Below are 57,671 nucleotides of genomic sequence, written 5' to 3'. Positions count from 1 at the left end.
CATTTCCGAAGCCGGCCGCATGCACGGACGGCAGTAGCAGGACTATATGGTTCGCCAGGGTGACAATCCGGGTTGCCCTTCTCCGCACTTCTTGACATACTACCATACAAGAATGTGAGCCAACCGCTCGCCTGGAAGGAAATGCTCTCCATGCAATCGTCCGCGTCCACCGTCCCTCCTTCCGGCGCCCCGTCGCGGCGCCTCGGCGCCTCCGGCCTGTCCACCCTGCCGGCGACGGTGGCCCGGCCCGGCTATGACCGCAAGAACCTCAACATCGGGATCGTCCATCTCGGCGTCGGTGCCTTCCAGCGCGCCCATCAGGCGGCATACACCGATGCCCTGCTGGAACAGCAGTTCGGGCCATGGGGCATCGCCGGTGTGAGCCTGCGCAGCCCCGACACCCGCGACGCGCTGGAACCGCAGGACGGGCTCTACACCGTGGCGGTGCGCGATGCGGAGGGGGAGCGGCTGCGGGTCATCGGCTGCCTGCTGGACCTGCTGGTCGCGCATGAGGACCCGGAAGCGGTGCTGGAGCGGATGTGCCGCCCGTCGGTGCGCATCGTCACCCTGACGGTGACCGAGAAGGGCTATTGCCACGATCCGGCGACCGGTGCGTTGAACGAGAGCCATCCCGACATCAGCCACGACCTGGACGAACCGGGCAAGCCGCGCACCGCCATCGGCTTCCTGGCCGAGGCGCTGGCCCGCCGCCGCGCTGCCGGGCTGGCGCCCTTCACCGTGCTGAGCTGCGACAACCTGCCGGGCAACGGCGACACCGTCGCCCGCATCCTGCGCCGCTTCGCCGAACTGCGTGACCCGGCCTTCGGCGCCTGGGTGGCCGAGACGGTCGCCTGCCCCAACAGCATGGTCGACCGCATCGTCCCCGCCACCACCGAGGCCGACCGCGCGCGGGTGTCGCAGGCGCTCGGCGTGCAGGATGCTTGGCCGGTGGTGACCGAGCCCTTCACCCAGTGGGTGGTCGAGGACCGCTTCCCCGCCGGCCGCCCGGCCTGGGAGACGGTCGGGGTGGAACTGGTCGCCGACGTCCATCCCTATGAGACGATGAAGCTGCGGCTGCTGAACGGCAGCCACTCCACCATCGCCTATCTCGGCTATCTGGCGGGCTACGAGACGGTGTCGGACACCATGGCCGACCCCACCTTCGCCACGCTGGTCCGCAACCTGATGGACCGGGAGACGGGGCCGACGCTGCACATGCCGCCCGGTGCGGATATGGAGCAGTACAAGGACGCGCTGATCACCCGCTTCCGCAATCCGGCACTGCGCCACCGCACCTGGCAGATCGCCATGGACGGCACGCAGAAGCTGCCGCAGCGCCTGCTGAACCCGATCCGCGACCGGCTGGCTGCCGGCTTGCCCATCGACCGGCTGGCCCTGGCCGTGGCCGCTTGGATGCGCTACGTCGCCGGCACCGACGAGAAGGGCCAACCCATCGACGTGCGCGATCCGCTGGCCGCCAAGCTGGCGGAGATCGCAACCGCCACCGCCGGCAATCCCGACCGGCTGGCCGAGGCGCTGTTCGGCCTGACCGCCGTATTCGGCGAGGATCTGCCGCGCGACCCGCGCTTCACCGCTCCGGTGACCGCCGCACTCAAGCGCCTGTTCGCCGAAGGCGCCCGCGCCGTAGTCGCGGCGTCTGCCTGAGCCCGTTTCACCGCATCCCATTCAATAGGGAGTAGTCCCGTGGTTGCCCTGACCGTTGAAAAGCCGCATGTGCTGGCGCTCCGTCCCGAGAACACCCCGTCTGCCGGGCCGGTCAAGGCCGACGAGGTGCTGGTGCGCGTCCAGCGTGCCGGCATCTGCGGGTCGGACCTGCACATCTACCACGGTTCCAACCCCTTCGCGGTCTACCCCCGCGTGATCGGCCACGAGTTCGCCGGCACGGTGGAGGCGGTCGGCGACGGCGTGACCAGCGTCTCGGTCGGCGACCATGTGGTGGTGGATCCGGTTGTGTCCTGTGGCCGCTGCTATGCCTGCCGGGCCGGGCGCACCAATGTCTGCGCCAATCTGGAGGTGTTCGGCGTCCACCGCGACGGCGGTTTCCGCAATCATGTCGTCGTGCCGGCCGGCAATGCGGTGAAGGTGCGCTCCGACCTGCCGATCTCGATTGCAGCATTGGCGGAACCGCTGTCCATCGCCGCCAACGTGCTGTCGCGCACCGGCATCGGCGCCGACGACACGCTGCTGGTCTATGGCGCCGGCACGGTCGGGCTGACGGTGGTGCAGGTCGCCAAGCTGCACGGCGCCCGCTGCATCGTCGCCGACCTCGACGACAAGCGGCTGGAGCGGGCGAAGGAATTCGGTGCCGATGTCGTCCTCAACTCCTCGCGGGTGTCGGTGCCCGATGCGGTGCGCGACGAGAATGACGGGCTCGGCCCCACGGTAGTGATCGACGGCGCCGGCGTGCCGGCCCTGCTGGAGGAGGCCTGCCGCCTCGCCAGCCCGGCGGCACGCATCGGCCTGCTCGGCTTCTCTCCCGCCCCCTGCAACATCAGCCAGCAGGAGATCGTGAAGAAGGAACTGACGCTGGTCGGCTCGCGCCTGAACCGCCGCCTGCTGCCGCAGGTCATCGAGTGGCTGGAGAGCGGCAAGCTGAAGCCGGCGGCGATGATCACCCAGGTCTTCCCCATCGCCGACGCAGCGAGCGCCTTCTCGCTGATCGAGACCGACCCGTCCAGCACCATCAAGGTCCAGCTCGACTTCGAAAGCTGATCGCCTGCCGAAGGGCAGCCAGCAGTCAAAGCAATGGCGGGCATGATCCGCCCAAACCGGAGGGACACCAGGATGAACAGCAAGACCCCGATCTCGCGCCGCACGCTGGCCAAGAGCATCGGCCTCGGCGCCGGCATTGCCGCCGGTGCGACGCTGCTGGGCGGCATCGCCGCACCGGCCATCGTCCGCGCCCAGGCCAAGACGACGCTGAAGCTCGGCCACCTCGCCAACGAAGAGAATGTCTGGCACAAGGCCTCGCTGGTCTTCGCCGAGGAAGTGGCCAAGCTCACCAATGGCGCGGTCGAGGTCAAGGTGTTCCCCAACGAGCAGCTCGGCAAGGAAACCGACCTGATCAAGGGCATCCAGCTCGGCACCATCGACTTCACCATCACGGGTGAGTCCCTGCAGAACTGGGCGCCGGCGGCGGCACTGCTGGCGGTCCCCTACGCCATCCGCGACCTCGATCACCTCGACAAGGTCGTCAGCGGCGAGCCGGGCAGGAAAATCGCCGAGTCCATCGAGCAGAAGACCCAGCTGGTCCCGCTGACCTACTTCGCCCGCGGCCCGCGCAACCTGACCAGCAAGCGCCCGATCAAGTCGCCGGACGAGCTGAACGGCCTGAAGATGCGCGTTCCCAACGTGCCGCTGTTCGTGTCCTTCTGGCAGGGGCTGGGCGCCAAGCCGACGCCGATGGCCTTCTCGGAGGTGTTCACCGGCCTGCAGAACGACACCATCGAGGCGCAGGAAAACCCGCTGGCGCTGATCAAGTCGGCGAGCTTCTACGAGGTCCAGAAATACGTGAACCAGACGGAGCACGTGATCAGCTGGATCTATCTGGTCGGCGGCTCGAAGAAGATGAACAAGCTGCCGGCCGAACAGCGCGCCGCCATCATGGAGGCCGCCAAGGCCGCCCAGGCTGCCGAGCGCAAGCTGTTCATCGAGGACGAGGCCAAGCTGGCCGCCGACCTGAAGGCCAAGGGCATGGAGTTCATCGCCGTCGACAAGGCCGCCTTCGCCGAGAAGGGCCGTCCGGCCGTCGTCGCGGCGCTGTCGCCGGAGATCAAGCCGATCTACGACGAAATCCTCGCGGTGAAGTGAGCGGAGATTAAGGCCCTCTCCCGGAACGGGAGAGGGCGCCCGTCTCCCCCCAAACCGCAAGAGTCCTTCCATGCGCAACGCCTTTGCCGCCCTGGTGTCGGCCGTCTCCGCCCTTTGCCGTTGGGGAACCCTGGCGGCCATCGGCGTCCTCATCGTCGTCGTGACCATTCAGGTGCTGGGCCGGATACCGGGCTTTCCGTCGCCGCCCTGGACGGAGGAGGTGGCCCGCTTCGCGCTGGTCCATCTCGTCGCCTTCTCCTGCGGGCTGGCGCTGCTGCGCGGCGAGCTGGTGAACGTCGACATGTTCATCCTGCTGCTGCCCAAGCCGCTGCAATGGGCGGTCGCCCGGCTGGTCGACGTGGCCATCCTGGTCTTCGCCATCGCGATCATTCCCGGCGCCTGGGACTATGTCGTCGGCAGCCTGGGTGAGCGGGCACGGTCCATCAACGTCCCGATGATCTGGGTCTATGTCGTGACGCTGATCATCCCGGTCTCGCTCGCCTTCTTCTCGATTGCCCGGCTGGCCGGGCTCGGGCGCGACTCCGCGCCGCCCAGCCATGGGGAAACCGTCTGATGGTCACCGCACTGTTCGTCACCTTCGCTGTCCTGCTGATCCTGGGCGCGCCGGTGGGCATCGCCTTGGGCGGTGCGTCGGCGGTCTATCTGGTCGGCAGCGACATCGACCTCGCGGTGGTCCCGCAGTTCATGTATGCGGGCATGGACAGCTTCGTCCTGCTCTGCATCCCCGGCTTCGTGCTGGCCGGCAACCTGATGAACGGCGGCGGCATCACCGACCAGATCGTGCTGTTCAGCAACCGGCTGGTCGGCCATATCCGCGGCGGCCTCGGCCTCGCCAACGTCACCGGGTCGATGGTGTTCGCCGGCATCTCCGGCACCGCGGTGGCGGAGACCGCCTCCATCGGAGCGGTGATGATCCCGGCGATGCGCAAGTCCGGATACGACGCGCCCTTCGCCGCCGCCGTGACCGCCGCCGCCTCCACCGTCGGACCGATCATCCCGCCCAGCGTGCCGATGATCATCGTCGGCACCCTGACCGGCCTGTCGGTCGGCAAGATGTTCATGGCCGGCGCCATTCCAGGCGTGCTGCTCGGCCTCGGCATGATGCTGACGGTGTGGATCCTGGCGCGGGTGCGCAACTATCCGCGGGAGCCGTGGCAGGGTTTCGGCGCGCTGGTCCGCGCCAGCCGCGGCGCCTTCTGGGCGCTGCTGATGACGGCGATCATCCTGTTCGGCATCGTCGGCGGCTATTTCACCCCGACCGAGGCCTCCATCGTCGCAGCTCTCTACGCCTTCGTCATCGGTCTGTTCGTCTATAAGGGCTTCAAGCTGCGCCAGCTGCCCGGCATCCTGCTGGAAAGCGCCATCGGGGCGGGCGGGCTGATCCTGCTGGTCGGCCTCGCCAACGTCTTCGGCTGGATCCTGACCAGCGAGCAGATTCCGCAGGCCATCGCCGCCTCGATGCTGGCGCTGACCACCAACAAATATCTGATCATCCTGCTGATCAACATCCTGCTGCTGATCGTCGGCACCTTCATGGAGACGATCGCGGCGCTGATCATCCTGTTCCCGCCGCTGCTGGCGGTGGCGACCCAGGTCGGCATCGACCCGATCCATTTCGCCACCTTCGCCGTGCTGAACCTGATGATCGGCCTGACCACCCCGCCGGTCGGCGTCTGCCTGTTCGTCGCGGCCAACATCGCGAAGATCTCGCTGGGCGCCATCACCAAGGCGATCTGGCCCTTCCTGCTCTGCAACATCCTGATCCTGTTCCTGGTCTCCTACATCCCGGCCCTGTCGCTGTGGCTGCCGAGCCTGCTTTTCCGCTGATTTTTCCAGACTTCCAAAGCCCCCTCTCTACTCCAAGGAGTTCGCAGCCATGGAACAATCCTGGCGCTGGTTCGGTCCCGAAGACGCGATCAAGCTGAACCACATCCGCCAAGCCGGCGCCACCGGCGTGGTCACCGCCCTGCACCACATCCCCTACGGCGTCGTCTGGTCGGTCGAGGAAATCCAGAAGCGCAAGGCGATGATCGAGTCCGACAAGGAACTCGGCCTCAGCTGGACGGTCACCGAAAGCCTGCCGGTGCATGAGGCGATCAAGATCGGCGAGGGCGACCTGACCGAGCTGTTCGACAACTACCGCCAGTCGATGCGCAACCTCGCCGCCTGCGGCGTGACGACCATCTGCTACAACTTCATGCCGGTGCTGGACTGGACGCGCACGGAACTGGCGGCGGCGCTGCCGGGCGGCGGCACCTCGCTGCGCTTCAACGCCCATGAGCATGCCGCCTTCGACGTCTATATGCTGGAGCGTCCGGGTGCGGAGGAGGACCATTCGCCGGAGGTTCTCGCCAAGGCCAAGGAATGGTTCGACCGCTCGTCGGAAAGCGACCGCGCCAAGCTGCTGACCAACATCATGGCCGGCCTGCCGGGCGCCTATGACCGCTACGACATCCCCGGCCTGCGCAAGATGATCGCGCGCTTCAACGGCATGTCGGCCGACGGCCTGCGCGAGACGCTGGCCCGCTTCCTGCGCGAGGTCATCCCGACCGCGGAAGAGGTCGGCATCCGCATGGCGATCCATCCCGACGACCCGCCCCGTCCGCTGTTCGGCCTGCCCCGCATCGTCAGCACCGAGGACGACCTCGCCCACCTGATCAACGCGGTGAAGTCGCCCAACAACGGCCTGACCTTCTGCACCGGCTCGCTGGGGGCGGGACAGACGAACAATGTGCCGGCGATGGCGAAGCGCTTCGTGGAGGACATCCACTTCGTCCATCTGCGCAATGTCGCCAAGGATCCGGACGGGTCCTTCGAGGAAGCCGACCATCTGGGCGGCGACGTCGACATGGTGTCGGTCGTCACCACCCTGCTGGAGGAGCAGAAGCGCCGCCAGGACGCCGGCAACGACAACTGGCGCCTGCCCTTCCGCCCCGACCACGGCCATGAGCTGCTGGACGACGTCGGCAAGCCGACCCACCCCGGCTATCCGATGATCGGCCGCCTGCGCGGTCTGGCCGAGATCCGCGGCGTGATGACCGCCGTCGCGGCGATGAAGCAGCTGCCGGTGTAAGCTGGCCGATGTGAACCGAATGCGCGCCGGCCTCACCCGCCGGCGCGCATCCCCAACCGAGCGAGCTTCTTGTAGAAGGCGGCCCGGGAGATGCCGAGCGCCCGTGCCGCCTCCGTCGCCCGGCCGCCGCTGGCCGCGAGCGCCCGGCCGAGCAGCCCGCGCTCGAACTCGTCGTAGGCTTGGTCGTAGCCCGGCAGAGGCAGCGATTGCGGCCGCTGGTCCGTTCGGACAGCCGCCGGAACCGCAACGGCAGTCGCGCCCGCGTATTCGACCTCACCCAGATCCGGCAAGGCCTCCGCAAGGTCGGCGGCGGTCAGGCGGCGGTTGTCGGTCAGCAGGCAGGCGCGCTCCAGCACGTTGCGCAGTTCGCGCACATTGCCCGGCCAACGGTGGCGGCCCAGAGCCTCCACCGCCTCCGGGGTCAGGCCGCGCAGGGGAAGTCCGGTGCGGGCGGCGATCTCCTGCAGGATGGATTCGGCGATGGCCTCCAGCCCGCCGCCCATCTCCGCCAGGGCCGGCAGGTGGATCGGCAACACGTTCAGGCGGTAATAGAGGTCGGAGCGGAAGCGGCCGTCGCGGATCCGCCGTTCCAGATCGACGTTGGTCGCCGCGATCACCCGCACATCCACCTTCACCGGCCGGTCGGACCCCAGCGGCTCGATTTCCTGCTCCTGCAAGGCCCGCAGCAGCTTGGCCTGGAGCCCAAGCGGCATGTCGCCGATCTCGTCCAGGAACAGGGTGCCGCCGTCGGCGGTCTTGAAGCGCCCCTCCCGCCCGCGGCGGTCCAGCCCGGTATAGGCGCCGGGCACCGCACCGAAGAACTCCGCCTCCAGCAGCGTTTCCGGGATCGCCGCAACATTGACGCCGACGAAGGACCGGGCGCTGCGCGCCGACAGGCCGTGGATGGCCTGGGCAATCAGTTCCTTCCCTGTGCCGGTCTCCCCCAGCAGCAGGATCGGCGCGTCGGTGCGGGCGGCGAGACGGGCCTTGCGCTTGACCTCCAGGCAGACCGGGCTTTCGCCGACATAGCTTTGCAGCGTGTAGCGCGGCTGCCGCCCCTCGTCGAGCCGGCGCTTGGTCGCCGCCAGTTCCGCCTCCAGCCGCGACAGTTCGGCCAGCAGCGGTTTCAGCCGATGCAGGCTGTCGTAGAGAACGAAGCCGACGGCGCCGATCACCGTACCGGCATCGTCGGTCAGCGGAAACCGCGAGACCACCAGCCGCTGGGTTCCGAACAGCATCAGATCGAGAAGGATCGGCTGGCCGGTCGCCAGGATCTGGCGCATCTGCGAATGGGGAATGATCTCCTCCACCTCGCGGCCGATGGCCTCGGCGGGGTCGGAGATTCCGAGCATCCGGGCGTATTTCTCGTTGATCCACACGACCCGGGCATGGCGGTCGACCGCGACCGTTCCTTCGGACTGGGTTTCCAGCGCCTCGAACAGCGAGGGAATCGCCCGGCTGCGCAGAAGCGCCGCGTCGCCCTGCCGCACCTCGGAGAACCGTTCCCGCTCACTCACTCCCGCCGTCCCCGTTCCGTGTCAGCGCAGACTTACCTTATCGGCCCGTACGTCCGAATCCGCAACCGGCTGGGGCTTGCCACTTCCGGCAAGGCCGCACTGAACCGATGGCGGGGGCGGCGCGACCATCCCACCGACGCCCTGTTCTGACCTGCACCGTTGCGTTTCCGCACGGTAACGACCTTTCGATCATCACACAGGATGGAGAACACATCATGGCGAACCAGAACGAAGGGCGCAGCGCAGGCGGCCAGCACTCCGGCGGCAACTTCAAGAACGATCCGGCGCGCGCGGCCGAAGCCGGCCACAAGGGCGGCCAGGTGTCGGGCGGCAACTTCAAGAACGATCCCGAACGTGCGTCCGAGGCTGGCAAGAAGGGTGGCGAGCACAGCCACGGCGGCGGCGGCGGCGGCAACAAGGAATAAGGAGTGACCGGCTCCACGATCCGGTGAGGTTCGGGCGAATCGCCCGGCTGGGAAAGCGCGCCGCCTTCGGCGCGCTTTTCCTTTTCCGCGGAGAGGCTTGCGCAGCTTCGACGGAAAGGTTCATTCTCTGCACTTCCCGTCCGCCGCAACCGACCACCGCCGAAGCCCCGACCATGCACGCTCCGCGATGACCCTTCCGTCAGCCCTGCTTCTGGCCGCGGTCGTCGCCACCTTATGGATCGCAGCGCGCAGTTGGACCCTCCCCGCCTTCCCCGGTCGCACCGATTTCGTCCTGATGCAGTTGTCGGCCGCCTGGTGGTCGACGGCCGTCGCCGTCGAGAGCATGGTGCCGGCTCCCGCCGACAAGCTGTTGTGGGCGGAAATGGCCTGGTTGGGCATTGTCTGCACACCGAGCCTGTGGGCGTTCTTCCTGTGGTCCTACACCAGGGGCGAGTTGCCGGCACGCTGGCGGCTGGTGCTGGTGACGATCGGATTGGCGACCTGGGCGGTGGCCCTGAGCAACGACACCCACCACCTGTTCTACACCGCTGTCAAGCCGGTCAACGCGGAGCCGGGCGCTGCCCTGGTCTACAGCCACGGGCTGCTTTTCTACGCCGTCACCATCTACATCTATGCGTTCATGGTGATGAGCATCGTCGTCACCGCCAGCGGCATCCATCGGGCGACGCCGGCCTACCGCACCCATTACCTGGGCTTCCTGGTGGTGATGGCCGTCCCGTGGGCCGCCAATGCCGGCTATGTCTTCGGCAACCTGACCCTGTTCGACCTGGATCCCACCGCCTTCAGCTTCCTGATGATGGACGGGATCTTCTATTGGCTGATCACCCGGCGACGCCTTTTCGAACTGTTGCCGGTGGCCCGTGATGCGCTGCTCGACGCAGTGCCGGATCCGGTGCTGGTGCTGGACGGCGACGGCACCGTGGTGGAGGCCAATCCGGCGGCACAGGCGCTTGCCGGCGATCATGCCGCCATCGGGCGACGGCTTGCCGACCTGCCGGGGCTGTCGGCCCTGTCCACCATGGTCGCCGCCATGCCGGCGACTGCACCAGGGCCGCTGACGCTGGACTGCGGCGGCTCTCCGCACAGCTTCGAGGTGACCTGGGTCCCGCTGACGGCGGGCGGCGGCGGGCGCGAAGTCGGCTGCCTGCTGATGCTGCGCGACGTCACCCACCGCCACCGGGCCGAGATGCGGCTGGAGGACACCGTGCGCCGCCTCGACCTCGCCCGGCTGGAGGCGGAAGAGCGGCTGGTGGCGGAGCAGGAGGCTAAGCGGGCGCTGAACGGCTTCCTGTCGATGGCGGCGCACGAGTTCAAGACGCCGCTCGCCATCATCGACGGGGCGGCCCAGCTTCTGCTGATGGATGCGGAGGTGAAGGCGCCCGGCATGCTGCCGCGGCTGGAGAAGATCCGCCGCGCCGTGCGTCGGCAGATCAACATCCTGGAAACCTGCCTTGCCGACGACCGGCTGAACGATCCCGCCTTTGCACTGCGCCGCGACCGGCTGGCGTTGCCGGCCCTGCTGCGCGCCGCCGCCTCGGCCCAGGGCGACGCAGCACCCGGCCGACGCATCGAGCTTGATCTGGACGGCTGCCCGCACTGGGTGGTGGGCGACGCTCCGATGTTGGAGTTGTGCGTCCACAACCTGCTGAACAACGCGCTGAAATACTCCCCCTCCGGCACTCCGGTCGGGCTGCGGGCCCGGGAAGAGGCGGCGGCGGATGGACCGTGGCTGGCGCTGTCCGTCGCCGACCACGGCATCGGCATTCCGGACAGCGAGCGGAACCGGGTGTTCGACCGCTTCTTCCGCGCGTCCAACACCGGGACGGCGGCGGGGAGCGGCGTCGGGCTGAACATGGTCCGCCGCATCGCCGCGCTGCATGGCGGAACCGTGACGGTGGACAGCCAGCTGGGCGAGGGCAGCGTCTTCACCCTGCGGATTCCGCTGTCCAAGGAGGCGCTCTGCGAAGACGGGATGGCCGGCATGCCGGCGGAGTAATCCGGCTGGGAGATCGTTTCTTGCATTGATTGCCCGGTGAAGGGAATAATCCCGCTCCCTCCATCTGGACCCTGGCAATATGAGCGATCACGACCCCACCGTCGTCCGGCCGGTGCCGAAACCCCGCGTACCCCTGGGCATCGAAGAAGTGCTGGTCGCCATCACCATGGCGGCGGTGGCCCTGATCACCTTCGCCAACGTCGTGGTGCGCTACCTGACCGACGTTTCCTTCGCCTTCACCGAGGAGTATTCGATTGCGCTGATGGTCATCCTGACCTTCCTCGGCGCGTCGGCCGCGGTGGTGAAGGACCGGCACATCCGCATCACCTTCGTCACCGACAAGATGTCGCCCGTCAACCGCCGCCGGGCCGAGCAGTTCGCCATGGCCTGCGTCGCGCTGATGTACGGGCTGCTGACGGTTTACGGCGCCTGGGCCACTTGGGACGATTACCGGTTCGAGGTGACATCGCCGGCGCTGGGTCTGCCGCAGTGGATCTACACGATCTGCCTGCCGGTCCTGTCGTTCGTGGTGCTGGCCCGCACCGTCGGCCGCATGGTGCGCATCCACAAGGGCACGGAGCCGCTTGAGACCGGACACATTCCGGAGGGCGAGCCGTGATCACCACCCTGCTCTTCGGCTCGTTCCTGGTGATGATGGTGCTGGGCGTGCCGATCGCCGCCGCCCTCGGGCTAGCCGGCACCGCCGCCATCGCCTTCGCCCATCTCGGCGTCATCTCGGTACCGACCAGCGTCTATACCGGCATCGCCAAGTATCCGCTGCTGACCATCCCGATGTTCGTGCTGGCCGGCACCATCTTCGACCGGTCGGGCGTGGCGCAGAAGCTCGTGCGCTTCGCCACCGCCATCGTCGGCCAGGGCAAGGGCGCCCTGGCGGTCATCGCCGTCGTGGTGGCGATGATGATGGGCGGCATTTCAGGATCCGGCCCGGCCATCGCCGCGGCGGTCTGCGGCGTCATGGCGCCCAGCATGATCCGCGCCGGCTATCCCCGCCCCTACATCGCCAGCGTCATCGCCGCCGCGGCGGCCACCGACATCCTGATCCCGCCGTCGGTCGCACTGATCATCTACAGCGTGCTGGTGCCGGCCGCCCCGACCACCTCGATGTTCGCCGCCGGCATCATCCCCGGTACCCTGGCCGGTCTGGCCCTGATCATCCCGGTCTTCTGGCTGGCACGGAAACACAATCTCGGTTCCAAGCTGTCGCACGAGCCGCGCCCGCCCTTCTGGCGCAGCCTGTGGGATGCGTCGCTGGGCCTGTTCGCCAAGGTCATCATCCTTGGCGGCCTGCGGCTCGGCATCTTCACGCCGACGGAAGCGGCGGTGATCGCCGTGGCCTATGGCCTGCTGCTCGGCATGGTGGTCTACCGCACCATCCGTTTCCGAGACCTCTATTCCATGCTGGTCGAGGCGGCGGAGATCTCCGCCATCATCCTCACGGTGATCGCTCTTGCCAGCGTGTTCGGCTGGGCATTGAGCACCCTGTCGGTGATCGACCCCATCGCCGACGCCATCATCCATTCGGGTCTGGGCGAATACGGTGTGATGGCCTTGCTGGTGGTGCTGCTGACCATCGTCGGCACCTTCCTGGACGGCATCTCGATCTTCATCATCCTGTTGCCGCTGCTGATCCCCATCGCCACCGCCTACAAGTGGGACCTGACCTGGTTCGGCGTCATCCTGACCCTGATGATCGCGGTCGGCCAGTTCACCCCACCGATGGCCGTCAACCTGATGGTGGCTTGCCGGATGACAGGCTGCACGATGGAAAGCACCCTGCGCTGGGTGATGTGGCCGCTGGTCACCATGCTGCTGGTGGTGGTCGCGGTGATCGTCTGGCCGGATCTGGCGCTGTGGATGCCGCGGCAGATGGGGTTCTAGAGGAGGCAGGCGACGTCGCGGCTGGTCAGATGCAGGCTGGCCGCAGCGCCGTAGCCGCGCTGCGCGATCTTGCCGGCCGCCGCGGCCTCGAACGAGGCACGCTGGGCGGCGGCGAAGGCGAGACAGTCTTCCGGCGTCGGCTCCCGCTTGCCGAGCAGGGCGCGGAAGGCCAGCCGGTGGACAGCGCACCAGCCGCCATGCCCGGCTGGCCGGAAGACCAGCGCATCGATGTCCGCGCGCCAGGACAACCCCTCGCCGCTCATTCCCGCAACCCCAGCCGCCGGGCAAGGCGGAACAGGTTGCTGCGGTCCAGCCCGAGCGACCGCGCCGCCTGCGCCCAATTGCCGTCATGGCGCTCCAGATGCTCGCGGATCATCCGGCGTTCCAGATCCTCCACCGCGTCGCGCAGCGGCAACTCGGATAGGTCCGGCACCTCCGGTAGGCGGAGTTGCCGCACCGGGACAGTCGCGGCCACAGTGCTCCCCTCTCCCTCTTCCAGCCCAAGATCGGCGGGCGTCAGGGTCAGCACGCCGCCGTCCGGCGGGCGGGCGACGCGGGCGCGGATGGCGCCACGGCCGATGGCGTGTTCCAACTCCCGCACGTTGCCGGGCCAGGGATAGGCCAGCATGCGCCGCTCCGCCGCCACCGATAGTCTTAGGTTGCGCAAGCCCAGCCGCGCCCGGTTGCGCTCCAGAAACAGGCCGGCCAGCCGCAGAACGTCTGTGCCGCGGTCGCGCAGCGGCGGCACCCGAAGCGGATAGACGCTGAGCCGGTGATAGACGTCGGCGCGGAAGCGGCCCTCCCGCACCTCCGCGGCCAGATCGCGGTTGGTGGCGGCGATTACCCGCACATCGACGGTGATGTGGCGGTCGGAGCCGATACGCTGGATCTCGCCGTTCTGCAGGGCCCGCAGCATCTTGGCCTGCGCCGCCAGCGGCAACTCGCCGACCTCGTCCAGGAAGAGGGTGCCGCCGTCGGCCAGTTCGAACTTGCCCCGCCGGTCGGCCACCGCACCGGAAAAGGCACCGCGCACATGGCCGAACAGTTCGCTTTCCACCAGCGCGTCCGGCAGGGCGGCACAGTTGACGTGGACCAGCGGTCCGGCGGCGCGAGGGGAATGGGCGTGCAGCCGTCGCGCCACCAGTTCCTTGCCAACCCCGGTTTCACCCAGCACCAGCACGACGAGGTCGCTGACCGCCACGGTGTCGATCTCCGTCAGCAGGCTCGCCATCGCCGGGCTGGCGCCGATGGGGTCGAAGTCGGGGCCCTGCGGCGGATCGTCGATGATCCGCAGGGCGGTGCCGCCATCGCCGGCCAGGGCGGCACGCCGCTCCATCGCCGCCGCAAGGTCGGCGGCGAGCCGGGCCCAGGCGGCAATCGCCCCCTCCCACCCTTCGAAACGCCCCTCGTTCAGCGCATCCAGGGTCAGCATGCCCCACGGCCGCCCATCGACGCTGAGTGGCACGCCGACGCAGTCATGGACATGCAGCCGCTGGCGCAGATCGGGAATCAGCCCGTCATAGGGGTCGGGAAGCTCGCAGCCGGCGGGAAAGCGCAACAGTCCGTCCCCGGCCTCGGCAATCGCCTTCAAACGGGGATGCTCGTCCAGCTCGAAGCGCCGCCCCAGCGTGTCGGGGCTGAGGCCGCGGGTGGCGAGCGGCACCAGCAACCCCGCCCCCGCCTGCCCGGTTCCGGCGCGGTCGTCCCGCCGCAGCAGCGCGCAGGCATCGCAAGGCAGATGGCGCGCCGTCAGATCGAGCAGCAGCGGCCACAGCCGTGCCGGATCGTCCAGCGCCTGCACCAGCGCTCCTGCCTCTTCCAGCGGGAGCGATGGTGTCGAAATGACCGCATCGTTGTCCATTCGACATCATACCCCGTGCGGTCACTTTGACAACGCGGCTTCTGTACAGCGCGGATTCCCGCGCTGCGTCGCTTTGGCACAGGGCTTGCCATCTGGTTGCGACATCGTGACGCGCAAAAGGATTGCTCCCTCCCATGCTGACGCCTGCCCAGATCGCCGTCATCAAGGCCACCGCTCCCGTCGTCGCCGCCAACGCCAACAAGATCACCGGCACCTTCTATCCGCTGATGTTCGAGCGCTTCCCCGAGGTGCGCGCCGTCTTCAACCAGAGCCACCAGCGCAGCAGCGCCCAGCCGGAAGCGCTGGCCAATGCCATCATCGCCTACGCCTCCAACATCGACCGGCTCGAGGTGCTGGGTCCGGCGGTGGATGGGATCGTGCAGAAGCACGTCTCGCTGAACATCACGCCGGATCAGTACAAGATCGTCGGCACCTGCCTGATGGAAGCCATCGGCAAGGTTCTGGGCGACGCGGTGACCGCCGAGGTCGCCGACGCCTGGGGTGCCGCCTATTGGCAGCTGGCGGACCTGCTGATCGCCGCGGAAGAAAGGGAATATGCCCGCAAGGCGGCTTTGACCGGCGGCTGGCGCGGCGCCCGCCGCTTCCGCATCGCGGAGAAGACGCCGGAGAGTGCCGTCATCACCTCCTTCCGGCTGGCGCCGGTCGATGGCAGGAAAGTGATGGACTTCCATCCCGGCCAGTATCTCGGCCTGCGGCTGACCATCGACGGCGAGACGGTCCATCGCAACTACAGCCTGTCGGCTTCGCCGAACGGCAAGGACTACCGCATCTCGGTGAAGCGGGAACAGCAGGGGCTGGTTTCCGGCTTCCTTCATGACCGCGTGCAGGTCGGCGACGAGATCGACGTCTATCCGCCCGCCGGCGAGTTCGTGCTGCGCGAGGGCGCCGGTCCGCTGCTGCTGATCACCGGCGGTGTCGGCCAGACCCCCGCACTGCCGCTGGCCGAACAGGCGCTGGCCGCCGGCCGCAAGGTCATCTACGTCCATGCGGCGCTCAACGGCTCTGTCCATGCCTTCCGCCGACAGGTCGACGAACTGGCCGCTCTGCATGACGCGCTGAAGCCGGTCTACTGCTATGCCGACCCGCAGCCGGGCGACAAGCCGCACATGGTCGGCCTGCTGGGCGAGGAGCAACTGGGCAAGCTGCTGCCGCAGGAGCCGGGGGTCGCCGCCTATGTCGTCGGTCCGAAGCCGTTCATGGCTGCGGTGGTCAAGGCGCTGACCGCGCTCGGCCTGCCGGAGTCGGCCATCGTGCATGAGTTTTTCGGCCCGCGCGAAGCGCTCGCCTGACGCGACGCCGACACCGCTTTGCCTCCGACTGGATGGGCCGGCCTTTTCGAAGGCCGGCCTTCTTTCTGCTGCTTCAGCGGAGCGCGAGGCCGTTGCGCCCGCCGGTTGTGAGTAAATCTGTTATATCACCAGTTTTATATATGCCGACGGCCGGCCTGGATCATCATTCCGGCTTGCGGCGGCCAAGCCATGCGCGCTTTCAGTGAAATCGAAACCGGGGCCGACTGGCCGATCATTGCATTGCGGCACGATTAGCAGGCCGTCACGGAAGAATCGTGGATTCTCCTTATTTCTTTCTTAAGCGATTTGGCGCTTTCCTAGTCACGGAACGGCCAAATTATTTGCAATTGTTCCTTTTCTGCGACATCGCCTGCGAACCGCCCGCGACCGTCGCAGGCAGGTTCGGTGGAATGAAGGTGCGGCGAGAGCCGGAACGGCCAGCCGCAATGACTTATGGAGCGTCGGTGTCCGAGCACCGAAGGGGGAGGATGGGATGTCGAAGGATAGCCAGAGCATGACGCGCCATGGCGCACCCGCCAAGGGCGGTGCATGGTATTCCGGGCTGCGCGCCAAGCTGATGATCGCCATCGGCGTGGTGCTGTCCGGCACGCTGGTCGCTGCCGCGGTGGCGCTGATCGGCTATGCGAACGTGCGCACCACCATCGACGCCATCGTCGGCCAGGCGGTGCCGGCGATGACCGAGGGCATGGCGGTGGCGCAGCAGGCCGAACGGCTGGTGGCGCTGGCCCCGGCCCTGACCTCCGCCGACACCGCCGCCGCGCGCGAGGCGGTCTCCGCCCGCATCGCCGCCGCGAAGGAAGAGTTCAACGCGCGCCTGTCCCGGCTGCGGGCCACCGGTTCCGCCGGGTCTCAGCTCGCCGCAATCGAGGAGGCATCGCAAGGGCTGCTCGGCAATCTGGCGCAGCTCGACCAGGCTGCGGCCGAACGGGTGGCGCTCGGCGCCGAACGCATGGCGATGATGCCGAAGGTGATGGCGGCCGAAGCGGAAATCCAGAAATTCACCGCCCCTTGGACCTCCGTCCTCAACAATGAGGAAGAGCAGGCCCGCTCCACCCTGGCGGAGCCGGACGCCGCCCCCGAGGCGATGCGCGAGGCGGCGGCAACCCTGAACAAGGTGATGGCGCAGAAGAAGCCGTTGGCCATCGTCACGGCGGAAGCCGCCAACATCCGCAACATGCTGATGGAAGCGTCGACCACCCGGGACGACCAGCGGCTGGCGATCATCGAGACGCGGGTGGGCGTGTCGCTCGCCGGGCTTTCCAACAACGCGGAGGCACTGCCGGAGCGGCTGGCCGCCGTGGCCACCAAGCAGGCGGAACTGCTGAACGGCTTTTCCATCGGCGAAAACTCCATGGTCACCCTGCGCCAGAAGGAACTGACCATCGAGGGCTATTTCACCCAGCTGCTGGAGAGCAACCACGCCCTGACCACCACCCTCGCCAAGGGCATTTCCACCCTGGTGGATGGGCAGAAGAGCAGCATCGCGGAGGCCAGCGCCGCCACCACCCATATGCTGGACAACAGCCGCCTGACCCAGCTCGCCGTCGCGGTGGCGAGCATCCTGGTGTCGATCCTGGTGGTCTGGCTCTACATCGGCCGCATCGTCATCCGCCGCATGATGGATCTGAAGACCGGCATGGGCCGTATCGCTGCCGGCGACCTCGATGCAGAGATCGCGCTGACCGGCAAGGACGAGATCGCGGAGATGGGTGCCGCACTGCTGGTCTTCCGCGACACCGCGCGCGAGGTGGAGACCGCCCGCACCGCCGCCGAGGCCGAACGCCAGCGGGCCGCCGGCGAACGCCGCCAGACCATGCTGTCGCTGGCCGACCAGTTCGAGAACGGCGTCAAGACGGTGGTGGAGACGGTGTCGGCCGCCGCCACCCAGATGCACCAGACCGCCGCCGGCATGGTGGCGACCGCCGACGACACCTCGCGCCAGGCGGGCAACGCCGCCGAAGCGGCGGAGACCGCATCGGTCAACGTGGACGGCGCCGCTTCGGCCGCGCACGAGCTGTCGCAATCGATCAGCGAGATCGCCCGGCAGGTGACCGAATCGGCGACCATCGCCGCCAAGGCCGCCAATGAGGCCGAGCGCACCGACAGCACCATGCGCGACCTGAACGAGGCGGCCAGCCGCATTGGCGCCGTGCTGGATCTGATCTCCGACATCGCCGGACAGACCAACCTGCTGGCGCTCAACGCCACCATCGAAGCGGCGCGCGCCGGGGAAGCCGGCAAGGGCTTTGCCGTGGTGGCGAGCGAGGTGAAGCAGCTGGCCAGCCAGACGGCGAAGGCCACCGAGCAGATTGCCGGCCAGATCGGCGCCATGCAGCAGGCGACCGGCGAGGCGGTCGGCGCCATCCGCAGCATCGGCCTGACCATCGGCCGCCTGAACGACATCGCCGCCAGCATCGCCGCGGCGGTGGAGGAGCAGGGTGCCGCCACTTCGGAGATCGCCCGCAACGTCCAGCAGGCGGCGGGCGGCACCGCCCAGGCTTCCCAGAACATCGGTCAGGTGCGGACCGCCGCCGGCCAGACCGGCCAGTCGGCCCAGGAAGTCCTGTCGGTCGCCCAGGAGGTCTCCAACCAGACCGGTCGCCTCCAGCAGCAGATCGACCGCTTCCTCAGTCAGGTGCGGTCGGCGTGATGCCAACGATAAGGCCCTTCTTCCCCGCGGGAAGAGGGGCCTTTCGTTTTTCAACCCCGAAGCGGTTTCAGCCCTGAACGACCGTCTGGCGCTGGGTGCCCAGCCCTTCGACGCCCAGTTCCACCACGTCGCCGGCCTTCAGGAAGACCTGCGGCTTCTGGCCCATGCCGACGCCGGGCGGAGTCCCGGTGGAGACGATGTCGCCCGGCTGTAGGCTCATGAAGCGCGACAGGTAGGACACCAGATAGCGCACGCCGTAGACCATGGTGGCGCTGCTGCCGTCCTGATAGCGGTGGCCGTTGACCTCCAGCCACATCTTCAGCGCCTGCGGATCCTCGATCTCGTCGCGGGTCACCAGCCACGGACCGGTCGGGCCGAAGCTGTCGCAGCTCTTGCCCTTGGTCCACTGGCCCTGCCGTTCGATCTGGAAGGCCCGTTCCGACACGTCGTTGACGATGCAATAGCCGGCGACATGGTCCATCGCCTCGTCTTCCGAGACGTATTTGGCGGTCTTGCCGATGACGAAGGCCAGTTCGACCTCCCAGTCGGTCTTTTCCGAGCCGCGCGGCAGTTCGATGGAATCGTTCGGGCCGACGATGGCGCTGGTCGCCTTCATGAAGATGATCGGCTCCGGGGGCACCGCCATGCCGGTCTCCGCCGCATGGTCGGAGAAGTTCAGGCCGATGCAGACCATCTTGCCCACCTGCCCGACGCAGGGGCCGAGGCGCGGGTTCCCCTCCACCAGCGGCAGCGAGGCCGGGTCGATGGCCCGCAGCCGGTCCAGCCCATCCGGCAGCAGAGTGGCGCCGGCGATATCGTCGACATAGGCGGACAGATCGCGGATGCGGCCGTCGGCATCCAGCAGGCCCGGCTTTTCCTGGCCCGGCGGGCCGTAGCGCAACAGTTTCATGAAAAACCCTTCCAGATAAGGAGGTTGCCTCCGACAGGACGACGGTGCCGGCCGATCCTGCCCGGACGGCGCGGAAAGTAAAGGGGGGAGCGGACGAATTGTAGCGTTGCTTCACAGACGGGTCGACAAAGCGGCCAGTCTGTAGTAAAACTACATTCGGTTCCGATACGCCTCCATCCGCTGCCGCTTCGGCAGCCACTCCGGTCCTCCCATGCTGGACAGCATCGCCTCCTCCCTCGACAGCCTGCGCCGCGCGGAAGCCGCGGTGGCACGCAGCGTTCTGGCCGATCCCGGGGCGGCGGTGCGCGACAGCCTGGCCCAGCTTGCCGGCAAGGCGGGGGTCAGCGAACCGTCGGTCCTGCGCTTCTGCCGCTCCGCCGGCTTCGGCGGGTTCCAGGAATTCAAGATCGCGCTGGCCCAGCATCTGGCGGCCTCGGCCGCGCGGGAGGAGGCCGGCGACCGCCCGACCCCGCTGGTGCGCGACCTCTCTCCCGGCGACAGCGTCGCCAGTGCGGCGGAAAAGGTGCTGAACCGCTCCATCGACGCGCTGGTCCGCCTGCGCGGCCGGCTCGACGCCCTGGCGTTGGAAAAGGCGGCCGGGGTGCTGGCACGGGCGCGCCGGGTGCAGATCGTCGGCGTTGGCGCCTCGGGCGCGGTGGCGCTGGACGCCCATCACAAGCTGTTCCGCCTGCTGCCACAGGTCACCGCCAGCACCGACGCTCATCTCCAGGCGATGGCCGCCGCGACGCTCGGCCCCGGCGACGCGCTGCTGGCGATCTCCAAGACCGGCACCAGCGACGAAATCTTCGACGTCGCCGCCATCGCCCGCGACGGCGGGGCGACGGTGATCGCCATCACCGCATCGGCAACCCCGCTGGCCGAACGGGCCGACATCCGCCTGACCGTCGATGTGGACGAGGACACCGCGGTCCACACCCCAATGGCCTCCCGTCTGGCGCAGCTGGCACTGATCGATGTGCTGACCGTCGCCGTCGGCTTGCAGGCCCCGCCCGGCCTCGACCGCCGTCTGGCCCGCATCAAGGCCGTCCTTGCCGGGCATCACCGCGCGCCGGAGCGGCCGGCTTCCGTTTCAAACCCCGCGTCTTCCGCCACCCGAAGAAAAACCGAGGAATCCTGATGTCCACCACGCAAACCCCGAACGAAATCCTGGACCAGCTCGTCGCGTACGGCGTCGTTCCGGTCATCCGCAACAGCTCCGCCGATCTGGCGCGCACCGCCGTGACCTGGCTGCGTGAGGCCGGCTACGGCACGTTCGAGATCACCATGACGACCCCTGGCGCCGTCGGCCTGATCGAGGAACTGTCGGCGGAGGGCGGCGCCCTGATCGGTGCCGGCACCGTCCTGACCCCCGCCGCCGTTGCCGACGTGGTGAAGGCCGGCGCCAAGTATGTGGTGTCGCCCTGCGTCGTCCCGAAGGTGGCCGCCGCCTGCCGCGACCATGGCGTGGCCTGCCTGATGGGCGCCCTGACCCCGACCGAGGTGCATGCCGCCATCTCCGCCGGTGCCGACGCCATCAAGATCTTCCCGGCCTCCACCGTCGGCCCGGCGCACATCAAGGCGTTGAAGTCGGTCTTCCCCGGCGTCCGCTTCGTTCCCACCGGCGGCATCGACGCCACCACCGTGGCCTCCTATGTCGCGGCCGGCGTTGCCTGCGTCGGCGCCGGCGGCAAGCTGGTCGATGAAACCCTGGTCAAGAAGGGCGACCGCGAGGGCATCCTCGCCGCCGGCCGCCAGCTGATGGAAGCCTATCGCGCCGCCAAGGGCGCGTGAGCGAACCGGCATGAGGCGGGGGCCGAACCTCCGCCTCAAACCCCTTCCAGCACCCCGCGCACCGCGTCCATCGCCGCGAGGCCGCGACTGAAGGCCGATTCCGCGGTGACGGCCAGTTCCTGCGCCTCCACCCGGCGGCCTTCGCGCATGCCGTCCTCCACCGCCCGCATCAGCCCGACGAAGGCGGTCAGGCCGAAATGGCTGGCAGCCCCGGCAAGCCGGTGGGCAATGTCCTCGATCTCATCATCGGGGGTGTCGGCGGCAGTCAGGCGGGGCAGCCCTTCCTGGGCCGATTCCAGCAACAGGCCGCGGATGGTGGCGAAGCGGGCGGGACCGAGGGAGCGGATGTAGCGCTCCAGAATCTCCTCGTTCACATCGTCCTCGACCACCCGCGGGCGGGGCGACGGTTCCACCGGAACCATCCCTGCACCCGGTTTCTCATCGTCGTCGTCACGTGGGGCGACGGCGTTCGACAGCAGGTGCATCAGCCGCTCCGGGAAAATCGGCTTCTCGATCACCGCATCGATGCCGGCGGCGATGTAGCGGGCGCGGTCGGCGGCGAAGACGTTGGCGGTCACCGCGACGATGGGCACCGCCGCACGGTCGGCATCCTCCAGGGCACGGATGCGGCGCGCCACCTCCGGCCCGTCGATGTCGGGCAGGCGGATGTCCAGCAGGATGGCGTCGAAACGCCGCCGGGTCGCCAGTTCCAGCGCGCTTTCGCCGGTTTCCGCGACGGTGATGCGGTGGCCGGCGTCGGACAGCAGCCCCAGCGCCACCTCCCGGTTGATCGCATCGTCCTCCACCAGCAGCAGGGCCAGCGAGCGCACCCGGCTGATCGGCAGCAGCCGTCCGGGCCGCGCCGGAAGCGCCGGCTCCTCCACCCGCAGCAAGGGGATGGTGACGGTGAAGACGCTGCCCAGCCCCTCCACACTGTCGACACGGATGCTGCCCTGCATGGCGTCCAGCAGATGTCGGACGATGGCGAGCCCCAGCCCGCTGCCGCCGAACCGCCGGGCGATGGTCGGATCGGCCTGCTCCAGCTTTTCGAAGATGGCGGCGCGGCGGTCGGCCGGCACGCCGATCCCGGTGTCGCGCACAGCCAGACGCAGCATCTCTCCGGCACCGGAACGTTCCGGACCCGGTTCGATGTCGACACGCAAGTCCACCCCGCCGCGCTCGGTGAATTTCACCGCATTGCCGACGAGGTTCACCAGGATCTGCCGCAACCGCTGACGGTCGATGACCACCTGTTCCGGAACTTCCGGCGCGATGTCGAGGTCGAGGTAGATCCCCTTCTCGTTCGCCAGTCCTTCCACGGTCGCAACGACCTCCTCCAGCACCGGCAGCAGGGCACAGGGGGCCGGATCGAGGTCGAGCTTGCCATCCTCGATCTTGCGCAGGTCGAGGATGTCGTTGACCTGATCGAGCAGCCCGTGGCCGCAGCGCATGATCGACATGGCATAGCGGCGCTCCCCGGCATGCAGTTGCCCGGTCAGCAGCAGCCGGCACAGGCCGAGGATGCCGTTCAGCGGCGTGCGCATCTCGTGGCTGACGGTGGCGAGGAACTCCGTCTTGGCGGCGTCGGCGCGCTCCGCCCGCTCCTTGGCCTGCCGCAGTTCCTCGCGCGCCCGGCGCGACGCGGTGATGTCGTTGGCGACGCAGATGATGCGGCAACGCCCGTCGCCCGACCATTCGAAGGGATGGCGTTGCAACGCGAAGACGGTGTTCTCGCCGTTGCGGGGAAGAACCAGCTCCTCCACCCCCAGCGAGCGCATGGATCCCGGATTGCCGCCAGCGAGCGCCCGGCCGGTCTCCGGACCCAGCACATCGGCGAGCGTGCGATCCTCGATGTCGGCGCGGCGGGTGCCGAAGCAATCCTCCGCCGCCCGGTTCCACAGCACGACACGGCCGCTGTCACCGTCCAGCACGTAGAGGACGCTCGGCACATTGTCGATGACCGCGTCCAGGAAGGCCTGGGTCCGGCGCAGCAGCTCCTCCGCCTCGCGGCGGCGGGTGATGTCGACGACCGAACTCAGCAGCACCTCCTCCCCCTGAAATTCGAAGGCGATGCCGGATAGCAGGCCCCAAAGCCGGCGGCCGGAGCGGGTCACCAGCTCTGTTTCGACGTCGAGCGCCAGTCCGCTGGTGAAGACGTCGCGGACGAACTCGTCGCGCACCTGCGGGACGTACCAGACGCTGGCGGCGGGGCGGCCCAGCAGTTCGCCGGCTTCGTCCACCTCGAACAGGTCAGCGGCACGGCGGTTGACGAAGCGGATCTGGCCGTCGGCACGGCCGGAGATCACCAGCGGGACCGGTGCGGCCTCCAGCACCGTGCGCAGCCACTGCTCGTTGCGGCGCAGCGCCTCGCTCTTGTCCTCCGTCTCCTGGATGTAGAAGCGCAGGGCACGGGCTAGCTCGCCGATCTCGTCGGCACCGGTCACCGGCACCTCCGCCCGGCCACCGCCGGTGCGGTCGCGGATCGCCTCGCTGACCGCCCACAGCCGGGCCAGCACCTTGCGCCGCACATACAGCACCGACAGCACCATTCCCAGCACCACCACCCCGACCGAGGCGAAGAACAGGCGGGTGTAGGTGGTCGAAACCTCGATCACCTGCTGGCGGCTCTCCTCCGCCGCCTTGGTCTGCTCGACGAAGATGCCGGTGTTGAGGCCGGTGTTGACCAGCGACACCTGATTGGCGCGGTCGACCAGCCCGTTCAGCATCTCAGACGCCTGCAACTCCGCCTGCCGCTGGCGGAAGACGGAACGGTCGCCCTCCACCACCGAGCGCATGCCCTCCGCCAGCCGGGCGAGCCGGTCCGCCACATCGTTGGCCGGGCCATCCGCCGGACCGGCCGGAGCGGACCCATCCAACGCCGACAGTTGCGCCACCGCGCTGTCGGCCAGCCGGGTGAGCGCGAAGCTGTTCTCCGCCTGATGGACCGAGGCGATCAGGTACAGCAGCCGCTCCGCCATCGCCAGCCAGCGCTGCACACTTGCATCCTCCACCCCGCGCAGCGCCGGTTCGGCAAGGGCATCGGCCATCCGCCGCACGTCGCGGTTGCGTTCGGCGAGAGCGCGGCGGGCGGTGATGCGGGCGGTCACGCCGCGGTCGATGGAGTCGCGCAGCCGCAGGATCTCGTCGCGCTGACTCTTCAGCCCGGTGATCCGCTGGGTCTGACGGCCGTCGGAGGAGTCCATCTCCGCCAGCAGCCGGTCATAGCCATCCAACTGGTCGGCCAACCCCTGTTTGATCGTTTCGCGTCCGAAATTCTCTTGCGACAGGGCCAATTGTTCCAGGGTCCGCATGATCCGCTGGTGCTGGCGCTCCAGCTTGGCGGAGGCGACGACCGCCGGGAACTGCTCCGACGTGACCTTGGTGATGCCGGCATGCAGCCCGTCGAAGGCGATATAGGCGCCAAGTCCGATCAGGAAGGCGACCAGACCGTTGAAGGCGAGCGCACCGAACAACCGGGCGCCGACACCGATCCTGACCACTCCGGCCTTCCCCGATCTGGAACCGCTCGATTCGGAACCGCTTGGCCCCGCATTGCTGTCGCCCGCCATTCCCGTTCCCGCTTCTCCCGGCTGCGCATCGTTTGCGTGGCCGCGCCGGCAGCGTATCATAGCGCGGCCGTCGGATAAGGGGAGAAGGATGGGGTCGAAGCCTGTTGCCGCCACAGTCGGCCTGCTGCTGGCGCTGCAACCGTTGCTGTCCGCCGGAACCGTCGCGGCACAGCCGGACGCCGCCGCACGCAACGGCGACCGCCCGGTCCTTGCCGAGATCGAACGGCGCGGGGTGGTGCGCTGCGGGGTGTCCTTCAATCCCGGCTTCGCCGCCAACGACGACGGCGGACGGCCGGTCGGCTTCATGGTCGACCTGTGCCGGGCGCTGGCCGCAACGGTTTTGGGCAAGGCCGACGCCATCGAAATCCGCCGTCTGTCCAAGCCGCAGGAGTTCGCCGCCGTCGCCACCGGCGAGGTCGACGTCTCCTTTGCCCAGACATCCTGGACACTGACCCGCGACGCCACCTATGCCGTCGATTTCGGACCGCCGATCTTCTACGACGTGCAGGGGATCGCCGCATGGCGGCTGCCCGACGGCCATTCGGCGCTGGATGGCGATCTCACGGTCTGCGTCCCGGCCGGCACCACCACCCAGGCCGAGCTGGAAACCCTGATCGGCGGCGGCAAGCGGCCCTGGAAGCTGCGCAGCTTCCCCGGTTGGCCCGACACGCTGGAAGCCTTTCTCAGCCGCGACTGCGCGGCGATCAGCGCTGACCGCGCGCTGCTGACCACGGCGCTGCACATGCTGGAGACACCGCAGGACGCGGTGGAGATCGCCGACATTCCATCGTCCCTGGCCTCGCGCGAGCCGCTGGCCCCGCTGACGCCGAACAGCGACCGCAACTGGATGGCGGCGGTGCGCTGGACCATGTACGCCCTGTTCCTGACCGACGATGCCGGGGTGTCCGGCGCCAACGCCAATTTCCAGCGCATCACCGGCACCAGCGAGATGCGCCGCCTGCTGTCCGGCATGCCGGAGGTGGCGGCGAAAGCGGGACTGCGGCCGGACTGGGCCTATCAGGCGGTGGTGCAGGTCGGCAATTACGGCGAGATCTTCGAACGCAATCTCGGGAACCGGTCGCCCTTCAAGCTCGACCGCGGCCTGAACCGGCCCTGGACGCAAGGGGGCCTGCTCTATGCCCCTGTGTTCCAGTAGTCCCGGTATCCGCTCAAAAGACTAGCGTAACCCATTACCGTGCCCCCGATACCCCCGACCATGGTCGGGGGTGACGCGCACTGTTCGTTTACACAACTATCAGTGACATAACAAAGGCGTGGGCTCGGTCATCAAATCGCGTGACCGACAGGCACCGCACGCGAAAAACCAACCAAAGTTGTGGACTATTCACTTGGGAGGGTGAAGACCATGGCCTATGCGGCTTCGACATCGGACGCCGTCCGACCGATGACGGGCGAGGAGAAGAAAGTCATCTTCGCATCCTCGCTCGGGACCGTCTTCGAATGGTATGACTTCTATCTTTACGGATCGCTCAGCGCGGTCATCGCCGCGCAGTTCTTCTCCGGCGTCAACCCGACCGCGGGCTTCATCTTCGCGCTGATGGCGTTCGCCGCCGGCTTCGCGGTCCGTCCCTTCGGCGCCCTGGTCTTCGGCCGTCTCGGCGACATGATCGGCCGCAAATACACCTTCCTGGTCACCATCCTGATCATGGGCCTGTCGACCTTCATCGTCGGCATCCTGCCCAACTACGCCTCCATCGGCATCGCCGCCCCGATCATCCTGATCGGCCTGCGCCTGCTGCAGGGGCTGGCGCTGGGCGGCGAGTATGGCGGTGCCGCGACCTATGTCGCCGAACATGCGCCGCACGGCCGCCGCGGCAACTACACCTCCTGGATCCAGACCACCGCGACGCTCGGCCTGTTCCTGTCGCTTCTGGTCATCCTGGGCTGCCGCGTCGCCATGTCGCCGGAGGATTTCAACGCCTGGGGCTGGCGCATCCCGTTCCTGATCTCCATCGTTCTGCTCGGCATCTCGGTGTGGATCCGGCTGATGCTGAACGAGTCGCCCGCCTTCAAGAAGATGAAGGAAGAGGGCAAGCATTCGAAGGCGCCGCTGACCGAATCCTTCGGCGAATGGAAGAACCTGAAGATCGTCCTGCTCGCCTTGTTCGGCCTCGTCGCCGGTCAGGCGGTGGTCTGGTACACCGGCCAGTTCTATGCCCTGTTCTTCCTGACCCAGACGCTGAAGGTCGATGCACAGGCGGCCAACCTGATGATCGCGGCGGCCCTGCTGATCGGCACTCCCTTCTTCGTGATCTTCGGCACGCTGGCCGACCGGATCGGCCGCAAGCCGATCATCATGGCCGGGCTGCTGCTGGCCTGCCTGACCTACTTCCCGCTGTTCAAGGGCATCACCCACTACGCCAACCCGGCGCTCGAGGAGGCCATCGCCACCGCGCCGGTCGTCGTCGTCGCCGATCCCAACGAGTGCTCGTTCCAGTTCAACCCGGTCGGCACCAGCCAGTTCACCAGCTCCTGCGACATCGCCAAGAGCGCCCTGGTGAAGCGCGGCATCCCCTACACCAACGAAGTGGCGCCTGCCGGCACCGTGGCGTCGATCAAGGTCGGCAGCACGGTCATCCCGAGCTACACGGCTGTGCCGCAGGCCAACACCACCGTGTCGCTGAGCCACGGCCCGGCCACCGCCGCCACCCCGACCGACGCGAAGGCCGCCGGCGCCGCCTTCGACAAGGGGCTGGGCGATGCGCTGAAGACCGCCAACTACCCGGCCAAGGCCGATCCGGCCCGCATCGACACGGTGATGGTCATCGCCCTGCTGACGGTTCTGGTCATCTACGTGACGATGGTCTACGGGCCGATCGCCGCGATGCTGGTGGAGATGTTCCCGACCCGCATCCGCTACACCTCGATGTCGCTGCCCTACCACATCGGCAACGGCTGGTTCGGCGGCTTCCTGCCGACCACCTCCTTCGCCATCGTGGCGGCCACCGGCGACATCTACTCCGGCCTCTGGTACCCGATCATCATCGCCGCGGCGACCCTGGTGATCGGCCTGCTGTTCGTCCGCGAAACCAAGGACGTGGACATCTACCAGCACGACTGACCGCTGCCGCATGAACCCTGACAAGGCAAACGGGCGGAGGGTCATCCCCTCCGCCCGTTTGCCGTTCAGCGTCTGCGGGTTCGCCGTCAGGCGATGGTCAGCGTCGCGTTGCGCTGGGCCGCATCATCTACGGCGAAGGCGGCGCCGGTGGCGGGGGCGAGCGGTGCGGCGACGCGGCCCTCCTCATAGCCCTCGGCGACATAGTGGGCAGTGGCCGCTTGCAGGTCACTGCCGAAGGCCGCCTGCAGATCCGGATAGCGCGCCAGATAGGACTGCGCATCGAAGCCCAGGCTCCGCCCCTCGGTCCGGCCGATGGTGGCGTAATGCAGCGCCGCCGCCGTCGGATCGTTGCCGAAGGCCTGGATCAGGTCGGGGTTGGCGGCCAGATAGGACTCCGCATCGAAATCGAACCGGCGATTCTCGTTGCGGCCGGTCTCGATGTAATGGCGGGTGGCGTCGGCCGTGTTTGTGCCGAAGGCCGCGGCCAGATCGGGGTTGTCGGCCAGATAGCCGGCGGCATTGAAGGTCAGCGACCTCCCTTCGCTCCAGCCGAAGGAGCGGTAATGGTCGAAGGCGGCCTCGCTGTCCATCCCATAGGCGGCGGCAAGGTCCGGATTGGCCGCGAGATAGGACAGACCGTCGAACACCGGTGCCGAGGCGCCGGCCACCGTCTGGTCGGTGTACTGGATGAACTCCACATTGGTCAGCCGGTCATAGCCGTTGGCGTCGATCACATAGATCTCACCATTGTATTTGACGGCACCGCTGTCGGCCAGCGAGGCGTGGCGGACGACCGTGTCGTTGCTGCCGTCGCCGCCGTCGATGACATTGACGCCGCCGCCGCCATCCAGCAGGTCGTCGCCCATGCCGCCCTTGATGGTGTCGTCGCCGGCATAGCCGCGCAGCGTGTCATTGAGCTCCGACCCGGACAGGCTGTCATTGCCTCCCAGCAGGGCGGCACGGATCGCCTCCGGGCTGGTGCCGGTGCTCGCCCAGTTCAGAGCCGTCGCCACCGGCAGGTTCAGATCCGATACCGCCACGTCGAGAACGCCGTTGCTCGCGTTGGTGACGCTGGTGATGGTGCCCCCGGTCAGGGCTTTGGTCAGGGGATCGTAGGTGAAATTGCCGCGCAAATCGGTGAACCGGTTGCCGGGATAGGTGATGACGAGCTGGTCGGGCGTGGCACCGGTGATCGTGCCGCCCTGGACGTTCGTCACATCAAGCGCATCGGTGTTGAGGCTGGACTGGGAACCGGCGCTGACCGAAACCATTCGGACTCTCCTTCACCTTTACGTGTTCGACCAAAGGCTTTGTAGCCTTGCAGGAAGAACAACGAAGGATGGGAAGTGTCCCAGCGGGACCGGGCGGGCGGTCGGGCGGCTCCCTTTGCTCCCCGCGCCACCGGCTGCATCCCTTTTCGTCCCACCAAAAGTGGAAAGCGGTTGCGAATTGCGGGCGCGGCGACAATGACGGGTTTGTGATAGGCTGCTGCCCGCGGGGAGTGAAAATCAAGAACCGGAGGCGCAAAGCCCCATGGAAAGCTGGTTCATCCTGGCCGCGTCGCTGGCCTATCTGCTGTCGCTGTTCGCCATCGCGTGGTACGGCGACCGGACCGGCACCCATGGCAGCGAGCGGCGCACGCCCTGGCTCTACGCGCTGAGTTTCGGCGTCTATTGCACCTCCTGGACCTTCTACGGTGCGGTCGGCCGGGCGGCGACCGGCGGGTTCTACTTCCTGCCCATCTATATCGGACCGATCCTGATGATCGGGCTGGGCTGGCCGGTGCTGGCCCGCATCGTCCGGGTGGCGAAGTCGGAGAATGTCGTCTCGATCTCCGACTTCCTGTCGGCGCGCTACGGCAAGAGCCGCAGCCTGGCCGCACTCGTCACCGTCGCCGCGGTAATCGGGCTGCTGCCCTACATCGCCCTGCAATTGAAGGCGATCAGCGTCAGCTTCGAAATCCTGGCCGGGGCATCGCTGGGCACCGATCTCAGCCAGATGCCGGGCGGGACGGCGCTGATGGCGGCGCTGCTGATGGCGGCCTTCGCCATCCTGTTCGGCGTGCGCAGCGTGTCGGCCAACGAACATCACCGCGGCCTGATGATGGCCATCGCCGCGGAGTCGGTGGTGAAGCTGGCCGCGGCGCTGGGCGTGGGCGGGGCCATCGCCTTTTCCGTCTTCGGCGACCCGGCGACCTTCTTCGATGCCGCCGTCCGCCATCCGGGCTTTCTGGAGCTGATCCGGATGGACAGCATCGGCACCGACTGGTGGGTGGCCTGCCTGCTGTCGGGGCTGGCGATCCTGTGCCTGCCGCGCCAGTTCCACGTCGCCGTGGTGGAGAACACCCATAGCGGCGACGTGCGGTCGTCGGCGAAGCTGTTCCCGGCCTATCTGGTCGCCATCAACATCTTCGTCCTGCCGGTGGCGCTGGCCGGGCTGATGCTGTTTCCGGACGGCACAACGAATGCCGACACCTTCATGGTGTCGATCCCCTTGAGCCAGGGCTGGCCCTGGCTGGCGCTGGCCGCCTTCATCGGCGGTCTGTCGGCCGCCACCAGCATGATCCTGGTGGAGATGGTGGCGCTCAGCACCATGATCTGCAACGACGTCGCCGTCCCGCTGCTGATGGCGCTGCGCCCGGACGACCGGCGGCTGCGCGACGATCCCGCGGGGATCCTGCTGCTGGTGCGGCGGTCGGCGGTGATCGTGCTGGTTCTGCTGTCCTACGGCTGCTACCGGCTGATCGGCCCGGCCTTTCCACTGGCGACCATCGGCATGATGAGCTTCACCGCGGTGGCGCAGTTCGCCCCGGCCCTGCTGGGCGGGCTGATCTGGAGCCGCGCCAGCCGCAGCGGCGCCTTCGCCGGCATCTGCGCCGGATTCGTCGGCTGGGCCTACACCATGCTGCTGCCGTCCTTCGCCGATGCCGGATGGCTGGCCTCTAGCGCCTTGCGCGAAGGACCGTTCGGGCTGACCGGCCTCAGCCCGGTGGCGCTCGCCGGCATCGCCGGCATCGACCCGCTGACCAACGCCGCCCTGTGGAGCCTGGGACCGAACATCCTGCTGTTCGTTGTCGTCTCGCTGCTGACCCGCCCGTCGACTCTGGAGCGCCAGCAGGCTGCCCGCTTCATGAGCCTGCGCCGCGCCTCCGATGGCGAGCCGCATGGGCCGCGCGGCGCCACGCTGGCCGACCTGCACGATCTGGCCCTGCGCTATGTCGGACAGTCACGCGCCGATGCCGCCTTCCGCCGCTTCACCGGCGTGGCCGACGGCGACCTGCGCACCGCGCTGCTGATGCGCACCGACGGTGAGGCGATCCAGCTGACCGAGCGTCTGCTCGCCGGCGCCGTCGGGTCGGCGTCTGCCCGCGTCGTGGTGGCCGGATTGCTGTCCGACCGCCGGCTGTCGCGCACCGATGCGCGGTCGATCATCGACGAAGCCTCGCGCGCCATCCTGAAGCAGCACGAACTGCTGCGCGCCACCGTGGAGAATGTGCCCCAGGGCATCGCCGTGTTCGACGAGGACTGGCGCGTCGCCACCTGGAACAACCAGTTCGTCGTCCTGCTGGAACTGCCGGACGGTTTCGTCCAGGTCGGCACCTCGTTGCAGGACATCGTCGGACTGATCGCCCGGCGCGGCGAATATGGCCGCAACGGCGAGATCGAGACCCTGCTGGAGCGCCGGTCCGATCCGCGCCGCCGCAACAAGCCCGACGTCTATGAGCGGGTGCGGCCCGATGGCACGGTTCTGGAGATCGCCACCAACCCGATGCCGGGTCAAAGGCCCGGTGGACGGCCCGGCGGCGGCGGCTTCGTCGCCGTCTACACCGACGTCACCGAACGCCACCGCGCCGCCGCCGCCCTGCGCGAGGCCAACGAAACGCTGGAACGCCGCATCGAGGAACGCACCCACGCCCTGTCGGAAGCGAAGGCGGAGGCCGAGCGCGCCAACCGCGGCAAGACCCGCTTCCTGGCCGCCGCCAGCCATGACCTGCTGCAACCGCTGCACGCCGCCCGGCTGTTCCTGTCAGCCCTGTCCGAACGCAACGGCGACAGCGCCATCCGCCAGATCGACGCCTCGCTGCGGTCGGTGGAAACGATCCTGGGCGATCTGCTGGACGTGTCAAAGATCGACAGCGGCGTTGTGAAGCCGAACCCGGTGCCAATGCGGATCGAGGAACTGCTGAAGCCGCTGGGCGAGGAATTCACCGTGCTGGCCAGCCGCCACGGGCTGGGACTGCGGGTGGTCGACTGCTCCGCCACCGTCCGCAGCGACCCGACGCTGCTGCGGCGCATCCTCCAGAACTATCTCGCCAACGCGGTGCGCTACACCCGCACCGGCCGCATCCTGCTGGGCTGTCGGCGGCGGGGAAGCTTCCTGTCCATCGAGGTATGGGACACCGGCCCCGGCATCCCCGAGCACAAGGTGCCGGAAATCTTCATGGAGTTCCGCCAGCTCGACAATGACAGCGATGATCGTGGCAAGGGGCTGGGACTGGGCCTCGCCATCGTCGAGCGTCTGGCCGGCATCCTCGGCCACACGGTGCAGGTGCGCTCCAAGGTCGGGCGGGGCAGCGCCTTCTCCGTGCTGGTGCCGCTCACCGACGAGCCGGTGGCCGCCCGTGCCGTCGTGGTCCGCCCGCGTGGCCGCGACCTGCGCGGCGTGCTGGTCCTTTGCCTGGAGAACGAGCCGGCCATCGCCCGCGCCACCGAGGATCTGCTGTCCAGCTGGTCCTGCCGCGTCGTCACCGCCGTCGCTCCCGATCTGGCCCTGGCGAAGCTGGAGGGGCGGACGCCGGACGTGATCCTGACCGACTACCACCTCGACCGCAGCCTGACCGGCGTGGAAGCTTTGCGGACCCTCCGCGCATCGCTGGGCAGCGACATTCCCGCCGCCGTCGTCACCGCTGACCGCGACGCCGCCGTGCGCGAGGACATCGAGGCGGCCGGCTGCCGGTTGCTGTACAAGCCGGTTCGTCCGGGCGCTCTGCGGGCATTGCTGGGACAGCTGCTCGCGGAAGGGCAGCGGATGGCGGGCTAGCCACACCAAAATTCAACCATACGGAAATTGAGATTATTGACGGTTGAGGCACGGAGCCATACGGTTCCGGGGCATCGACCGTCACGGCCAGCCTTGGAGCTTCCGGTCAACGGACTCCACGATCCGAACAGGCCCCGTCAGGCAGGATGCGAATACTGGGGAGGCGCTTTGCGGCTTCGTCCGGAACCATCGGGAGGACTCGGTTCCGCAAGGACGCAGCGGCGGTGCCGGCGACATGTATTGACGTGCAATGACGGAACGAAAGGATTGCCCTTCCATGGTAAATCCCACGGCGGCAAATTCCACGGCGGACTCCACAGCGGAACTTGAGGCGCTGCTGATGCAGCGTCCGCTGACCGATGCCGAGCTTCAGGCTATGGCGGAAGCGTCGGCGGACTTCCGCATCCTCCCCGATGCCACAGTGATCAAGATCGGTGGACAGAGCGTCATCGACCGCGGCCGGTCGGCGGTCTACCCGCTGGTGGACGAGATCGCGGCGGCGCGCAAGGCCCACAAGCTGCTGATCGGCACCGGCGCCGGCACCCGCGCCCGGCACCTCTACTCCATCGCCGCCGGCCTCGGCCTGCCGGCGGGCGTGCTGTCGCAGCTCGGCGCCTCGGTCGCCGATCAGAATGCCGCCATGCTGGGCCAGCTCCTTGCCAAGCATGGCATCTCCGCGGTGGACGGCGCCGGCCTGTCGGCGGTCCCGCTCTATCTGGCGGAGGTGCATGCCGTTGTCTTCAGCGGCATGCCGCCCTATACGCTGTGGATGCGTCCACCGGCCAGCGGCGTCATCCCGCCCTACCGCACCGACGCCGGCTGCTTCCTGGTCGCCGAACAGTTCGGCTGCAAGCGGATGATCTATGTGAAGGACGAGAACGGGCTCTACACCGCCAACCCGAAGACGTCCAAGGATGCGACCTTCATTCCGAAGATTTCGGTCGACGAGATGAAGGCGAAGGGGCTTCAGGACTCGATCCTGGAATTCCCGGTGCTCGACCTGCTGAAGGCCGCGCGCCATGTCCGCGAGGTGCAGATCGTCAATGGTCTGGTCCCCGGCAACCTGACCCGCGCACTCGCCGGCGAGCATGTCGGCACCATCATCACCGCGAGCTGAGGAGTCGGGACATGTCCGAGACCATCAACACCATCAAGCATGTGGCCTCGCCGCTCGCACGGCAGACCCTGCTCAACGACGATCTGACCCGTCCGGTCGCCGGCGGCCGGCCGATCGCGCTGCTGCCCTGGCTGCACGTGGTGAAGATCGGCGGCCGGTCGATCATGGACCGCGGCCGCGACGCGATCCTGCCGGTCGTCGAGGAAATCCGCCGCATCCTGCCGGAGCACCGCCTGCTGATCCTGACCGGGGCCGGCATCCGCGCCCGCCATCTCTACAGCGTTGGGCTCGATCTCGGCCTGCCGGTCGGCTCGCTGGCGCCGCTGGCGGCGAGCGAGGCCGGACAGAACGGCCATATCCTGGCCTCGCTGCTGGCACCGGACGGCGTCTCCTATGTGGAGCATCCGACCATCGCCAGCCAGTTGGCCGTCCATCTGTCGGCCGCCCGCGCGGTGGTGGGCAGCGCCTTCCCGCCCTACCATCACCATGAGTTCCCGACCTCGCGCATTCCATCCCACCGGGCCGACACCGGGGCCTTCCTGCTGGCCGACGCGCTGGGGGCAGCCAGCCTGACCATCGTCGAGGATGTGGACGGTATCCACAGCACCGATCCCAACGGCGCGGAGGGTGCCGCGGCCCGTCTACTGCCGGAGATCACGGCTGCCGATCTGGCTGCCCACGACGGTCCCCTGCCTGTGGACCGGGCATTCGTCGAGGTGCTGGCGAACGCCCGCCACATCACCCGCGTCCAGCTGGTGAACGGCTTGGTTCCGGGACGGCTGACCGCCGCACTGCGCGGCGAGCATGTCGGCACCATGATCCATACCGGCGCCCGCCGGAATTGAACCCAGGATAACGGGCGTGCCGTCAGAGATCCGGTGCGCCTGTTGTCACTCCATCGGCGGCACGACGGACAGGACAGGTTAGGACGTTGCCGTACTGTCAACAGAACCCAACGGAATGTCATCAAGACTGCGGTAGACCGGAAGCCCCCGCCCCTGAAAACGTTCAACCTCCGCATCGGCCCCGGCGGATGGACCTCCGATCCGCAAGCATGCATCGCAACGCTCAGCCAAGGCCAATGAGACTGGCATCATGATTTCGTCGTAAGATGTGTCTCCGGCAACGGCGATAATCGGCAAGGCGGCATTCACACCAATTACAGGAATATGTCCCCGGCGAAAGACCCGGAGGGCCGCTTCATTCAAAACAGTGAGATTTGCGGCGCGCTGCACGGAATCGGCACCACCAGTGCTGTATGGACCGGCAACCATGATAAGCATACCTCCGTCACTCCACTGGCGGCGGCGGCGCGGCGGACAGCGCCAGCTGGCTCGCCAGCACTGCGGCCTGGGTGCGGGTCAGCACGCCCAGCTTACGCAGGATCGTGGTGACGTGCGCTTTCACCGTCGTTTCGGCGACGTTCATCTCATAGGCGATCTGTTTGTTCAGCTTGCCTTCGGCGATGCCGGCCAGGACGCGGAGCTGCTGGGGCGTCAGGGTGGCGGCGCGCTGCGCCGGGTCGGGGGCTTCGGTTTCGGGGCCGCCGTTGATCTCCGGCAACCACAGCTCGCCGTCCAGCACGGCGTGGATCGCCTCGACGATCTGGGTGTTCGGTGCCGATTTGGGCACGAAGCCGGAAGCGCCATAGTCGATGGAGCGTTGGATAGTCACCGGATCCTCCGATGCCGACACCACGATCACCGGGATCGCCGGATGTTCGGACCGCAGCATCATCAGGCCGATCAGGCCACTCATGCCGGGCATGTGCAGGTCCAGCAGGATGATGTCCGGCGGCTCCCCGGTGTCCAGCAGCGGCTTGATCTGTTCGAACCGCGACGCTTCCAGAATCACGGCGCCGGCAATCGCCTGACCGATGGTCTGGGTCAGGGCGGTACGCATCAGCGGGTGGTCGTCGGCAATCAGGATGCGGTGCGACATTGATTTTCCGAAAATGGAATTTCCGGACAAGGATAGTCCGGGTTTAAAACCGTTCCTTCAGTATCCCCTTGCAGCCGCCCGTTGACAACTGCGCCCAATGCCGCGCGTCGACGTTTCCGGCGGATTTCCCTTCATCCATCCGCGGACGGAATGGCACCGGCACTGGTGCGTTCGTGGATGGCCTGACGTCGGAAGCGGTACAGTTCGGCCGGCCGGCCACCGGTCTGGCTTTCATACTGGCCGGTGGGTTCGACGAAGCCGCCGGTGATCATCAGGCGGCGGAAATTCTGCTTGTGGACCCGTTCGCCCGACAGCGCCTCCACCACCAGCTGGAGTTGGTGCAGGGTGAAGGTCGGCGGCAGCAGTTCGAACACGATGGGGCGGTAGCGCAGCTTGCCGCGCAGCCGCTCCAGCGCGGTTGCCAGGATGCGCCGGCCGTCGCGCGCCATCGGCCGGCCGAGCGCGCGCGGCATCGGCCCGCTGGCCGATACTGACGGATCGACCCGGGCGGCGAGGTCGCGGTCGCGGAAGGACTCCACCACCAGCCCCGCTTCGTAGAGCAGTTCGAACCGCTCCAGCACGCGTTCCATGTCCCAGTCGGCACCGTCCAGGCCGAAGGCCATCTGGGCGCGTTCGGCCCGGCGCGAACGGGTTTCGTCATCGGGGGCCGAGGCGATCCAGCCGCCGAGCGCCGGGGCGATCACGCCATCCAGCAGCGGCGGGCGCTGGTCGCGCCAGTCCTCCCACGGGAAATGGTCGTAGAGATCACGCCATTCGGCCGAGCCGCCGCCGCCCAGGGGGCCGTCCCGGACCAGCGCCAGATAACCGACCACGACCGAGCGCGGACCGCCGAACAGCTCGTGCGGGTCGCGGTAACGGTCGCCGAAGGTGTAAAGCTGCTCGACATAACGGAGCGCCAGACCCGACAACCCCTCCGCCACCGCGCGGACGCCGTCCTGCAGGGTGCGGAAACGGTCGGGTTCGAAGGGCGCGCCGGGCAGCGCGTCGCGATGCGGCAACGGCTCGTCGCCGCGCCGGTGGTTGTCCGGCACGGCAAAGCCGCTGCGCACCGTCACGACGCGCGGAGTCCCGCCGGTCACCGCCACAATGGCGACCGACAGGCCCAGTTGAAGCGATTGAGTCACGGTGCGCCCCTCTCCTTTCGAAGAGGGGGCTGCCGATGGTGTGGGATCAACGCTTGTCCAACGGGACGAAGGGACGGGCGGCGTGGCCGGTGAAGAGCTGGCGGGGGCGGCCGATCTTCTGGGCCGGATCCTCGATCATCTCCTTCCACTGGCTGATCCAGCCGACGGTGCGGGCCAGCGCGAACAGCACGGTGAACATGCTGGTCGGGAAGCCCATCGCCTTCAAAATGATGCCCGAATAGAAATCGACGTTCGGATAGAGTTTCTTCTCGATGAAGTATTCGTCCGACAGGGCGATCCTCTCCAGCTCCATCGCGATGGCCAGATGCGGCTCGTCCTTGATGCCCAGCCGGTCGAGAACCTGATAGCAGGTCTCGCGCATGATCTTGGCGCGCGGATCGTAGTTCTTGTAGACGCGGTGGCCGAAGCCCATCAGGCGGAAGCTGTCGTTCTTGTCCTTGGCGCGGCGGACGAACTCAGGGATGTTCTCCACCGAGCCGATCTGATCCAGCATCTTCAGCACGGCCTCGTTGGCACCGCCATGGGCCGGACCCCACAGGGCCGCGATGCCCGATGCGATGCAGGCGAACGGGTTGGCGTGCGACGAGCCGGCCAGACGGACGGTGGAGGTCGAGGCGTTCTGCTCGTGGTCGGCATGCAGGATGAAGATCTTGTCCATCGCTTCCGACAGGACCGGATCGACCTTCCATTCCTCGCACGGCGTGCCGAACGTCATGTAGAGGAAGTTCTCCGCGTAGGACAGGTCGTTGCGCGGATACATGAAGGGCTCGCCGACCGTGTATTTGTAGGCCATGGCGGCCATGGTCGGCATCTTGGCGATCAGGCGGTGCGCGGCGATCTTGCGCTGCACCGGATCGAAGATGTCGGTGGAGTCGTGATAGAAGGCCGACAGGGCACCGACGACGCCGCACATGATCGCCATCGGGTGCGCGTCGCGGCGGAAGCCGCTGTAGAACTTGGCCAGTTGCTCGTGCACCATCGTGTGATAGGTGATGGTGCGCTCGAAATCGGCCTTCTGCTGCGGATCGGGCAGTTCGCCGTTCAGCAGCAGATGGCAGACCTCCAGGAAATCGCAATTCTCGGCAAGGTCGGCGATGGCATAGCCGCGGTGCAGCAGGATGCCCTCGTCGCCATCGATGTAGGTGATGGCCGAATCGCAGGCGGCGGTGGAGGTGAAGCCGGGGTCGTAGGTGAAATAGCCGGTTTCGGCGTAGAGCTTGCGAATGTCGATCACGTTGGGACCGGTGGACCCGCCGAGCAGCGGCAGCTTCAGAGTCTTGCCGGTGGCGTCGTCGGTCAGCGTGACGGTGCCGACCTGGGTCACATCGCCATGCGGCGTGTGCTTGCTCGATTCCATGACCTTTTCACACTCCTTGCTGGCCGGCTGGGCGGCGGCTCGCGGCCTCCGCTGCCGGACCTTGGTGGTTGGCCCGACTTTGGCACGCACTGGGACTGCGCGCTCCGGCACCCCGGGGGCGCCGCGCCGTCTTCTCCCGGTCTCCTTGGACGGAGACGTCTTCTTCAACCCTCCGAAGGATAGGCCGGACGCGGAACACGCACCCGTCCTGGTCGTTGACTCCTCCAGAAGATTGTAGAGGCAGAAGATAGCAGAGGACATCATGACCGACACGCCTCAAACGCGCACCCCCTCCGAAGGAATGCCCCAGCCGAAGAGATCCGGTGCGAAATCCGGGGCGGACACCCATGACCAGACCCCTGCCGGCGAGCGCTCCCCGCGCGAGGACATGACGAAGACCCCGGGCGACGGCACGTTGCAGGACGCCACCCCGGCCGGATTGTCGTCGAAGGAACTGCGGGAGCGGGCGGAGGACACCGACGGCTCGACCCAGCCCGGCACCGGCTGACGCCGGCTCCGGACAGCCGCGGCGCACCGGCTTCAGCCCGCCGGCCTCACACCACTGGCCGCGGCACGCCGGTGCGCTCGCGCAAGCTCCGCTCCAGCCGCGCGGCCTCGCGCAACAGGACCGGCAGAAGCCGGGCCGCCTGATCCCGGTCGCCGTTGCGGCAGAGAACCTCCATGCGCCAGGCGATGTGCATGACCGCCATGCCGCCGAAGCTGCCGGCAAGACTGGACAGGTCGTGCGCCTCCTGGGCCAGCGCGCGCAGATCGACGGTGCCGGCCGGCATGGCATCATCCATCGCCGACAGCCGTTCTAGCCGGTGCGAGACATCTTCAAGGAAGCTGTCGACGATCAGCGCCAGACTGTCGGCGCCCACCGTTTCCACCAGATCGTCCAGCACCGCCTCGTCCAGCGCCTCGCCGTCCTCGCCGCTGCCGTCATCATTCCCGGCGGTGCTGCCCTTACCGCTTCCACCACCCGCCTCCGCCGCAGCGGCCGGCGGTTCCGCCGTGACGAACCAGCGATCCAGCGCTGACAGCAGGCCGGCGCGGCTGATCGGCTTGGTCAGATAATCGCTCATCCCCGCACGCAGACACAGCTCGCGCGTTCCGGGCATGGCATCGGCGGTCAGGGCGATGATGGGCAGGCCGGCCAGCGCGCCGCCGCGCGCGCGGATCGCCTGGGCAGCCTCCAGCCCGTCCATTCCCGGCATCTGGACATCCATCAGCACCAGATCGATGCCGCCGCGGCAGGCCGCCGCCACCGCCTGCTCGCCATCCTCCGCCACCTCCACCGTGTAGCCCAGCCGGCGCAGCAGGGTGGTGGCGAACAGCTGGTTGGTGCGGTTGTCCTCCGCCAGCAGGATGCGGCCACGGCGGGGCACGTCCTCCACCTTCGCTTCGGCCGGCGGAGCGGCAGACGCGGCGGGAGCCGCAGCGGCGAACAGCCCGGCCAGGCAGGCGGCCAGCGAACTCTGGCGCAGCGGACGGTTCAGGGTCGCATGGGCCAAACCGGGCGCCGGTCCGCTTTCGCTGCGCACCGCCGGCCCCAGCGTGACGATCAGCACGCGCCGCGTCCCGATCAGCGCCGGGTCGCCGGCGACCGTCGCCAGCAGCGTGTCGCCGCCCATGCCGGGCATGGTCTGGTCGGCCAGCACCACGTCGAAGGGACGGCCGCCGGCCGCCCCACGCCGCAACGCCTCCAGCGCGTCGGACCCGTTCTCCACACAGGTCGGCCGGGCACCCAGGCTGTCGAGCATCGAGGCCAGCACCCGGCGGTTCACCGCCAGATCGTCCACCACCAGCACGCTGCGCCCGGCCAGCGGCTGTTCGGCCGGCGGCAATGTCTCTTCCGACAGGGCCAGCGGCAGGTCGACCACGAAACGGCTGCCGATGCCCAGGCTGCTTTCCACCGCGATGCTGCCGCCCATCAGTTCCGACAGTTGGCGGCAGATCGCCAGCCCAAGGCCGGTTCCGCCGAACTTGCGGGTGATCGAGCCGTCCACCTGCTGGAACTTGTTGAACAGGGTCGGTATCGCCTCGGCAGGAATGCCGATGCCGGTATCGGTGACAGTGATGCGCAGCACCAGATGGGCGTCGGTGGCGTCCAGCACTTCCAATTCCACCGCGACGGAGCCCTGATCGGTGAACTTCACCGCATTGCCGACCAGATTGACCAGGATCTGCCGGATGCGCGTCGGATCGCCCAGCAGGGTGCGGCGCAGCAGCGGATCGATGTAGAAGCCGATCTCGATCCCCTTCTCGTGGGCGCGCGGCGTCAGCAGCTCCACCACCCCTTCCACCAGATCGGCGGCGTCGAAGGGCAGCGTTTCGATGGTGACCCGGCCGGCCTCCAGCTTGGAGATGTCGAGGATGTCGTTGATGATGGTCAGCAGCGCATTGGACGAGCTGCGGATGGCCTGGGCGAACTGGCGCTGCTCGTCGGTCAGCGGGGTGTCGAACAGCAGCTCCGTCATGCCCTGGATGCCGTTCATCGGCGTGCGGATCTCGTGGCTCATCGCCGCCAGGAATTCCGACTTCGCCTGGGTCGCCGCCTCGGCACGGGCGCGCAGGGTGTCGGCCTCCTCGCGGGCGGCGTCGAGCCCTTCGGCCAGCGCGCACATGTCGGCGGCCTGGCGCTGCAACTCCGCCTCGAAGCGCTTGCGCTCGGTGATGTCGGTGCGGGTGCAGACCAGCGAGCCACTGCTGGTCCGGTTCTCCGCCACCACGATCCAGCGGCCGTCGGGCAGCTCCCGCTCGAACGGCGCGCCGGGGTTGCGGTGCTGGGCCAGTTCGGCCTGGATCCAGGTTTCGTCGTTCGGCCCGTCCGGATTGCCGGCGAACTCGCCGTTCGCCACGGCGGCGCGCAGGATTTCCTCGAACGGGCGGCCGGGGACCATCAGCGGCGCCGTCAGCGGATGGGCTTCGCGATATCGCTCGTTGCACAGGATCAGCCGGTCGTTGGCATCGAAATAGGCCAGTCCCTCCGGCACCGCTTCGATCGCATCGTCCAGCGTCTGCTTGGCGAGCCTCAGTTCCTCTTCCGTCAACTTGTCGCACGTGATGTCGGTATGAGCACCGACCATGCGCACGACGCGGCCTTCGGCGTCGCGGATGTGGATGGCGCGGCTGAGGATGTAGACGGTGTGGCCCTGTTTGTGGCGGAAGCGCTGCACCGCCTCGAATTTCGGGATCAGCCCGGCATTATAGGCGCGGACCATCTCCAGCGCGGCGATCCGGTCCTCTTCGAAGATCAGGCCGGCCCACATGTCCAGGCTGTTTTCCAACTCGCCGTCGCGGTAGCCGAGCTGCTCCTTCCAGGTGGGAGAGAACCAGATCCCGCCGTCCTCCAGATTCCAGTCCCAGATGCCGTCACGCGTCGCCTGGACAGTAAGGTCGAGAAGCTCGCGGTTCGACCGCAGCTCCGCTTCCTCCCGCTTGGCCTCGGTGATGTCCTGGACGACGCCGAGCAGGCCGACCGGCCTGCCGTCGCCGTCGCATTCGGCCATGCCGCGGATGAAGACATGGCGCAGCGCCCCGTCGGGCCGGATGATGCGTGCCTCGATTGAAAACCCCTCGCCGGTCTTCCTTGCCCGCTCGACCAGATCGGCAAGAGGCTCGCGGTCGTCGGGGTGGTAGCAGGCGCGGGACAGCTCGGCAGTCGGCTTTTCCTGCTGCGGCGGCAGGCCCAGGATCCGGTAGACCTCGTCGGACCAGCGGCGGGCATTGGTGACGAAATCGACGTACCAATGGCCGAATTGGCCGATCTCTTCGGCGAGGTTCAGCAGACGCGACCGGTCGCGCAGCTCCGCTTCCGCCCGCTCGCGCCGGGCAACCTCGCGGCGCAGCGTCATCTCGTCCACCACCAGCCGGGCAAGCTGGGCCAGCGTCTCCGCCTCGCGGGCATCGAAGCCGTCACGGGGCCTGTCGTCGATGACGCACAGCGTCCCCAGTTTACGCCCGTCCGCCACCAGGGGCGCACCGGCATAGAAGCGGATGTTCGGCGCGCCGGTGACCAGCGGATTTCCGGCAAACCGCCGGTCCTTGGTCGCGTCGGGCACCACCAGCACGCCGTCGTCCAGAATGGCATGGGCGCAGAAGGCAAAGTCGCGGTGGGTTTCCGTCGCCTCCAACCCGGAACGGCTCTTGAACCATTGGCGGTCGCGGTCGATCAACGACACCAGCGCGATGCGGGTCCGGAAGAAATGCTGGGCCAGCCGCGTGATGTTGTCGAAACCCGGCTCGGACGGGGTGTCGAGGATGCAGAAGGACTCCAGAACCGCCAGCCGGCCGCTCTCGTCCGGCGGCACGGCGGCCGGCACCGGCCCCTCTACCAGGTCCGCGCTCACGCGGCCGTCTCCCCGGTGCTGCGGCCGTCGGCGATACGCCACTGCTGGAGCTTGCGGTAGATGGTGGAGGGGCTGATCTCCAGCATCAGGGCGGCACGCGGTACATCGTCGCCGGCCAGCCGCAGCGCCTTCCGGATCATCTCCTTCTCGACCTGCCACAACGGTTGCACGGCGTCGCCCCCCTCCGTCAGGTCGGCGGACGGCGAACCGCAGGCGGCGCAGGAGGCCGCGGAGGCATCGGGGCCGCCCATCGGCGGCAGCATGTCCAGGGTGACCTGCGGCCCGTCGTTCAGAACCACGACATTGCGGATGACGTTCTGCAATTGCCGCACATTGCCCGGCCAGTCATGGGCGCGCAGCCTCGCCTCCACCTCCGGCGCGAAGGCCGCCAGCGCCTTCCCCTCCTCCCGCGCATAGTCGGACAGGAAAGAGCGGGCGATCTCGATCACGTCGTCGCCGCGGTCGCGCAACGGCGGCAGGACCAGCGGGATGACATGCAGGCGGTAGTAGAGATCCTCCCGGAAACGGGCGGCCTGCACCTCCGCCAGCGGATCGCGGTTGGTGGCGGCGACGAAGCGCACGTCCACCCGCTCCTCCCGGCCGCTGCCAACGGGGTTGACCGTGCCGGTCTGGACGAAGCGGAGAAGCTTGCTCTGCAAGTCGAACGGCATCTCGCAGATCTCGTCCAGGAACAGCGTGCCGCCGTCGGCCAGCAGCGCCGCACCCGGCCGGTCGCCGGACGCACCGGTGAAGGCGCCCTTCACATGGCCGAAGATCTCCGATTCCAGCAGATCCTTGGGGATCGCGGCACAGTTCAGCGCGACGAAGGCGCCGTCGCGCCTGGGGCTGGCGCGGTGGATGGTCTGGGCCGCCACCTCCTTGCCGGTCCCGCTTTCGCCGGTGATGAAGACGTTGGCCCGGCTGGCGGCCACGCTCTCGATCATGCGGTAGACCGCCTGCATCTCGGGCGAGCTGCCGATGAAGCCATGGAAGCGCCCGCGGTCCAGATCCTTGCGGTATCCCTCCACCATGCGGGCCAGGGTCCGCCGTTCCAGCGCGTTGCGCAGGGTAAGGTTCAGACGGTCCGCGTTGAAGGGTTTCACGATGAAATCGAAGGCGCCGAGCTTCATCGCCTCCACCGCCAGATCGATGGAGCCATGGGCGGTGATGATGACCACCGACACGCTTGCGTCGCGGGCATGCAGCGCCTGCAACACCTCCAGCCCGTCCATATCCGGCAGTTTCAGGTCCAGGATCACCGCGTCGGGCGGGAAGGCAGCCGCCGCGTCCAGCGCTTCGCCCCCGCGGATGCAATGAACGACCTCGTGCGCGTCGGCGCGCAGGAACTCGATGTAGAGCTTGGCGAGTGGGACCGTATCCTCGATCAGCAGGATCCGGCGCTTCTTGGAAGAGGACGAGGAAGTGGACAAGGAAGACAAGGGCGGCACTCGGGCAGAGTGGATAAGGCAAGTCCAGTCAGGCAGGCGGCGACACTGAGCAATGCCGCAGTGTAACCCGGCCAAGAGCTTGCCGCCAGTCAGGGCAAGCCCACAGACATAGTACCTTCGCCATAACGCTCCACCGGGCAGAAATCCGGACCGGTCCGGGTCCTCTTACACCCCGCTGTCGATCAGGTCGGTTCGGCCGATCCGCCGCAGCGAGACCTGGACGCGGGCGTTGTGCTCGCGGATCTCGCGCAGGGTCTGCAGGGTGAACTCCACATGGCCCTCGGCCGCTGCACTCGCAGCATCCGCGTCGCCGTCCAGCACCGCATTGGCGATGGCCAGATGCTGTTGCAGCAGCAGCTCGCGCACACCCGGCCGGGAATAGAGGTCGGTCCGGTTGTAGAACACGTCGTTGCGCAGCAGGTCGGACAGCGTCCGCATGATGTGCAGCATGACGACGTTGTGCGCCGCCTCGTAGATCGCCAGATGCAGGTCGGCGTCAGAATCCGCCTCTTCCGAGCTGTCATCCTTGCCGTGGGCGGCCTGCATCCGGGCGACGATGGTGCGGATGCCGTCGCGGTCGAGGTCGGTCGCCCGCTGGGCCGCGAGCCCGGCCGCCGCCGCTTCGATGGAACGGCGGAACTCCAGATAGTCGAAGGACGCGTCCGGCTTGTTGCGCATCAGCGTCATCAGCGGATCGGCGATCTGCGACAGGAAACTGGCAACATGGGTGCCGCCGCGCCCGGTGACCAGCAGGCCGCGCTCCTCCAGCTTGGCGATGGCGTCGCGCAGCGACGGGCGCGACACGTCCAGCTTCACCGCCAGCTCGCGTTCGGCCAGCAGCTTCTCCCCCGGACGCAGCGCGCCTTCCAGAATCAGCCGTTCCAGATGCTCGGCAATGGCGTCGGCCAGCTTGGCCGGTTTGATCGTCCCCTGCATTGGGTGGGCGGCCTCTCCCTGTGCGTCCCGATCCTCTTCAATAGCGATGGACGGAACAGGCGTCCAGAGCGGCAGCGACCGGCGAGGTCGCACCCCCCTACCAAAGTTGGTCGGCTGACAAACGATTCAGCCATTGCACAGTCTGGTAAAATATTTTATCCAGCACACACCGTATGGATAAGAGATGTCCATCGCTGCCGGACTGGCAAGGGGTCTTCCCCAAACTGGCCGGGGCGGAAAGTGCATCCACAAGGTACCGGGACAGGACGGACCAGCACCCGCAAGGGCGCATCCGCACCGCGCGCATCGGGGCCGCAAGACCCCGGCGGCGGTGAACGCTTCCGCTTTGCCGAACATCCGGCCTTCCTCCCGCGCCGTCCTCCAGGCGCGGGTAGGCCGGATGCGTGCAAAATCGGCCCTCCTTCTCCCGGGACACCGTTCGGACCGACATCACTCCCCGAGAAGGAGACCCCTGACGATGAGCTGGTCGCAAGTCTACGACCCGATGAACAACATCTGGCTGTCGACGCTGTTCGCGTCGCTGCCGGTCCTGGTGATGCTGGGCGGTCTCGGCATCTTCCACATGAAGGCGCACCGCGCCGCGCTGCTGGGTCTGGCGACGGCACTGGCGGTGGCCGTCGCCGTGTTCGGCATGCCGGTGGCGATGGCGGGAAAGACCGCGCTGCTGGGTGCGGCTTACGGTCTGCTGCCGATCGGCTGGATCGTCATCAACATCATCTTCCTCTATCACCTGACCGAACAGCGCGGGCAGTTCAAGATCCTGCAGGAAAGCATCACCGGCATCACCAACGACCGAAGGCTCCAGCTCCTGCTGATCGCCTTCTGCTTCGGCGCCTTCTTCGAGGGTGCCGCCGGCTTCGGCACGCCGGTCGCCGTCACCGGCGCCATGCTGATCGGGCTGGGCTTCACCCCGCTGGCCGCCTCGGGTCTGTCGCTGATCGCCAACACCGCCCCGGTCGCCTATGGCGCGCTCGGCACGCCGGTGCTGGCGCTGGCGGCGGTCACTGGCCTGCCTCTGCTGGACCTGTCGGCGATGATCGGCCGTCAGCTTCCGTTCTTCTCGGTGCTGGTGCCGTTCTGGCTGATCGTCGCCTTCGCCGGCTGGCGCGGCATGATCCAGATCTGGCCGGCCATCCTGGTCGCCGGCGTCTCCTTCGCCGTCCCGCAGTATCTGGTGTCGAACTATCACGGCCCCTGGCTGGTGGACGTCGCCGCCGCCATCGTCTCGCTGGTCTGCGTCACCCTGTTCCTGAAGGTCTGGCACCCGAAGGCGATCTGGCACACCGCCGGCGGGGCCTCCGCCATGACGCAGTCCGCCGGCGCCGCCGTGGTCGAAGGCGAGGCGCGCCGCAGCCACGGCTACAGCGCCGCCGAGGTCCGCCGCGCCTGGATGCCCTGGGCGATCCTCAGTGTCCTCGTCTTCCTGTGGGGCATCCCGGAGGTCAAGGCCTTCCTCGACGGCGTGTCGATCTTCAAGTTCCCGATCGACGGCCTGCACAACATGGTGATGCGCGTTCCCCCGGTGGTTGCCAAGGCCCATCCGGAGGCGGCCGTCTACACCCTGAACTGGCTGTCGGCCACCGGCACCGGCATCTTCATCGCCGCCGTCATCTCCGGCTTCCTGATGGGCTATTCGCCGGTAGAAATGGTGAAGACCTACGGCCGCACCCTCTACGCCATCCGCAACTCGCTGCTGACCATCTCGGCGATGCTGGCGCTCGGTTACACCACCCGTTACTCGGGCCTCGACACCACGCTGGGCCTCGCCTTCGCCAACTCCGGCTTCCTCTACCCGTTCTTCGGCACCTTCCTGGGCTGGCTCGGCGTGGCGCTGACCGGGTCGGACACGGCGTCCAACGTGCTGTTCGGCAGCCTGCAGAAGGTATCGTCGGAACAGCTCGGCCTGCCGCCGACGCTGATGGCCGCCGCCAACAGCTCGGGCGGCGTGATGGGCAAGATGATCGACGCCCAGAGCATCGTCGTCGCCGCCGTCGCCACCAAGTGGCATGGGCATGAGGGCAAGATCCTGCGCTTCGTCATCTGGCACTCGCTGGCACTGACCGCGCTGGTCGGCCTGCTGGTGATGGCGCAGGCTTACCTCTGGCCCTTCACCGCCATGGTCATCGGCCGCTAAGCGGCCTGTGGTGATCGGCCGCCAAAGCCGATCCCTCCAACTCCACGTCCTCCTCCCCCAAGCAGGAGCCGCCGCCAATGCTGCCCGCCCCTTACGACCGTGTGCTGGCCGAGCTTCAGTCCGTCATCCCGCAGGCAAGGCTGGTCACCGACCCGTTGCGCACGCTGGCCTACGGCACCGACGCCAGCTTCTACCGGCTGATCCCGAAGATCGTGGCGCTGGTGGAAACGGAGGAGGAGGTGGTGCGGCTGCTGCGCATCACCCGCGGGCACGGCGTGCCGGTGACCTTCCGCGCCGCCGGCACCAGCCTGTCAGGCCAGGCGGTCAGCGACAGCGTGCTGGTGGTGCTGGGGGACGGCTGGCGGGGCTGCACCATCGGTCCGGCCGCGGCCACCGTCACCCTGCAACCCGGCGTGATCGGGGCGGAGGCGAACCGCCGCCTTGCCCCGCTGGGCCGCAAGATCGGCCCCGATCCGGCCTCCATCGCCACGGCGAAGATCGGCGGCATCGCCGCCAACAACGCCAGCGGCATGTGCTGCGGCACCGCGCAGAACAGCTACCGCACGCTGGAGTCGATGCGGCTGGTGCTGGCCGACGGCACGGTGCTGGACACCGCGGATGCGGCCAGTTGCCGTGCCTTCCAGCAAAGCAATGGTGCGTTGCTCGACCGGCTGGCGGCGCTAGGATCCCGCACCCGCGCCGACGAGACGCTGGCGACCCGCATCCGCGACAAGTTCCGCATCAAGAACACCACCGGCTACAGCCTGAACGCCCTGGTGGATTACGAGGACCCGGTCGACATCCTCCAGCACCTGATGATCGGGTCGGAAGGCACGCTGGGCTTCATTTCCACCATCACGCTGCGCACCGTGCCGGAGCATCCGCACAAGGCCAGCGCGCTGCTGTTCTTCCCTGACATCGCCGAGGCCTGCCGCGCGGTCGCCCTGCTGAAGGCCGCCCCGGTCGACGCCGCCGAACTGATGGACCGCGCCTCGCTCCGCTCCATCCAGGACAAGCCGGGCATGCCGCCACAGATCCGCGGCTTCGGCCCCGAGGTGGCCGCCGTGCTGGTGGAGACCCGCGCCGAAAGCGCTGCGGCGCTGGACTCCAACGTGGCGGAGATCGCCGCGGTGCTGGCCGGCTGCGTCACCATCGGCGATACGAGCTTCACCACCGACGCCAAGGCCTGCGAGGGCTTCTGGAAGATCCGCAAAGGCCTGTTCCCGGCGGTCGGCGCCATCCGCCAGACCGGCACCACCGTCATCATCGAGGACGTCGCCTTCCCCCTGCCCCGGCTGGCCGAGGCGACGCGCGAGCTGCAGGCGCTGTTCGAGCGCCACGGCTACCGCGAGGCGATCATCTTCGGCCACGCGCTGGAAGGGAACCTGCACTTCGTCTTCACCCAGGCCTTCGACACCCAGGCGGAAATCGACCGCTACCGCCGCTTCATGGACGATGTCGCCGAGCTGGTGGTCACCCGTTACGACGGCTCGCTGAAGGCGGAGCACGGCACCGGCCGCAACATGGCCCCCTTCGTCGAGATGGAGTGGGGTCCGCAGGCCTATGGGCTGATGAAGGAGATCAAGGATCTCTTCGACCCCGACGGGCTGCTGAATCCGGGCGTCATCCTGAACGGCGACCCGCAGGCCCACCTGAAGAACCTGAAGCCGCTGCCGCCGGCCGACCCGCTGGTCGACACCTGCATCGAGTGCGGATTCTGCGAACCGACCTGCCCGTCCCACCGCTTCACCCTGTCGCCGCGCCAGCGCATCGTCGGCCGGCGCGAGATGGCGCGGCTGGAAGCCGCCGGTGACGACGCCGGGCGTCTGGCCGAGATCGGTGCCGCCTACGATTACCAGGGCATCGACACCTGCGCCGCCTGCGGCCTGTGCGCCACCGCCTGCCCGGTGGGGATCGAGACCGGGCTGCTGATGAAATCCATGCGCAGCGAGCGCCGCGGCGCCGTGGCCCGCAAGGCGGGGGCGCTGGTCGCCGACCATATGGAGGGCACGCTGGGCATCGCCCGCACCGGTCTGCGTCTGGCCGATTTTGCCCGCCGCACGGTCGGACATGGGGTCGCCGAAGTAGCGGCGCGCGTGCTGAGCGGCGGCGGACTGCCCTCGCTGCCGCGCAACCTGCCGACCGCCGCGACCTTCTCGCCGAAGGCGGAGACCGTCGTCACCGACGACGACGTGCCGACGGTGGTTTACGCCCCCAGTTGCGTCAGCCGCACCATGGGTCCGGCCGCCGGCGATCCGCAGCAGCGCCCGCTGCCCGAGGTGGTCGAATCGGTGATGCGCAAGGCCGGCTTCCGCATCCTCTATCCGGAAGCCGCGGACGGCCAATGCTGCGGCATGCCGCTGGAAAGCAAGGGGCTGATCGAGGCCGCCGACGCCAAGGCCGACGCCATGCTGGCGGCCCTGTCGAAGGCGAGCCGGGGCGGCCGGTATCCCGTGGTAATGGATACCAGCCCCTGCGCCCTGCGGCTGAAGAAGCGGTTGACCGACGCGGGGCTGCGCATCCTCGACGTGGCGGAGTTCCTCGGCGAGTTCGCCCTGCCCCGTCTGGACATCGCGAAGTCGGCGGAACCGGTGATGCTGCACCTGACCTGCTCCACCCGCCGGATGGGCCTGGACGGCGCGCTGACCGCGGTGGCGAAGGCCTGCGCCGAGACGGTGGTGGTGCCGCCCGACGTCGGCTGCTGCGGCTTCGCCGGCGACAAGGGCTTCACCACGCCGGAACTGAATGCGCACGCCCTGCGCCACCTGCCGGCCACGGTGCCGGACGGCTGCGCGTCGGGCTACTCCACCAGCCGCACCTGCGAGATCGGCCTGTCCGACAAGGCGGGCGTTCCCTACCGGTCCATCGTCTATCTGGTCGACGCCTGCGCGACGGCGAAGGTGGAGGAGAGGGCACGGGTGGCCGAACCGGCCTTCTGAGCGACGCCCGTCGATAAAAATATTTCTGAGGAAGCGCCCGATGTCCGCGATCCCCAAACCCACCCGAGTCTATTACTTCGGCACCTGCCTCGTCGACCTGTTCTTTCCCGATGCCGGGATGGCGGGGATCGAGCTGTTGCAATCGCAGGGCCTGACCGTCGTCTTCCCGCAGGGGCAAAGCTGCTGCGGCCAGCCCGCCTACAATTCTGGCTACCGCGCCGACGCGCTGAAGGTCGCCCGCGCCCAGTTGGACCTGTTTCCCGGCGACGATCCCATCGTCGTGCCGTCGGGTTCCTGCGCCGGCATGATGAAGAAGCATTGGCCCGACCTGTTCCATGGTGAGCCGGACGAGGCCAAGGCGGTGCAGGTTGCGGCCCGCGTCTGGGAGCTGACGCAGTTCCTGGTCCATGTCCTCGACGTCCAGCTCACCGACAAAGGGGAGCCAGTGCGCGTCACCTGGCACGCCTCCTGCCATGCCCAGCGCGAAATGGGCGTGGTCGAGGAGCCGAAAGCGCTGCTGCGCCAGCTTGCGAATGTCGAGCTGGTGGAGCTGAAGCGGGAGAAGGAATGCTGCGGCTTCGGCGGCACCTTCGCCGTGCGCCATCCGGAGATCTCCGCCGCGATGGTAGGCGACAAGGTGGCGGACATCGAGGACACCGGCGCCGCCCGCGTGGTGTCGGGCGACTGCGGCTGCCTGCTGAACATCGGCGGCTCGCTGGAGGCCGGTGCCAAGGCCGCGCGCGGCCAGCACATCGCCCAGTTCCTGAAGGAGCGCATTCATGGACGGTAACGCACCGGATTTCGCCGCCGCCTCGCGCGCGGCGCTGGCCGACCCGCAGCTGCGCGGCAATTTCCGCCGCGCGATGGACGGTCTGATGAGCAAGCGCGCTGCCCAGTTCTCCGATGCCGGCGAATGGCATGGAGTGCGGGCGCTGGCCGCCTCGGTCCGGCTGCGCGCCCTGTCGAAACTGCCGGAACTGCTGGAGACGCTGGAGGAGACCTGCACCCGCAACGGCATCACCGTCCATTGGGCCGCCACGACGGATGAGGCCAACGCCATCGCGCTCGACATCCTGCACAAGACCAACGCCAAGCTGGTGGTCAAGGGCAAGTCGATGGTGACGGAGGAGATGCATTTGAACGCCGTTCTGGAAAAGAACGGCATCGAGGTTCTGGAAAGCGACCTCGGCGAATACATCGTGCAGCTGGACGGCACCATGCCGTCGCACATCATCATGCCGGCGATCCACCTGAACACCAAACAGATCGCCCATCTGTTCAAGCGCAAGATCAAGGACGCCGAGAGCCGCGAGGATGCCGCCTATCTGACCGACCTCGCCCGCCGGGTGCTGCGCGCCAAGTTCCAGGCCGCTGATGTCGGCATGTCCGGCGTCAACGCCGCGGTGGCGGAAACCGGCACCCTCTGCCTGATCGAGAATGAGGGCAACGGCCGCATGTGCACCACGGTGCCGCCGGTCCACATCGCCTTCATGGGTCTGGAAAAGGTGGTGGAAAAGCTGGAGGACGTGCCGCCGGTCATCAGCCTGCTGCCGCGCTCAGCCACCGGCCAGCCGATCACCACCTACGTCAACATGATCTCCGGCCCCCGCAAGCCGGGTGAGAAGGACGGCCCACGCGAGGTGCATCTGATCATCCTCGACAATGGGCGGTCCAGCATCTACGCCGACCCGGAACTGCGCGACACCTTGCGCTGCATCCGCTGCGGCGCCTGCATGAACCATTGCCCGGTCTACACCAAGGTCGGCGGCCATGCCTATGAGGCGCCCTATCCCGGCCCCATCGGCAAGATCCTGGTGCCGCAGATCGAGGGGTTGGAGAAGCGCGGCGCCATGCCCCACGCCTGCACCATGTGCAACGCCTGCGTCGAGATCTGCCCGGTGAAGATCCCCATCGTCGAGATCATGGGGCGCCTGCGGGTCGAGGCGGTGAAGCCCAGCGGTGCGGTGAAGGACGGCGGCGCCAAGGCCAGCCGGACGGAAGCGATGGTATGGAGCGGCTGGGCGGCGATGAACGCCTCGCCAACCGCTTACCGTGTCGCCACGCTGGCGATGAGCAAGCTCGGCAATGCGGCGCCGTCGTCGCTGCCCATGCTGAAGGAGTGGACGAATGTCCGCACCAAGCCGCGCTTCGCCAGCCGCACCCTGCACGACCTCGCCCGCGCCAAGGGGGTTCCCGATGTCTGAAACCCGCAACTCGATCCTGACGAAGCTGCGCAAAACGCGCGACGCTCACCCGCTGACGCCGCCGGCCTCGGATTTTGCGCCGATCGAGGCGAAGCAGTGGGCGGAGGAAGAGCGGCTGCCCCGCATCCGTCGGCTGATGGAAGCGGTTCATACCGAATTTCTCGACGCGACCGAGGCCGATTGGCCGGCGGTGCTCCGGGAGTTCCTGGCACACGAAGGGGTGGGGTCGCTGATCTATGCGCCGGCAACGGATACGGGGAAACGGCTGGTCGAGGGGTGGGATGCCTCCTCCACCGCCCTGATCCCCTATGACCGGCCGCTCGAAGACCTCAAGCCCCGCCTGTTCGACACCATCGAAGCCGGCCTGACCACCACCCGCGGTGCCATCGCCGAGACGGGCAGCCTGATCCTGTGGCCGACGGCCGAGGAACCGCGCACCCTCTCGCTGGTCCCGCACATCCACATCGCCCTTCTGCGTGCGGACGCCCTCTACGACACTTTCCTTCAAGCGATGCGCGACCAGGGATGGGCGCAGGCGATGCCGACCAACGTGCTGCTGGTGTCCGGCCCCAGCAAGACCGCCGACATCGAGCAGACTCTGGCCTATGGCGTCCACGGTCCGAAGCGGCTGGTCGTCCTCGTGGTCCATCCGTGACGGCCCGTCCGAGCGCGGAGCCGGCGGCCCGGCTCTACGAGGCGATCCTGCATCTCAGGCGCCTCGGCCACCGGGTGGAGAAATGCGAAGGGCGGCGCGGGCGACAGCGGCTGGATGGAGCCGAGATCACCGACGCCGCCCTTCTTGAGCTGGCGATGACCCGCGTCCGCCGTACGGCGCGGGTCACATATTCAGGTCAGGCCGGTTCAAATCAGGCGGGACGCACTGCCGCCGGGCGCGACACCGCCACCGACGGCTTGCGGCCGTAGCGGTCGACGCTGAGGCCTTCCATGTCGATCTCGGTCTGACGGCCGCTGACCAGGTCGGCCAGCACGCGGGCGGAGCCGGCGGACATCGTCCAGCCCAGCGTGCCGTGGCCGGTGTTGAGGTAGAGGTTGCGGACATCGGTCGCGCCCAGGATCGGCGTGCCGTCCGGGGTGTTCGGGCGCAGCCCGGTCCAGAACTCCGCCTTCGACAGGTCGCCGCCCTTGGGGAACAGGTCGCTGACCACATGGTCCAGTGGGCCGCGGCGGCTCTCGCGCAGGCTGAGGTCGAAGCCGGACAGTTCCGCCGTGCCGCCGACGCGGATGCGGTCGCCCAGCCGGGTGACGGCGATCTTGTGCGTCTCGTCCATCACCGTCGATTCCGGAGCGTGGGCGGCGTCGGTGATCGGCAGGGTCAGCGAATAGCCCTTCACCGGATAGACCGGCAGGTCGATGCCCAGCGGCTTCACCAGCTTGGGCGAATAGCTGCCCATGGCGACGATGTAGCTGTCGGCGGTCAGCGTGCCCTGGTCGGTCAGCACGCCGGTGATCTTGCGACCGTCGCTCTCCAGCCCGCGGATGGAGACGCCGTAGCGGAACTCCACCCCGCGCTTGGCGGCATAGGCGGCCAGCTTGTTGGTGAACTGGAAGCAGTCGCCGGTCTCGTCGCCCGGCAGGTGCAGCGCGCCGACCAGCTTGTCCTTCACATGGGCCAAAGCCGGCTCGACCGAGGTCAGGCCGTCGCGGTCGAACAGGCTGTAGGGAACGCCGTAGCGTTCCAGCACCGCCATGTCGTAGCCGGCGGCGTCCATCTGCTTCTGGGTCCGGAAGACCTGGAGCGTGCCCTGGGTGCGCTCGTCATAGGTGATGCCGGTCTCGGCGCGCAGGGCCTTCAGGCAGTCGCGGCTGTATTCGGCGACGCGGACCATGCGGCTCTTGTTCAGCTGGTAGCTCGCCTCGTTGGCGTTGGCCAGCAGCTTCAGGCACCAGGACCACATCGCCGGATCCAGCTTCGGCCGGATCACCAGCGGCGAATGCTTCATCATCATCCACTTGGCGGCCTTCAGCATCAGCCCCGGCGCCGCCCAGGGAGCGGAATAGCCCGGCGACACCTCGCCCGCGTTGGCATAGCTGGTCTCCAGCGCCGGGCCGGCCTGACGGTCGATCACGGTCACCTCATGCCCGGCGCGCGCCAGATAATAGGCGGTGGTGACACCGATGACGCCGCTGCCCAGAACGATCACGCGCATGAGACTGGCTCCCCGAGGGATGGATGACTTCGCTTGGGGGAGTGTTTCGCAAACACCGTGCCAGTCCGGAAATCGGCGGATTCGCTGCAATGCGGGTGGAGCGGCGGGTGGTCTGGTGTATGCGTATGTTTACAGGGAGGAGGCCTTTCCGGACTAGGGTGTTGAAGATCAACGGTTTGAAGCGGTGTAAAGATTTTGATACAGCGTAACGATATATGTACAGTGATTGCCGTTCGTCCCCACTGCCAACGCCACGCCCATGCGCATCGAAGTCACCTTCACCGACCGCGTCGGCATCGCCCATGAGATCCTCGCCGTGCTGGCGTTGCGCCGGCTCAATGTGGTCGGTGTCGAGGTCGACCCGCCGCTGATCCACATCGACGCCCCCGGCCTCGATCCGGCGGCCCTGCCTGCTCTTTCCGACGCGCTGCGGGGCATTGCCGGGGTGCGGTCGGTGGCGGCCATCGACATGCTGCCGGGTACGCGGCGGCGGCTGCATCTGGATGCGCTGCTCGCCGCCCTGCCCGACCCGGTGCTGGCCGTCGACCGTGCGGCCCGGGTCGTGGTGGCGAGCGCCGCCGCCGCCCAGGTCGCCGGACTGCCGGAGGCGCGCCTCGCCGGCCTCGATCTCGGCGAGCTGTTCGGCGAACCGGGCCTGACGGATGAACTGACCGCGGGCGGTTTCCGCATGTCGGGGCGCGAGGTGACGCTGAACGGCCAACCCTTCCTGCTGGAGGTGACGCCCATCGTCGATGTCGAGGCGGCCGGCGCCGTCATCACCCTGTTCACCCCGTCGCGCCTTGGCGAGCGGCTCGACGCCATCCAGAATTTCGATGAGGGCGGCTTCGACCGCATCCTCGGTGAATCCCCGCCGGTCAGGGCGCTGAAGGCACGCGCCGCGCGCGTCGCCGCGATGGAGGCGCCGCTGCTCATCCTGGGCGAGACCGGCACTGGCAAGGAGCTGATCGCCCACGCCTGCCACCGCGCCAGCCCGCGCCGGGACAAGCCCTTCCTGGCGCTGAACTGCGCCGCCGTCCCGGAGAATCTGGCGGAGAGCGAACTGTTCGGCTACGCCCCTGGGTCCTTCACCGGGGCGCAGCGCGGCGGCAAGCCCGGCCTGCTGGAACTGGCCCATGGAGGCACCGTCTTCCTCGACGAGATCGGCGAAATGTCGGCCTATCTCCAGGCCAAACTGCTACGCTTCCTCAATGACGGCAGCTTCCGCCGGGTGGGCGGCGAGCGCGAGCAGAAGGTGGATGTCCGCGTCATCAGCGCCACCCACCGCTCGCTGGAGGCGATGGTCGCCGACCACAGTTTCCGCGAGGATCTGTTCTATCGCCTCAACGTGCTGACTCTGGATGTCCCGCCGCTGCGCGAACGCGGGCAGGACATCCTGCTGCTCGCCCGCCATTTTATTGCGCGCGCCGCTGCGCAGGCCCGGCGCCCGCCCGGCCGGCTGACCCCGGCGGCGGCGGCGGCGCTGCTCGCCAACCGCTGGCCTGGCAACGTGCGGCAGTTGGAGAATGTCATCTTCCGTGCCGTGACGATGAGCGACGGCGGCACGCTGGACGCCGCCGATCTGGAACTGGCCGGCGCCGGCATGCAGGCGGCCGAAGTGCCGACGGAGGATGCCGGCAGCTGGGAGGATGCGGTGGACGGGTTCGAGCGGACGCTGCTGCGCCGGCTCTACCCGCGCTTTCCGTCCAGCCGCAAGCTGGCGGCGCGGCTGAACACCTCGCACACAATGATTGCCAACAAACTGCGGAAATACGGCATCCCGGAGCGGTAAAGAGCGCCGCCCCGATTTGGATCAGTGGCCCTTGGCCGGGGCCGCGTGTTTTTCAGGAGCCGCCTTCGCAGCAGCCGGCTTTTCCGCGGCCTTCTCGGCAGGCTTCTCGGCAGCGGGCGGCTCCAGACCGGGAGGCGGACCGCCGAAGGTGATCGTCACTTCGGTCACCGGGCCGGGATCGGGCTGGCTGTGGTGGAATCCCGCCGCGGCACCGGGGCCGAGCGTCTCGGCCGACTGCTCGATGGCCCAGCTTTGCAACAGCTTGTGCTCTGGACCGAAGGTGTTGACTCGCAGCGGCGGCAGCGTGCGCTCGATGTCGGTCGTGTTGGCGACCTCCCCCTCCAGCAGCAGGACGGTCTTCCCGCCTTCGAGCTTCTGTTCCGAGCGGATGTTGCGCAGTTCCAGCCCGAAGCCCGGCGGTTCGGCCGGCATGCTGATGGCGTCATAGAGCAATGCCGCGGGCGGCCAGCTGCGGACGATGGCGTCGCGGGCGAAATAGGCGCCGGCGGCGGACCCGACGACCAGCAGCCCCAACACTGCAAAGCCGATCACCGTACTGCGGGCCGGCTTGGCACGCGGGGCCTTCGGTGATTTGCCTTTGGATTTTTCTGCGGACTTCCCGGCGGCCTTCGCTGCGGGCTTTGCGGGCCGTAGTTCGGTCAGGGCATCGGGGACGACCGGCTCAAGCTCTGCCCGGTCGGGCATCTGCCACCAGGTGTGACCGCAGCGGGCGCAGCGAACCTTCCGGCCATCCTGCCCGAGCGATTCGTCGGACAGGGTATAGCGCGTCGAACAGGTCGGACAGGAAACGATCATCGCGCCGTCGCAGAGAGGTTACCGCTTGCCTTATAGATAGGAGTGGCGCGCGGCGCAACCGGCACCCGCGGGGTGGTGCCGGTCATCCATCTGCATGTGGCTTCGGCGCATGCGCCTCTCCCCCTCCGACCAGCGGCGAAGCCATGGGAGGGAGGCAAAGGCTTCTTACATGCCGCCCGGATAGTTCGGCCCCCCGCCGCCTTCCGGCACGACCCAGTTGATGTTCTGGGTGGGGTCCTTGATGTCGCAGGTCTTGCAGTGCACGC

42 protein-coding genes (1 of these 42 only partly in view) are annotated in these 57,671 nt (G+C 68.0%); 26 read left to right on the top strand and 16 right to left on the bottom strand.

Features of this window, described 5'->3' with window-relative positions; translation table 11 throughout:
• Positions 1-150 precede the first annotated feature (150 nt).
• The 6 genes from GBZ48_RS08655 (at position 151) to uxuA (ending at position 6,925) form a co-directional block, all read left to right on the top strand.
• Entirely contained in the window at positions 151-1,665 is a 1,515-nt protein-coding gene (locus GBZ48_RS08655) for a mannitol dehydrogenase family protein (RefSeq protein ID WP_174470664.1), read from the top strand.
• A 39-nt stretch (positions 1,666-1,704) separates the two neighbouring features.
• Entirely contained in the window at positions 1,705-2,733 is a 1,029-nt protein-coding gene (locus GBZ48_RS08650) for a Zn-dependent oxidoreductase (RefSeq protein ID WP_174470663.1), read from the top strand.
• A 72-nt stretch (positions 2,734-2,805) separates the two neighbouring features.
• Positions 2,806-3,831, top strand: a complete 1,026-nt coding sequence (locus GBZ48_RS08645; RefSeq protein ID WP_174470662.1) for a TRAP transporter substrate-binding protein — start codon at positions 2,806-2,808, stop codon at positions 3,829-3,831.
• Positions 3,832-3,901: 70 nt separating this feature from the next.
• Positions 3,902-4,405, top strand: coding sequence for a TRAP transporter small permease (locus GBZ48_RS08640; protein ID WP_174470661.1), 504 nt, complete (start codon positions 3,902-3,904; stop codon positions 4,403-4,405).
• Positions 4,405-5,679, top strand: coding sequence for a TRAP transporter large permease (locus GBZ48_RS08635; protein ID WP_109096242.1), 1,275 nt, complete (start codon positions 4,405-4,407; stop codon positions 5,677-5,679). The genes GBZ48_RS08640 and GBZ48_RS08635 overlap by 1 nt, the downstream gene beginning before the upstream one ends.
• A gap of 49 nt (positions 5,680-5,728) precedes the next feature.
• Entirely contained in the window at positions 5,729-6,925 is a 1,197-nt protein-coding gene (uxuA, locus tag GBZ48_RS08630) for a mannonate dehydratase (protein ID WP_109051205.1), read from the top strand.
• Between the two features lie 32 nt (positions 6,926-6,957).
• On the opposite strand, the gene GBZ48_RS08625 is transcribed toward uxuA, so the two are convergent.
• Positions 6,958-8,442 carry a sigma 54-interacting transcriptional regulator gene (locus GBZ48_RS08625; protein WP_174470660.1) on the bottom strand — a complete coding sequence of 495 codons (1,485 nt, stop codon included), beginning with the start codon at positions 8,440-8,442 and terminating at the stop codon, positions 6,958-6,960.
• 215 nt (positions 8,443-8,657) lie between these two features.
• Between GBZ48_RS08625 and GBZ48_RS08620 the strand changes: the two genes are divergently transcribed.
• From GBZ48_RS08620 to GBZ48_RS08605, 4 genes are all read left to right on the top strand, one after another.
• Positions 8,658-8,867, top strand: a complete 210-nt coding sequence (locus GBZ48_RS08620; RefSeq protein ID WP_174470659.1) for a con-10 family general stress protein — start codon at positions 8,658-8,660, stop codon at positions 8,865-8,867.
• A gap of 187 nt (positions 8,868-9,054) precedes the next feature.
• A complete protein-coding gene (locus GBZ48_RS08615) occupies positions 9,055-10,884 on the top strand; it encodes a sensor histidine kinase (RefSeq protein ID WP_174470658.1) in 1,830 nt (609 codons plus the stop codon).
• 79 nt (positions 10,885-10,963) lie between these two features.
• A complete protein-coding gene (locus tag GBZ48_RS08610) occupies positions 10,964-11,503 on the top strand; it encodes a TRAP transporter small permease (RefSeq protein ID WP_109096247.1) in 540 nt (179 codons plus the stop codon).
• Complete coding sequence (locus GBZ48_RS08605) at positions 11,500-12,783, top strand: TRAP transporter large permease (RefSeq protein ID WP_109096248.1); 1,284 nt, start codon at positions 11,500-11,502, stop codon at positions 12,781-12,783. The genes GBZ48_RS08610 and GBZ48_RS08605 overlap by 4 nt, the downstream gene beginning before the upstream one ends.
• Here the strand turns inward: GBZ48_RS08605 and GBZ48_RS08600 are convergent.
• Positions 12,780-13,046: a hypothetical protein gene (locus GBZ48_RS08600; protein ID WP_174470657.1), complete on the bottom strand. Its 267-nt coding sequence runs from the start codon at positions 13,044-13,046 to the stop codon at positions 12,780-12,782. The genes GBZ48_RS08605 and GBZ48_RS08600 overlap by 4 nt on opposite strands.
• Entirely contained in the window at positions 13,043-14,644 is a 1,602-nt protein-coding gene (norR, locus tag GBZ48_RS08595) for a nitric oxide reductase transcriptional regulator NorR (RefSeq protein WP_209798427.1), read from the bottom strand. The genes GBZ48_RS08600 and norR overlap by 4 nt, the downstream gene beginning before the upstream one ends.
• A 134-nt stretch (positions 14,645-14,778) precedes the next feature.
• Here norR and hmpA point away from each other — a divergent pair, with 134 nt between their 5' ends.
• Both hmpA and GBZ48_RS08585 read left to right on the top strand, forming a co-directional pair.
• Positions 14,779-15,954 carry an NO-inducible flavohemoprotein gene (gene hmpA, locus GBZ48_RS08590; RefSeq protein ID WP_174470656.1) on the top strand — a complete coding sequence of 392 codons (1,176 nt, stop codon included), beginning with the start codon at positions 14,779-14,781 and terminating at the stop codon, positions 15,952-15,954.
• Between the two features lie 493 nt (positions 15,955-16,447).
• Positions 16,448-18,625 (top strand): methyl-accepting chemotaxis protein, encoded by a 2,178-nt coding sequence (locus tag GBZ48_RS08585; protein ID WP_246307074.1) that lies wholly within the window; start codon positions 16,448-16,450, stop codon positions 18,623-18,625.
• A gap of 67 nt (positions 18,626-18,692) precedes the next feature.
• On the opposite strand, the gene GBZ48_RS08580 is transcribed toward GBZ48_RS08585, so the two are convergent.
• Positions 18,693-19,535, bottom strand: a complete 843-nt coding sequence (locus GBZ48_RS08580) for a fumarylacetoacetate hydrolase family protein (protein WP_174470655.1) — start codon at positions 19,533-19,535, stop codon at positions 18,693-18,695.
• 211 nt (positions 19,536-19,746) lie between these two features.
• On the opposite strand from GBZ48_RS08580, the gene GBZ48_RS08575 reads away from it, so the two are divergent.
• Positions 19,747-20,673, top strand: a complete 927-nt coding sequence (locus tag GBZ48_RS08575; RefSeq protein ID WP_174470654.1) for a MurR/RpiR family transcriptional regulator — start codon at positions 19,747-19,749, stop codon at positions 20,671-20,673.
• Entirely contained in the window at positions 20,673-21,326 is a 654-nt protein-coding gene (locus GBZ48_RS08570) for a bifunctional 4-hydroxy-2-oxoglutarate aldolase/2-dehydro-3-deoxy-phosphogluconate aldolase (RefSeq protein WP_174470653.1), read from the top strand. Before GBZ48_RS08575 ends, GBZ48_RS08570 begins: the two co-directional genes overlap by 1 nt.
• 35 nt (positions 21,327-21,361) lie before the next feature.
• On the opposite strand, the gene GBZ48_RS08565 is transcribed toward GBZ48_RS08570, so the two are convergent.
• Positions 21,362-24,826 carry an ATP-binding protein gene (locus GBZ48_RS08565; RefSeq protein WP_343049455.1) on the bottom strand — a complete coding sequence of 1,155 codons (3,465 nt, stop codon included), beginning with the start codon at positions 24,824-24,826 and terminating at the stop codon, positions 21,362-21,364.
• A gap of 157 nt (positions 24,827-24,983) precedes the next feature.
• Here GBZ48_RS08565 and GBZ48_RS08560 point away from each other — a divergent pair, with 157 nt between their 5' ends.
• Both GBZ48_RS08560 and GBZ48_RS08555 read left to right on the top strand, forming a co-directional pair.
• Positions 24,984-26,051 carry a transporter substrate-binding domain-containing protein gene (locus tag GBZ48_RS08560; protein WP_174470651.1) on the top strand — a complete coding sequence of 356 codons (1,068 nt, stop codon included), beginning with the start codon at positions 24,984-24,986 and terminating at the stop codon, positions 26,049-26,051.
• Positions 26,052-26,261: 210 nt separating this feature from the next.
• Positions 26,262-27,977 (top strand): MFS transporter, encoded by a 1,716-nt coding sequence (locus tag GBZ48_RS08555; protein ID WP_174470650.1) that lies wholly within the window; start codon positions 26,262-26,264, stop codon positions 27,975-27,977.
• A gap of 86 nt (positions 27,978-28,063) precedes the next feature.
• On the opposite strand, the gene GBZ48_RS08550 is transcribed toward GBZ48_RS08555, so the two are convergent.
• On the bottom strand, positions 28,064-29,248 hold the full coding sequence (locus tag GBZ48_RS08550) for a hypothetical protein (RefSeq protein ID WP_174470649.1): 1,185 nt from the start codon (positions 29,246-29,248) through the stop codon (positions 28,064-28,066).
• A 262-nt stretch (positions 29,249-29,510) separates the two neighbouring features.
• Between GBZ48_RS08550 and GBZ48_RS08545 the strand changes: the two genes are divergently transcribed.
• The 3 genes from GBZ48_RS08545 (at position 29,511) to GBZ48_RS08535 (ending at position 34,979) form a co-directional block, all read left to right on the top strand.
• Positions 29,511-33,017 (top strand): hybrid sensor histidine kinase/response regulator, encoded by a 3,507-nt coding sequence (locus GBZ48_RS08545; protein WP_174470648.1) that lies wholly within the window; start codon positions 29,511-29,513, stop codon positions 33,015-33,017.
• A gap of 277 nt (positions 33,018-33,294) precedes the next feature.
• Positions 33,295-34,134, top strand: coding sequence for an amino acid kinase family protein (locus GBZ48_RS08540; RefSeq protein ID WP_174470647.1), 840 nt, complete (start codon positions 33,295-33,297; stop codon positions 34,132-34,134).
• A gap of 11 nt (positions 34,135-34,145) precedes the next feature.
• Positions 34,146-34,979, top strand: a complete 834-nt coding sequence (locus GBZ48_RS08535; RefSeq protein ID WP_174470646.1) for an amino acid kinase family protein — start codon at positions 34,146-34,148, stop codon at positions 34,977-34,979.
• A gap of 78 nt (positions 34,980-35,057) precedes the next feature.
• On the opposite strand, the gene GBZ48_RS08530 is transcribed toward GBZ48_RS08535, so the two are convergent.
• From GBZ48_RS08530 to GBZ48_RS08495, 7 genes are all read right to left on the bottom strand, one after another.
• On the bottom strand, positions 35,058-35,417 hold the full coding sequence (locus tag GBZ48_RS08530; protein WP_174470645.1) for a DUF4406 domain-containing protein: 360 nt from the start codon (positions 35,415-35,417) through the stop codon (positions 35,058-35,060).
• A gap of 7 nt (positions 35,418-35,424) precedes the next feature.
• Positions 35,425-36,075 (bottom strand): response regulator, encoded by a 651-nt coding sequence (locus GBZ48_RS08525; protein ID WP_174470644.1) that lies wholly within the window; start codon positions 36,073-36,075, stop codon positions 35,425-35,427.
• A 131-nt stretch (positions 36,076-36,206) separates the two neighbouring features.
• Positions 36,207-37,220 carry an NrtR DNA-binding winged helix domain-containing protein gene (locus GBZ48_RS08520; protein ID WP_174470643.1) on the bottom strand — a complete coding sequence of 338 codons (1,014 nt, stop codon included), beginning with the start codon at positions 37,218-37,220 and terminating at the stop codon, positions 36,207-36,209.
• 46 nt (positions 37,221-37,266) lie between these two features.
• Complete coding sequence (gene gltA, locus GBZ48_RS08515) at positions 37,267-38,598, bottom strand: citrate synthase (RefSeq protein ID WP_174470642.1); 1,332 nt, start codon at positions 38,596-38,598, stop codon at positions 37,267-37,269.
• Between the two features lie 554 nt (positions 38,599-39,152).
• A complete protein-coding gene (locus tag GBZ48_RS08505; RefSeq protein ID WP_343049452.1) occupies positions 39,153-42,950 on the bottom strand; it encodes a response regulator in 3,798 nt (1,265 codons plus the stop codon).
• Positions 42,947-44,389: a sigma-54-dependent transcriptional regulator gene (locus tag GBZ48_RS08500; RefSeq protein WP_425485981.1), complete on the bottom strand. Its 1,443-nt coding sequence runs from the start codon at positions 44,387-44,389 to the stop codon at positions 42,947-42,949. Before GBZ48_RS08500 ends, GBZ48_RS08505 begins: the two co-directional genes overlap by 4 nt.
• A gap of 174 nt (positions 44,390-44,563) precedes the next feature.
• Positions 44,564-45,334: an FCD domain-containing protein gene (locus GBZ48_RS08495; protein WP_174470640.1), complete on the bottom strand. Its 771-nt coding sequence runs from the start codon at positions 45,332-45,334 to the stop codon at positions 44,564-44,566.
• A 478-nt stretch (positions 45,335-45,812) separates the two neighbouring features.
• On the opposite strand from GBZ48_RS08495, the gene GBZ48_RS08490 reads away from it, so the two are divergent.
• The 6 genes from GBZ48_RS08490 to GBZ48_RS08465 all read left to right on the top strand — a co-directional run bounded on the left by GBZ48_RS08490 (position 45,813) and on the right by GBZ48_RS08465 (position 53,556).
• Complete coding sequence (locus tag GBZ48_RS08490; RefSeq protein ID WP_174470639.1) at positions 45,813-47,489, top strand: L-lactate permease; 1,677 nt, start codon at positions 45,813-45,815, stop codon at positions 47,487-47,489.
• Between the two features lie 77 nt (positions 47,490-47,566).
• Complete coding sequence (locus tag GBZ48_RS08485; RefSeq protein WP_174470638.1) at positions 47,567-50,428, top strand: FAD-binding and (Fe-S)-binding domain-containing protein; 2,862 nt, start codon at positions 47,567-47,569, stop codon at positions 50,426-50,428.
• A 40-nt stretch (positions 50,429-50,468) separates the two neighbouring features.
• Positions 50,469-51,218, top strand: a complete 750-nt coding sequence (locus tag GBZ48_RS08480) for a (Fe-S)-binding protein (protein ID WP_174470637.1) — start codon at positions 50,469-50,471, stop codon at positions 51,216-51,218.
• A complete protein-coding gene (locus GBZ48_RS08475; protein ID WP_174470636.1) occupies positions 51,208-52,632 on the top strand; it encodes a LutB/LldF family L-lactate oxidation iron-sulfur protein in 1,425 nt (474 codons plus the stop codon). The genes GBZ48_RS08480 and GBZ48_RS08475 overlap by 11 nt, the downstream gene beginning before the upstream one ends.
• Positions 52,625-53,287: a LutC/YkgG family protein gene (locus GBZ48_RS08470; protein WP_174470635.1), complete on the top strand. Its 663-nt coding sequence runs from the start codon at positions 52,625-52,627 to the stop codon at positions 53,285-53,287. Before GBZ48_RS08475 ends, GBZ48_RS08470 begins: the two co-directional genes overlap by 8 nt.
• Positions 53,284-53,556 (top strand): hypothetical protein, encoded by a 273-nt coding sequence (locus GBZ48_RS08465; protein ID WP_174470634.1) that lies wholly within the window; start codon positions 53,284-53,286, stop codon positions 53,554-53,556. The genes GBZ48_RS08470 and GBZ48_RS08465 overlap by 4 nt, the downstream gene beginning before the upstream one ends.
• Here GBZ48_RS08465 and GBZ48_RS08460 read toward each other — a convergent pair.
• The gene (locus GBZ48_RS08460; protein ID WP_174470633.1) at positions 53,499-54,800 is read right to left on the bottom strand and encodes a D-amino acid dehydrogenase; all 1,302 of its coding nucleotides are present in this window, start codon (positions 54,798-54,800) and stop codon (positions 53,499-53,501) included. The two genes, GBZ48_RS08465 and GBZ48_RS08460, sit on opposite strands and share 58 nt — an antisense overlap.
• 259 nt (positions 54,801-55,059) lie before the next feature.
• Here GBZ48_RS08460 and GBZ48_RS08455 point away from each other — a divergent pair, with 259 nt between their 5' ends.
• The gene (locus tag GBZ48_RS08455; RefSeq protein WP_174470632.1) at positions 55,060-56,589 is read left to right on the top strand and encodes a sigma 54-interacting transcriptional regulator; all 1,530 of its coding nucleotides are present in this window, start codon (positions 55,060-55,062) and stop codon (positions 56,587-56,589) included.
• Between the two features lie 21 nt (positions 56,590-56,610).
• Here GBZ48_RS08455 and GBZ48_RS08450 read toward each other — a convergent pair whose 3' ends face one another.
• Together GBZ48_RS08450 and GBZ48_RS08445 are read right to left on the bottom strand one after the other, a co-directional pair.
• Positions 56,611-57,405, bottom strand: coding sequence for a zinc-ribbon domain-containing protein (locus GBZ48_RS08450; RefSeq protein WP_174470631.1), 795 nt, complete (start codon positions 57,403-57,405; stop codon positions 56,611-56,613).
• A gap of 165 nt (positions 57,406-57,570) precedes the next feature.
• On the bottom strand, positions 57,571-57,671 hold the end of the coding sequence (locus GBZ48_RS08445) for an electron transfer flavoprotein-ubiquinone oxidoreductase (protein WP_174470630.1). It continues 1,549 nt past the right edge of the window; 101 of the gene's 1,650 nt are visible here — the last part of the coding sequence; its start codon lies off the right edge, out of view; the stop codon is at positions 57,571-57,573.

It is taken from the genome of Azospirillum melinis (assembly GCF_013340935.1).
In the GTDB taxonomy this organism is placed as follows: Bacteria; Pseudomonadota; Alphaproteobacteria; order Azospirillales; family Azospirillaceae; genus Azospirillum; species Azospirillum melinis.
This window is presented reverse-complemented; position numbering and strand designations above follow the sequence as displayed.

Bases quoted from the DNA above. Each gene is read 5' to 3' on its own strand.
- norR (WP_209798427.1), bottom strand. From the start codon at position 14,644: ATGGACAACGATGCGGTCATTTCGACACCATCGCTCCCGCTGGAAGAG.
- GBZ48_RS08640 (WP_174470661.1), top strand. From the start codon at position 3,902: ATGCGCAACGCCTTTGCCGCCCTGGTGTCGGCCGTCTCCGCCCTTTGC.
- GBZ48_RS08610 (WP_109096247.1), top strand. From the start codon at position 10,964: ATGAGCGATCACGACCCCACCGTCGTCCGGCCGGTGCCGAAACCCCGC.
- GBZ48_RS08645 (WP_174470662.1), top strand. From the start codon at position 2,806: ATGAACAGCAAGACCCCGATCTCGCGCCGCACGCTGGCCAAGAGCATC.
- hmpA (WP_174470656.1), top strand. From the start codon at position 14,779: ATGCTGACGCCTGCCCAGATCGCCGTCATCAAGGCCACCGCTCCCGTC.
- GBZ48_RS08655 (WP_174470664.1), top strand. From the start codon at position 151: ATGCAATCGTCCGCGTCCACCGTCCCTCCTTCCGGCGCCCCGTCGCGG.
- GBZ48_RS08535 (WP_174470646.1), top strand. From the start codon at position 34,146: ATGTCCGAGACCATCAACACCATCAAGCATGTGGCCTCGCCGCTCGCA.
- GBZ48_RS08585 (WP_246307074.1), top strand. From the start codon at position 16,448: ATGTCGAAGGATAGCCAGAGCATGACGCGCCATGGCGCACCCGCCAAG.
- GBZ48_RS08485 (WP_174470638.1), top strand. From the start codon at position 47,567: ATGCTGCCCGCCCCTTACGACCGTGTGCTGGCCGAGCTTCAGTCCGTC.
- GBZ48_RS08530 (WP_174470645.1), bottom strand. From the start codon at position 35,417: ATGCTTATCATGGTTGCCGGTCCATACAGCACTGGTGGTGCCGATTCC.
- GBZ48_RS08575 (WP_174470654.1), top strand. From the start codon at position 19,747: ATGCTGGACAGCATCGCCTCCTCCCTCGACAGCCTGCGCCGCGCGGAA.
- GBZ48_RS08555 (WP_174470650.1), top strand. From the start codon at position 26,262: ATGGCCTATGCGGCTTCGACATCGGACGCCGTCCGACCGATGACGGGC.
- GBZ48_RS08470 (WP_174470635.1), top strand. From the start codon at position 52,625: ATGTCTGAAACCCGCAACTCGATCCTGACGAAGCTGCGCAAAACGCGC.
- GBZ48_RS08615 (WP_174470658.1), top strand. From the start codon at position 9,055: ATGACCCTTCCGTCAGCCCTGCTTCTGGCCGCGGTCGTCGCCACCTTA.
- GBZ48_RS08525 (WP_174470644.1), bottom strand. From the start codon at position 36,075: ATGTCGCACCGCATCCTGATTGCCGACGACCACCCGCTGATGCGTACC.
- GBZ48_RS08620 (WP_174470659.1), top strand. From the start codon at position 8,658: ATGGCGAACCAGAACGAAGGGCGCAGCGCAGGCGGCCAGCACTCCGGC.
- GBZ48_RS08475 (WP_174470636.1), top strand. From the start codon at position 51,208: ATGGACGGTAACGCACCGGATTTCGCCGCCGCCTCGCGCGCGGCGCTG.
- GBZ48_RS08540 (WP_174470647.1), top strand. From the start codon at position 33,295: ATGGTAAATCCCACGGCGGCAAATTCCACGGCGGACTCCACAGCGGAA.
- GBZ48_RS08455 (WP_174470632.1), top strand. From the start codon at position 55,060: ATGCGCATCGAAGTCACCTTCACCGACCGCGTCGGCATCGCCCATGAG.
- GBZ48_RS08550 (WP_174470649.1), bottom strand. From the start codon at position 29,248: ATGGTTTCGGTCAGCGCCGGTTCCCAGTCCAGCCTCAACACCGATGCG.
- GBZ48_RS08545 (WP_174470648.1), top strand. From the start codon at position 29,511: ATGGAAAGCTGGTTCATCCTGGCCGCGTCGCTGGCCTATCTGCTGTCG.
- GBZ48_RS08460 (WP_174470633.1), bottom strand. From the start codon at position 54,800: ATGCGCGTGATCGTTCTGGGCAGCGGCGTCATCGGTGTCACCACCGCC.
- GBZ48_RS08600 (WP_174470657.1), bottom strand. From the start codon at position 13,046: ATGAGCGGCGAGGGGTTGTCCTGGCGCGCGGACATCGATGCGCTGGTC.
- GBZ48_RS08450 (WP_174470631.1), bottom strand. From the start codon at position 57,405: ATGATCGTTTCCTGTCCGACCTGTTCGACGCGCTATACCCTGTCCGAC.
- GBZ48_RS08635 (WP_109096242.1), top strand. From the start codon at position 4,405: ATGGTCACCGCACTGTTCGTCACCTTCGCTGTCCTGCTGATCCTGGGC.
- GBZ48_RS08480 (WP_174470637.1), top strand. From the start codon at position 50,469: ATGTCCGCGATCCCCAAACCCACCCGAGTCTATTACTTCGGCACCTGC.
- GBZ48_RS08490 (WP_174470639.1), top strand. From the start codon at position 45,813: ATGAGCTGGTCGCAAGTCTACGACCCGATGAACAACATCTGGCTGTCG.
- GBZ48_RS08580 (WP_174470655.1), bottom strand. From the start codon at position 19,535: ATGAAACTGTTGCGCTACGGCCCGCCGGGCCAGGAAAAGCCGGGCCTG.
- uxuA (WP_109051205.1), top strand. From the start codon at position 5,729: ATGGAACAATCCTGGCGCTGGTTCGGTCCCGAAGACGCGATCAAGCTG.
- GBZ48_RS08495 (WP_174470640.1), bottom strand. From the start codon at position 45,334: ATGCAGGGGACGATCAAACCGGCCAAGCTGGCCGACGCCATTGCCGAG.
- GBZ48_RS08570 (WP_174470653.1), top strand. From the start codon at position 20,673: ATGTCCACCACGCAAACCCCGAACGAAATCCTGGACCAGCTCGTCGCG.
- gltA (WP_174470642.1), bottom strand. From the start codon at position 38,598: ATGGAATCGAGCAAGCACACGCCGCATGGCGATGTGACCCAGGTCGGC.
- GBZ48_RS08560 (WP_174470651.1), top strand. From the start codon at position 24,984: ATGGGGTCGAAGCCTGTTGCCGCCACAGTCGGCCTGCTGCTGGCGCTG.